Annotated in this window: 47 protein-coding genes (2 of these 47 cut by a window edge); 25 read left to right on the top strand and 22 right to left on the bottom strand. The window is 75.6% G+C overall.

All coding sequences use genetic code 11. The features are described from left to right. Positions 1 to 629: the end of a poly(A) polymerase gene (locus IE98_RS0116750; RefSeq protein WP_030269689.1), read on the top strand. It extends 2,188 nt beyond the left edge of the window; 629 of the gene's 2,817 nt are visible here — the last part of the coding sequence; its start codon lies off the left edge, out of view; its stop codon occupies positions 627 to 629. 44 nt (positions 630 to 673) lie between these two features. On the opposite strand, the gene IE98_RS0116745 is transcribed toward IE98_RS0116750, so the two are convergent. Then, positions 674 to 1,891, bottom strand: coding sequence for a hypothetical protein (locus IE98_RS0116745; protein WP_030269688.1), 1,218 nt, complete (start codon positions 1,889 to 1,891; stop codon positions 674 to 676). Between the two features lie 438 nt (positions 1,892 to 2,329). On the opposite strand from IE98_RS0116745, the gene IE98_RS0116740 reads away from it, so the two are divergent. The 3 genes from IE98_RS0116740 to IE98_RS0116730 all read left to right on the top strand — a co-directional run bounded on the left by IE98_RS0116740 (position 2,330) and on the right by IE98_RS0116730 (position 5,294). Further along, entirely contained in the window at positions 2,330 to 3,448 is a 1,119-nt protein-coding gene (locus tag IE98_RS0116740; protein WP_234443566.1) for a DUF3103 family protein, read from the top strand. A gap of 131 nt (positions 3,449 to 3,579) precedes the next feature. Next, entirely contained in the window at positions 3,580 to 4,665 is a 1,086-nt protein-coding gene (locus IE98_RS0116735) for an S-(hydroxymethyl)mycothiol dehydrogenase (RefSeq protein ID WP_030269684.1), read from the top strand. Continuing rightward, positions 4,665 to 5,294: an MBL fold metallo-hydrolase gene (locus tag IE98_RS0116730; RefSeq protein WP_030269682.1), complete on the top strand. Its 630-nt coding sequence runs from the start codon at positions 4,665 to 4,667 to the stop codon at positions 5,292 to 5,294. Before IE98_RS0116735 ends, IE98_RS0116730 begins: the two co-directional genes overlap by 1 nt. Positions 5,295 to 5,497: 203 nt before the next feature. On the opposite strand, the gene IE98_RS0116725 is transcribed toward IE98_RS0116730, so the two are convergent. Next, the gene (locus IE98_RS0116725) at positions 5,498 to 8,155 is read right to left on the bottom strand and encodes a helix-turn-helix transcriptional regulator (protein ID WP_052390603.1); all 2,658 of its coding nucleotides are present in this window, start codon (positions 8,153 to 8,155) and stop codon (positions 5,498 to 5,500) included. Positions 8,156 to 8,336: 181 nt separating this feature from the next. On the opposite strand from IE98_RS0116725, the gene IE98_RS42525 reads away from it, so the two are divergent. Further along, positions 8,337 to 8,792 (top strand): ATP-binding protein, encoded by a 456-nt coding sequence (locus tag IE98_RS42525; protein WP_052390602.1) that lies wholly within the window; start codon positions 8,337 to 8,339, stop codon positions 8,790 to 8,792. Between the two features lie 240 nt (positions 8,793 to 9,032). After that, a complete protein-coding gene (locus IE98_RS0116715; RefSeq protein ID WP_030269676.1) occupies positions 9,033 to 10,922 on the top strand; it encodes a M1 family metallopeptidase in 1,890 nt (629 codons plus the stop codon). Between the two features lie 110 nt (positions 10,923 to 11,032). Here the strand turns inward: IE98_RS0116715 and IE98_RS0116710 are convergent, their stop codons facing one another. After that, positions 11,033 to 11,455 (bottom strand): SHOCT domain-containing protein, encoded by a 423-nt coding sequence (locus IE98_RS0116710; RefSeq protein ID WP_030269674.1) that lies wholly within the window; start codon positions 11,453 to 11,455, stop codon positions 11,033 to 11,035. Positions 11,456 to 11,788: 333 nt separating this feature from the next. Between IE98_RS0116710 and IE98_RS0116705 the strand changes: the two genes are divergently transcribed. The 7 genes from IE98_RS0116705 (at position 11,789) to IE98_RS0116675 (ending at position 19,987) form a co-directional block, all read left to right on the top strand. Further along, positions 11,789 to 13,090, top strand: a complete 1,302-nt coding sequence (locus IE98_RS0116705) for a PucR family transcriptional regulator (protein WP_052390601.1) — start codon at positions 11,789 to 11,791, stop codon at positions 13,088 to 13,090. 303 nt (positions 13,091 to 13,393) lie between these two features. After that, positions 13,394 to 14,206 (top strand): ABC transporter ATP-binding protein, encoded by an 813-nt coding sequence (locus IE98_RS0116700; RefSeq protein ID WP_030269670.1) that lies wholly within the window; start codon positions 13,394 to 13,396, stop codon positions 14,204 to 14,206. Continuing rightward, on the top strand, positions 14,203 to 14,985 hold the full coding sequence (locus tag IE98_RS0116695; protein ID WP_030269668.1) for an ABC transporter ATP-binding protein: 783 nt from the start codon (positions 14,203 to 14,205) through the stop codon (positions 14,983 to 14,985). The genes IE98_RS0116700 and IE98_RS0116695 overlap by 4 nt, the downstream gene beginning before the upstream one ends. Then, positions 14,982 to 15,872: a branched-chain amino acid ABC transporter permease gene (locus IE98_RS0116690; protein ID WP_030269666.1), complete on the top strand. Its 891-nt coding sequence runs from the start codon at positions 14,982 to 14,984 to the stop codon at positions 15,870 to 15,872. The genes IE98_RS0116695 and IE98_RS0116690 overlap by 4 nt, the downstream gene beginning before the upstream one ends. After that, positions 15,865 to 17,022, top strand: a complete 1,158-nt coding sequence (locus IE98_RS0116685) for a branched-chain amino acid ABC transporter permease (RefSeq protein ID WP_234443565.1) — start codon at positions 15,865 to 15,867, stop codon at positions 17,020 to 17,022. The genes IE98_RS0116690 and IE98_RS0116685 overlap by 8 nt, the downstream gene beginning before the upstream one ends. Next, positions 17,019 to 18,275 carry an ABC transporter substrate-binding protein gene (locus IE98_RS0116680; RefSeq protein WP_030269663.1) on the top strand — a complete coding sequence of 419 codons (1,257 nt, stop codon included), beginning with the start codon at positions 17,019 to 17,021 and terminating at the stop codon, positions 18,273 to 18,275. The genes IE98_RS0116685 and IE98_RS0116680 overlap by 4 nt, the downstream gene beginning before the upstream one ends. 116 nt (positions 18,276 to 18,391) lie before the next feature. Further along, positions 18,392 to 19,987: a long-chain-fatty-acid--CoA ligase gene (locus IE98_RS0116675; RefSeq protein ID WP_030269660.1), complete on the top strand. Its 1,596-nt coding sequence runs from the start codon at positions 18,392 to 18,394 to the stop codon at positions 19,985 to 19,987. A gap of 10 nt (positions 19,988 to 19,997) precedes the next feature. On the opposite strand, the gene IE98_RS0116670 is transcribed toward IE98_RS0116675, so the two are convergent. From IE98_RS0116670 to IE98_RS44670, 3 genes are all read right to left on the bottom strand, one after another. Continuing rightward, complete coding sequence (locus IE98_RS0116670) at positions 19,998 to 21,827, bottom strand: AfsR/SARP family transcriptional regulator (RefSeq protein WP_052390600.1); 1,830 nt, start codon at positions 21,825 to 21,827, stop codon at positions 19,998 to 20,000. 300 nt (positions 21,828 to 22,127) lie between these two features. After that, a complete protein-coding gene (locus IE98_RS46325) occupies positions 22,128 to 23,189 on the bottom strand; it encodes a CHAP domain-containing protein (RefSeq protein ID WP_159400939.1) in 1,062 nt (353 codons plus the stop codon). A 256-nt stretch (positions 23,190 to 23,445) separates the two neighbouring features. Beyond that, entirely contained in the window at positions 23,446 to 24,861 is a 1,416-nt protein-coding gene (locus IE98_RS44670; protein WP_052390599.1) for an XRE family transcriptional regulator, read from the bottom strand. 276 nt (positions 24,862 to 25,137) lie between these two features. On the opposite strand from IE98_RS44670, the gene IE98_RS0116655 reads away from it, so the two are divergent. The 3 genes from IE98_RS0116655 to IE98_RS0116645 all read left to right on the top strand — a co-directional run bounded on the left by IE98_RS0116655 (position 25,138) and on the right by IE98_RS0116645 (position 27,963). Continuing rightward, positions 25,138 to 26,229, top strand: a complete 1,092-nt coding sequence (locus tag IE98_RS0116655; protein WP_030269652.1) for a transposase domain-containing protein — start codon at positions 25,138 to 25,140, stop codon at positions 26,227 to 26,229. Positions 26,230 to 26,446: 217 nt separating this feature from the next. Further along, positions 26,447 to 27,391: a hypothetical protein gene (locus IE98_RS0116650; RefSeq protein ID WP_030269651.1), complete on the top strand. Its 945-nt coding sequence runs from the start codon at positions 26,447 to 26,449 to the stop codon at positions 27,389 to 27,391. A gap of 53 nt (positions 27,392 to 27,444) precedes the next feature. Then, entirely contained in the window at positions 27,445 to 27,963 is a 519-nt protein-coding gene (locus IE98_RS0116645) for a DinB family protein (protein WP_030269649.1), read from the top strand. Between the two features lie 42 nt (positions 27,964 to 28,005). Here the strand turns inward: IE98_RS0116645 and IE98_RS0116640 are convergent, their stop codons facing one another. Continuing rightward, positions 28,006 to 28,599 carry a TIGR03086 family metal-binding protein gene (locus IE98_RS0116640; RefSeq protein ID WP_030269647.1) on the bottom strand — a complete coding sequence of 198 codons (594 nt, stop codon included), beginning with the start codon at positions 28,597 to 28,599 and terminating at the stop codon, positions 28,006 to 28,008. A gap of 85 nt (positions 28,600 to 28,684) precedes the next feature. Between IE98_RS0116640 and IE98_RS51940 the strand changes: the two genes are divergently transcribed. After that, positions 28,685 to 29,485 (top strand): helix-turn-helix domain-containing protein, encoded by an 801-nt coding sequence (locus IE98_RS51940; protein ID WP_030269645.1) that lies wholly within the window; start codon positions 28,685 to 28,687, stop codon positions 29,483 to 29,485. A 130-nt stretch (positions 29,486 to 29,615) separates the two neighbouring features. Beyond that, positions 29,616 to 30,491, top strand: a complete 876-nt coding sequence (locus tag IE98_RS42520; protein WP_052390598.1) for a hypothetical protein — start codon at positions 29,616 to 29,618, stop codon at positions 30,489 to 30,491. Positions 30,492 to 30,729: 238 nt separating this feature from the next. Here the strand turns inward: IE98_RS42520 and IE98_RS0116625 are convergent, their stop codons facing one another. The 4 genes from IE98_RS0116625 to IE98_RS0116610 form a co-directional block, all read right to left on the bottom strand. Next, positions 30,730 to 31,065 carry a hypothetical protein gene (locus IE98_RS0116625; protein ID WP_030269642.1) on the bottom strand — a complete coding sequence of 112 codons (336 nt, stop codon included), beginning with the start codon at positions 31,063 to 31,065 and terminating at the stop codon, positions 30,730 to 30,732. 10 nt (positions 31,066 to 31,075) lie between these two features. Next, positions 31,076 to 35,437, bottom strand: coding sequence for a polymorphic toxin-type HINT domain-containing protein (locus IE98_RS44665; RefSeq protein WP_159400938.1), 4,362 nt, complete (start codon positions 35,435 to 35,437; stop codon positions 31,076 to 31,078). A 326-nt stretch (positions 35,438 to 35,763) separates the two neighbouring features. Then, entirely contained in the window at positions 35,764 to 37,299 is a 1,536-nt protein-coding gene (locus tag IE98_RS44660; protein ID WP_159400937.1) for a trypsin-like serine protease, read from the bottom strand. A 784-nt stretch (positions 37,300 to 38,083) separates the two neighbouring features. Continuing rightward, a complete protein-coding gene (locus tag IE98_RS0116610; RefSeq protein ID WP_052390595.1) occupies positions 38,084 to 39,334 on the bottom strand; it encodes an MFS transporter in 1,251 nt (416 codons plus the stop codon). A 101-nt stretch (positions 39,335 to 39,435) separates the two neighbouring features. Between IE98_RS0116610 and IE98_RS0116605 the strand changes: the two genes are divergently transcribed. The 4 genes from IE98_RS0116605 to IE98_RS0116590 are packed head-to-tail and all read left to right on the top strand — an operon-like array spanning position 39,436 to position 43,564. Then, a complete protein-coding gene (locus tag IE98_RS0116605; RefSeq protein WP_030269635.1) occupies positions 39,436 to 40,536 on the top strand; it encodes a DUF5937 family protein in 1,101 nt (366 codons plus the stop codon). Between the two features lie 58 nt (positions 40,537 to 40,594). Next, complete coding sequence (locus tag IE98_RS0116600) at positions 40,595 to 41,221, top strand: TetR/AcrR family transcriptional regulator (RefSeq protein WP_052390594.1); 627 nt, start codon at positions 40,595 to 40,597, stop codon at positions 41,219 to 41,221. A gap of 37 nt (positions 41,222 to 41,258) precedes the next feature. Further along, positions 41,259 to 42,146, top strand: coding sequence for an AAA family ATPase (locus IE98_RS0116595; RefSeq protein ID WP_030269631.1), 888 nt, complete (start codon positions 41,259 to 41,261; stop codon positions 42,144 to 42,146). Continuing rightward, positions 42,143 to 43,564: a vWA domain-containing protein gene (locus tag IE98_RS0116590; protein ID WP_030269629.1), complete on the top strand. Its 1,422-nt coding sequence runs from the start codon at positions 42,143 to 42,145 to the stop codon at positions 43,562 to 43,564. The genes IE98_RS0116595 and IE98_RS0116590 overlap by 4 nt, the downstream gene beginning before the upstream one ends. Before the next feature lie 25 nt (positions 43,565 to 43,589). On the opposite strand, the gene IE98_RS0116585 is transcribed toward IE98_RS0116590, so the two are convergent. The 4 genes from IE98_RS0116585 to IE98_RS0116570 all read right to left on the bottom strand — a co-directional run bounded on the left by IE98_RS0116585 (position 43,590) and on the right by IE98_RS0116570 (position 47,364). Beyond that, positions 43,590 to 44,291 (bottom strand): SDR family oxidoreductase, encoded by a 702-nt coding sequence (locus IE98_RS0116585; RefSeq protein WP_030269627.1) that lies wholly within the window; start codon positions 44,289 to 44,291, stop codon positions 43,590 to 43,592. A 75-nt stretch (positions 44,292 to 44,366) separates the two neighbouring features. Then, positions 44,367 to 45,638: an ArgE/DapE family deacylase gene (locus tag IE98_RS0116580; RefSeq protein ID WP_030269625.1), complete on the bottom strand. Its 1,272-nt coding sequence runs from the start codon at positions 45,636 to 45,638 to the stop codon at positions 44,367 to 44,369. 176 nt (positions 45,639 to 45,814) lie between these two features. Further along, the gene (locus IE98_RS0116575) at positions 45,815 to 46,372 is read right to left on the bottom strand and encodes a DM13 domain-containing protein (RefSeq protein WP_043174323.1); all 558 of its coding nucleotides are present in this window, start codon (positions 46,370 to 46,372) and stop codon (positions 45,815 to 45,817) included. Between the two features lie 122 nt (positions 46,373 to 46,494). Then, positions 46,495 to 47,364: a GNAT family N-acetyltransferase gene (locus IE98_RS0116570; protein ID WP_234443564.1), complete on the bottom strand. Its 870-nt coding sequence runs from the start codon at positions 47,362 to 47,364 to the stop codon at positions 46,495 to 46,497. A gap of 203 nt (positions 47,365 to 47,567) precedes the next feature. Between IE98_RS0116570 and IE98_RS0116565 the strand changes: the two genes are divergently transcribed. Beyond that, positions 47,568 to 48,392 carry a hypothetical protein gene (locus tag IE98_RS0116565; protein ID WP_159400936.1) on the top strand — a complete coding sequence of 275 codons (825 nt, stop codon included), beginning with the start codon at positions 47,568 to 47,570 and terminating at the stop codon, positions 48,390 to 48,392. A gap of 166 nt (positions 48,393 to 48,558) precedes the next feature. Next, positions 48,559 to 50,397, top strand: a complete 1,839-nt coding sequence (locus IE98_RS44655) for a serine/threonine-protein kinase (RefSeq protein WP_052390593.1) — start codon at positions 48,559 to 48,561, stop codon at positions 50,395 to 50,397. A 20-nt stretch (positions 50,398 to 50,417) separates the two neighbouring features. Here the strand turns inward: IE98_RS44655 and IE98_RS0116555 are convergent, their stop codons facing one another. The 7 genes from IE98_RS0116555 to IE98_RS49110 all read right to left on the bottom strand — a co-directional run bounded on the left by IE98_RS0116555 (position 50,418) and on the right by IE98_RS49110 (position 56,682). Beyond that, positions 50,418 to 51,230 carry an ABC transporter permease gene (locus IE98_RS0116555; RefSeq protein ID WP_030269616.1) on the bottom strand — a complete coding sequence of 271 codons (813 nt, stop codon included), beginning with the start codon at positions 51,228 to 51,230 and terminating at the stop codon, positions 50,418 to 50,420. Then, the gene (locus IE98_RS0116550; protein ID WP_030269611.1) at positions 51,223 to 51,978 is read right to left on the bottom strand and encodes an ABC transporter permease; all 756 of its coding nucleotides are present in this window, start codon (positions 51,976 to 51,978) and stop codon (positions 51,223 to 51,225) included. The genes IE98_RS0116555 and IE98_RS0116550 overlap by 8 nt, the downstream gene beginning before the upstream one ends. Next, positions 51,975 to 52,907 (bottom strand): ABC transporter ATP-binding protein, encoded by a 933-nt coding sequence (locus IE98_RS0116545; RefSeq protein WP_199922921.1) that lies wholly within the window; start codon positions 52,905 to 52,907, stop codon positions 51,975 to 51,977. Before IE98_RS0116545 ends, IE98_RS0116550 begins: the two co-directional genes overlap by 4 nt. A gap of 12 nt (positions 52,908 to 52,919) precedes the next feature. Further along, a complete protein-coding gene (locus tag IE98_RS44650) occupies positions 52,920 to 54,053 on the bottom strand; it encodes a hypothetical protein (RefSeq protein WP_030269607.1) in 1,134 nt (377 codons plus the stop codon). A 53-nt stretch (positions 54,054 to 54,106) separates the two neighbouring features. Beyond that, positions 54,107 to 54,988 (bottom strand): hypothetical protein, encoded by an 882-nt coding sequence (locus IE98_RS0116535; protein ID WP_030269605.1) that lies wholly within the window; start codon positions 54,986 to 54,988, stop codon positions 54,107 to 54,109. After that, positions 54,985 to 56,205: a M16 family metallopeptidase gene (locus IE98_RS0116530; protein ID WP_030269602.1), complete on the bottom strand. Its 1,221-nt coding sequence runs from the start codon at positions 56,203 to 56,205 to the stop codon at positions 54,985 to 54,987. Before IE98_RS0116530 ends, IE98_RS0116535 begins: the two co-directional genes overlap by 4 nt. A 333-nt stretch (positions 56,206 to 56,538) precedes the next feature. Continuing rightward, positions 56,539 to 56,682 (bottom strand): hypothetical protein, encoded by a 144-nt coding sequence (locus tag IE98_RS49110; protein ID WP_159400935.1) that lies wholly within the window; start codon positions 56,680 to 56,682, stop codon positions 56,539 to 56,541. A gap of 121 nt (positions 56,683 to 56,803) precedes the next feature. Between IE98_RS49110 and IE98_RS0116520 the strand changes: the two genes are divergently transcribed. After that, positions 56,804 to 57,671, top strand: the 5' portion of a protein-coding gene (locus IE98_RS0116520) for a hypothetical protein (RefSeq protein WP_159400934.1). It continues 878 nt past the right edge of the window; the window shows 868 of its 1,746 coding nt (coding positions 1-868); the start codon lies at positions 56,804 to 56,806; its stop codon lies beyond the right edge, outside the window.

Raw genomic sequence — 57,671 nt, 5'->3', positions numbered from 1 at the left:
GTGTCGCCTGGGCGGTGCTGGCCGCCCGAACGGTCCAGGAGGCGCCGGACCTCGACGGTGAGGGCCTGCTGCGGCACTTCTTCGGCAGCTGGGCGGCCTGGGACTGGCGCGAGCCGGTCGGCCCGGCCGTCGGCCCGGCCGGGCCGGTCACCGTCACGACCCCGACCGCCCCCGTCCGCTCCTGCACCGCCCAGGTCACCGCCGGCGGGCGGGACCTGCTCGGCCAGGAGCTCTACCGGGCCTGGGAGGTGCTGGAGACGGCGGCCGCCGCCGGTGCCGACCCGCGGCCCGAGCTGCTCGCCCCGCCGCCCCTGCACCGGCGGCACGCCGCCTGGGCGGTGGTGACGGTACGGCCGGGCCGGGCCGAGGAGTTCGAGACGCTGCTCGGCCTGGTCCGCGGGCGGATGCGCGCCCTGGTCGCCGCCCTCGACGAGGCCGGTGCCGCGGAGGTGCACGCCTGGCCGCACCCGTACGCCACCGGCCCCGCCACCGCCCGCTTCGCCGTGGGCCTCGGCCGCACCCCGCCGGACGCCGACACCCTCGCCGCCGTCGCCGGCCGCTGGACACGCGGCCTCCCCGGCGTCGACGTCACCCGGACGGAGGGCGGCGGGGTGCCGACCCTCTGCTGACGGCCCGTCGGTCGCCGACGGCCCGTCGGCCCTGGAACCGGCCGTCAGCCGGCGACCGTCCGCGCCTCCCGGAGGTCGGCGAGCGCGGCGGCGTACTGCCCGTCCACGGTCCGCAGCAGGGCGCGGTCGGTGAGGGCGGTGGCCAGCGGTCCGGTGCCCTGCCCGGGGCGGTGTGCGTGCAGGGCCCGGGCCAGGGCGACGCCCCGGTCGAACAGCGGCTGCAGGCGCTCCTGGAAGCGGTACCGGTGCTCCGCCTCGAGCACCGCCTGCCGCACCGCGCGACGGCGGTGCAGTGCGACGAGTTCGACCGTCGGTCCGGCGGCGTCCTCGGACGGCAGGTCGTCCAGTGCGCGTCCCAGCTCGGCGGTGCGCTCCTCGTAGCGCTGCCGCACGTCGGCCGACCAACGGTGCAGCTCGGTACCCAGGGGCGGAACGGGCCCGGCCTCGGCCGCGTGTTCGGCAGCGGCTGCGTCCACCGCGAGGAACCGGGCGAGGTCGGACTCGGAGGCGCGCGTCCTCGCGTCCTCCGCGGCGAGCGCGTCCAGGAGTGCCTCGGCCTCGGACCGTACCCGGCCGGCCTCCGCGTCACGGCCGCCGCACCGCTCCAGCGTCCGCGCGAGGTGGAACAGGGCGTGGAACACGTGGGGACGCATGTCCTGGTCCGGCGCCGAGGGCTTCCGTGCCCGGTCGACGAGTTCGGCGGCGACGGCGACCGCCTCGTCGTGCCGCCCCGCCGCGGTGAGCTGGGCGTGCAGGGCGGTCCTCGACCCGTCGCGGGTCGCCGTGCCGTCCGCCCGCACCGCCTCGGCGTACACGTCGGCGGCCTCCGTGTGCCGCCGTTCCTCGGCGAGGCCGGCCGCCCAGGTCTCCAGGCCGCGCTCCCACCCTCCGAGCCCGCCCGGCACGGCCCGCTCGATCGCGGCCATCCGGGACCGGTCGGCGAGGCCGGCGGGCCGCCGCCCCATCTCGAACAGCAGCCGCTGGCGGGTGTCCAGGACGCTCACCAGCGTGCGGGAGCGGTGCGGGTCGTCGGCGGCCACGGCCTCGGCCGCCGCGACGGCCTCGTCGAGCAGGACGAGTCGGGCCTCCGGCAGGTGCCGGGCCTCGTAGCTGAAGGTCGCCAGCGTGCGGGCGAGTTTCGGCAGGTGGACGGCCGGGCTGACCTCGGCCAGGATCCGGTGCGCGGCGACCTGCTGGGCCAGGCTCATCCGGCGGACGTCGAGCAGTGCCACCCGGGCGCGCACGATCGCGTCGTTGTCCATTCGTTCCCCCTCGTTCCGCCACCCCGTTCGGCCCGACCCGCCGTCAGGGCAGCACGGCGGACGCCCCGGTGCCTCCGCAGGGGAGTCCGGGCGCGTGGGAAGGGGTGGGTCCGTCGAGTGTGCGGGGTGCGCGCCACCCCGGACAAGATCGAACCGGGGTGCTCTCCGTCCTACCGCCGGACCCCTCCGACCCGGCATGATGGACTCGACACTCTCCCGGCGGCCCTGTCGACGGCCCCCGTCGGCGGCCCTGCGAGCCCCCTTCCCCACTGACCGTTCGTCAGATCATCGCTCCGCGCAGCCTTGACGCGGCCACGACGGGGTTGCTTCGCTGTCCTGGCTCACTCAACACCGCCCCCACGCGGAAGCCGACGAGCGTCAACGTGCCGTGGCCGACGGGTGGCGGGCGCACTCCGTACACCCAGCCATGGAGGACCGTTGAGCACCATCAGCACCCTGAGAGTCGGCGCGGTCGGCGCCGTCCTCGCCCTGGCCATGGGGGCCGCCGCGCAGACCGCGAGCGCCCGGGCGGAGGCCCCGCCGCAGCCCGGCCGCGCACACTCCGCCGTGCAGGCCGTCGAGGAGGAGACCGCGCGGGCGGTGGCCGCCTCGCTCGGCGACTCCGCCTGGCGGGACGGCCTGCGGGCCGCCGTCCGCGGTGGCGCCGAGGTCGACCCGGGCACCCTCGCCGCGCGCACCCCCGGCGCCGCCGCCCACCGCCTCGCCGCCTCCGTCGCCGACGGCAACGCCCGCGTCCTGGCCGCCAAGGGCCTGGACGCCGCGACCGGCCCGCTGCTGCGGCTGCGGCTCGGTGACCCGTCGATGCGCGCCGCACTGGACGCGGGCACCGCGCCCTGGGTCGCGGCCGCGCCGGCGAGCGACCGGGCCACCACCCTCACCGCCTACGACGCCCGCGGCCGGGCGCACGTCCTGGACGCCACGCAGGTGCCCCGGCAGCCGGTCTACCTGGTCGACCTCGACGTGACCCGGGCGCTGGCCGGCGGCGCCGAGATCCTCCGCCGCACGCTGGGCGGCGCCGCGGTGAGGCCGCAGGCGGCCGCCGCGGACGGCTGGTGGGGCACGAAGATCGACGCGATCGAGGTGTCCGACGACGAGGAGCCGTGGTTCAAGGGCGCGGCCGAGATGTACGCCCTGGTCACCGGCTTCGGCACGGACGGCAAGGTGCGGGTCGACCCGGTCGACATGCCGTACCTGGACTACGACGGGACGGTCTACCGGCCCAACCAGATCCTGGTGAACTGGTCGAACTACAAGTACGACCTGGCCGACGTGGTGCTGATGGAGGAGGACGGCAGCACCGACTACCAGGCCCTCGCCAAGGCCATCGCGGCCGTCCTGCTCACGGTCACCGACCAGGGCGCGTACATCCCGCTGGTCACCGCGGTGCTGGACGCGATCCCCACCGAGTGGTGGACGGACGACCCGGACTACGTCGACTCCTGGTACACCCTGGCCCGGACGTCCTCGGGCCGGCTGAACGGCGCCCGGGGCAACGGCTGGATGAACGTCTCACCGTACTGGGTGTCCGCCTTCTGATCTGCCCTGATCGGCAGCAATTCCCGTGGAAATGTGGACAGATCGGATAGATTGGTCCACGGAACACCCGGCCGCCGCGCGACGGGCGGGGCGGCCGGGCCCATGACGAGGGACGAGGGAGTGCTGCTCTGATGGCCCAGCAGGTACGGGGTGTGATCGCGCGGTCCAAGGGTGCGCCGGTCGAGGTGGTGACGGTGGTGGTACCGGACCCGGGGCCGGGAGAGGCCGTGGTGAAGGTGCAGGCCTGCGGCGTGTGCCACACCGACCTGCACTACCGCGAGGGCGGTATCAACGACGAGTTCCCCTTCCTCCTCGGCCACGAGGCCGCGGGTGTGGTGGAGTCGGTCGGCGAGGGCGTCACCGACGTCGCCCCGGGTGACTTCGTCGTCCTCAACTGGCGCGCGGTGTGCGGCGACTGCCGGGCCTGTCGGCGCGGCCGGCCGTGGTACTGCTTCGCCACCCACAACGCGAAGCAGAAGATGACGCTGACCGACGGCACCGAGCTGTCGCCCGCGCTCGGGATCGGTGCCTTCGCCGAGAAGACGCTGGTCGCGGCGGGCCAGTGCACCAAGGTCGACCCGGCCGCCTCCCCCGCCGCGGCGGGCCTGCTGGGGTGCGGCGTGATGGCCGGTCTCGGCGCGGCGATCAACACCGGCGGGGTGGGCCGCGGCGACTCGGTGGCCGTGATCGGCTGCGGCGGCGTCGGCAGCGCGGCCGTGCTCGGCGCCCGGCTGGCCGGTGCGTCCCGGATCATCGCGGTCGACGTCGACGCCCGCAAGCTCGCCGCCGCGCAGAAGCTCGGCGCCACCCACACCGTGGACTCCTCCGCCGCGGACGCGGTCGAGGCGATCCGCGAGCTGACCGGCGGCAACGGCGCGGACGTGGTCATCGACGCGGTCGGCCGCCCGGAGACGTACCAGCAGGCCTTCTACGCCCGCGACCTGGCCGGCACGGTCGTGCTGGTCGGCGTGCCCACCCCGGAGATGCAGCTGGAGCTGCCGCTGCTGGACGTCTTCGGCCGCGGCGGCGCCCTCAAGTCCTCCTGGTACGGGGACTGCCTGCCGAGCCGGGACTTCCCGATGCTGATCGACCTCTACCTGCAGGGCCGCCTCGACCTGGACGCCTTCGTCAGCGAGACGATCCCGCTGGACGGCGTCGAGCAGGCCTTCGAGCGGATGCACAAGGGCGAGGTCCTGCGATCGGTGGTGCTGTTCTGATGGCGGCACGCATCGAACACCTGGTCACCTCCGGCGAGTTCACGCTGGACGGCGGCACCTGGCAGGTCGACAACAACGTCTGGATCGTCGGCGACGACGAGCAGGTGCTGGTGATCGACCCGGCCCACGACGCCGAGGCGGTGGCCGCCGCGGTCGGCGACCGGCGGCTGCTCGCGATCGTCTGCACGCACGGGCACAACGACCACGTCAACGCGGCCCCCGGCCTCGCCGACCGGACGGGCGCGCCCGTCCTGCTCCACCGCGAGGACGGCGTGCTCTGGCAGCAGACCCACCCCGGCTTCAAGCCGGACGCCGAGCTCGCCGACGGGCAGCGCCTGTCGGTGGCCGGCACCGAGCTGACCGTGCTGCACACCCCGGGGCACAGCCCCGGCGCGGTCTGCCTGTACGCCCCCGGCCTCGGCACCGTGTTCAGCGGGGACACCCTGTTCGCGGGCGGCCCGGGCGCCACCGGCCGGTCGTTCTCGGACTTCCCGACGATCATCCGCTCGATCCGCGAGCGGCTGCTCGTCCTGCCGGCGGAGACGGTCGTCCGCACCGGCCACGGCGACTCCACCACCATCGGCGCCGAGGCCCCGCACCTGGAGGAGTGGATCGCCCGGGGGCACTAGGAGCTGCCCTCAGGGGCGCGCGTGACGGGAGGCTCCGCGGTGGTCCGCCGCGGTGCCTCCCGCGCCTACGTGCGGGGGCGGGCCGCGGTCGCGGCGGGCCCCCGTGCGGCGCCGTCCGGATCACGTACGGCGCCGCCCGTGGTGAGCCTGCCGCACCGGGTGCACGGCCCGGAATCCGGAGACCGGGTTCCACGGATACGCAATCAATCCGGCTCGGCCGCGGAGGCCGCCCGCGGCACGGCGGTGAGCTGCTGGCGGGAGTGCGCGCCGGTCTTCTGCAGGGCCCGTGCGACGTGCTGCTCGACCGTCCGCGGGGACAGGTGCAGGGCGGCGGCGATCTCCCGGTTGGTCATCCCGGCGGCGGCGAGCCGGGCGACCTCCTCCTCGCGCGGGGACAGCAGGTCGCCGTAGGCGGGGCGGCCGGGCCCGCGGCGGTCGTCCGGCGGCCGGTGGCCGCGCAGTTCGGCCCGGGTCCGGGCGGCGTCCCAGGTGGCGCCGAGCGCCTCGAAGGCGGCCGCGCTGTCCGCGAGCGCCTCGACCGCGGCCCCGGCCCCGGCGTCGCCGACCGCCAGGGTGCAGCGGGCGGCAGCGGCGGCGGTGAGGGCGGCGTGGTACGGCCGGGGCAGTGCCCGGTACCCGGCGGCGGCGCGCCCGTAGTCGGTGCGGGCGGTCTTCGGGTCGCCGGTGGCCTCGGCGAGGGCGGCCCTGGTCCAGTGCAGGGCCGCGTCGGCCGAGGGGGCGTCCCGTCCGTCGAGGCCGGCGGCGAACTCGGCGGCCATCTCGCGGGCCGCCGCGACCGCTCCGGCGCGGGCGGTGGCCTCGACGGCCCAGGGGGCGAGTTCGGCGGCCCAGGCCCAGACGCCCTTGGCGCGCAGCCGGTCCCAGGCGAGGGTGGCCTCGGCGGCCGCGCCGGCGGTGTCCTCGCGGGCGAGGGCGAGCCGGATCAGCGCGCCGGACGCGGCGGCGGACAGCGGGACGGGGCCGTGGTCGCGGTCCGGGGCGTCCGGGCCGGAGAGGTACTCCTCGGTCTCGGCCCAGGCGCCGCGGGCGAGGGCGAGCAGGCCGAGGACGAGCCGCGCGTCGGAGGCGATGAACGGCATGTCCCCGGCCTCGGCGACCAGGGCGGCGGCCCGGCCGGCGAGTCCTGCCCAGCGGCCGGTCGCCCAGTCGAGCACGAGGGTGCAGCCGCGGCCGGTCTGCTCGGCGTAGGAGGCACCGCTGCGGGCGGCCAGGGCGACGCCCTCGCCGAGCAGGGCGCGGGACCGGTCGTAGTGGCCGATCCAGACCGCGGCGTCCGCGGCGTTGCACAGCCCGCGGGCGGCCTGCTGCCGGACGGCGACGGGTTCGCCGTCCCGGGGCAGCGCGTCGACCAGCGGCCAGGCGCCGGGGTCGCCGATGTTGAGCAGCACGCTGACCCGGTTGGCGGCGACCGCGGCCCGCACGACCGGGTCGCCGACCTGTTCGGAGACGGCGAGGGCGCGCTCGATCCAGGCGACGTTCTCGGCGAGCGGCGCGCCCGGCCAGTACGGCATGGAGAGCGCGGACATGGCGCGGGCGAGCAGCACGGGCTGTTCCTGGAGCTCGCCGACGGCCCGTTCCAGTTCGGCCAGGCCGTCGGTGCAGCGGCCGATCTGGTTGCAGAGCAGCAGGCCGAGGTCGAGCCGGATCTCGCCGCGCAGCGCGGGGGCGAGGCCGTGGTCGGCGACGATGTGCTGCAGCACGGTGAGCGTGCGGTCGGAGCGCAGGCCCATCACCGCGCAGCGGGCGAGCAGGGTGACCAGGCGGGAGCGGGCGTGCTCGGGCACCGGGCCGGTGGCGAGCGCCGACTCCAGCAGGGCGACGGCGCGCTCCAGGTCGCCGCGGTCGGCGTGCCGCTGGGCGGCCCGTTCGACCGCCTGCAGCCAGCCGCGTTCCCGGCCGCAGGCCCGGCGGTGCTCGGCCACGCGCTCCCAGGGCACCGGCTGCCGGCGGACGAGCAGGTCGGCGGCGCGGCCGTGCAGCTCCTCCCGGTACGGTCCGGCCGGCTCGGCCCGGACGGCGGCGGCCGCGAGCGGGACCCGGAATCCGTACCGGCCGTCGCCGTGGTCGTGCAGGGCGGCGGTGCGCAGCGCCGCCTGCAGGGCGGTGCGGCCGGTGTCCTCGTCCAGCCCGGCGACCTCGGTGAGCTCGGCGGCGGTGGCGGGGTCGCCGAGGACGGCCGCGGCGTGCACGACGGCGCGGTGCGCGGCGGGCAGGGCCGCGGTGCGGCGCAGGGCGAGGGCGGCGAGCCGGGGCGGGGGTGCGAACGCGTCCGGGAGCGGGCCGTCCTGGGCGGCGAGCAGGTCGAGCAGGTCGGCGACGACCTGGGCGGTGCCGCCGGCGGCGCGGTGCAGCCGGTCGGCGGACTCGGGCGGGCAGCGTTCGGCGCCGAGCGCGGCGGCGGCCATCCGGCGGACGTCCTCGGGGCCGAGCGGTCCGAGGAGGTGGCGGACGACGGTGAGCCCGGCGGGGTACTCGGTGTCGGGGCCGAGCGGCAGGCCGGGGTCGTCGAGTTCCTCGGGGCGGTAGCCGAGCACGCAGGCGAGGCCGGCCGGCGGGTCGGCGAGCAGGGCCCGCAGGGCGGCGCGGCGCTCGGGCGCGGCCCGGTGGACGTCGTCGACGAGGAGCAGGGCGGGGCCGTCGGCAGGGCCCTCGGCCGGGGCTGCGGCCTGCGGATCGGTGCGGACGGGCACCGGTACGCCGCGGGCGAGCCGGGCGAGCAGGCGGCTCTTGCCGGTGCCGGCCTCGCCCTCGACGAGCAGCAGGACGGCGCGGCCGCCGCCGTCGGCCGTCCAGGCCCGGGCCAGTTGCCGCCTCAGTGCGGTCTCGTTGAGTGCGTCCACGCCTGCCACCCTGTCGGAGTTCACCGGATCGCCGGACGTTCTTTGCGTATCCGTACTTCAGTCTCCACTGATTGTCGCGACCGTGGGAGTGCGGGCAGCGTGGTCCGGGTCATGGCCTCGCGGCCCGTGGGTCGGCGGGGGCCGCCGCCGATGCCGCCCACCGCGCAGGCAGGAGCCCCGCGTGAGCAATTCGATCTCTTCCAGAGCCGTCGCCCTGGCCCCCGGGCCGGACGTCCCGGTCCGGTCGGCCCGCCTGCGGGCCTCGGTCACCCTGTCCGCCGTGCCGGAGTCGGTGCCGCGGCTGCGCGGGACGGCGCGGGCGCTGGTGCGCAGCCGGCGGTTGCCGGCGGACGTGGCCGAGGCGCTCTCGGTGATCGTGACCGAGCTGGTGACCAATGCGGTGCTGCACAGCGGCAGTGCGGACGTGTCGGTGCTCTTCGAGGTGTGCGAGTCGGCGCTGACGGTGCGCGTCCGGGACTGGGGCCGGTGGCGGGAGCGGACCTCTCCGCGCCGCGAACCGGCCGACGTGGACGCGGCGTTCGGCCGCGGCCTGGACCTGGTGAACGCCTTCGCGGTGGACACCACCGTGGTCCGCTCCGCCGACGGCACCCTCGTCGAGGCCGTGATCGCCCTGTAGGGCACGTCCTCGGCGGACGGCGGACGCGGGTGCCCGCTGCCGCGGTCGGCGCGGGGCCCGCGCAAAGACCCGGCCAAATCTGTGGCATGCCCCCTTCAACAGAGGGCCGGGCTGCTGTCACCCTTCTTCTCGGCCTCGCGACCGGCGGGCCCCGATCCCCGCCGGTCGTCAACGTGCCTTCCGTACGGGCGGGTTGACCCTTCGTCCGGCACGGGAGGGTCCCCTACCCGAAGAGGATCGATGAGAAGCACCCTTCTCCCCCTGGTCGCTGCCGGCGCGCTGCTCGCGGCCGCCGTGGCGGCGACCGGCGCCACCACGGCCACGGCCACGGCGACCGCGGCGGCGTCCTGCACCCCCACCCAGGTGGTCGCCAACGGCGGTTTCGAGTCCGGCAGTTCGCCCTGGTCCGCATCGAGCGGAGTGATCACCACCGGCGGCGGCCAGACCGCGCACGGCGGCAGCTCGTTCGCCTGGCTGGACGGCTACGGCTCCTCCCACACCGACACGCTCTCGCAGTCGGTGACGCTGCCCGCGGGCTGCACCTCGGCCACCCTCAGCCTCTGGCTGCACGTGGACACCGCGGAGACCACCGCCGCCATCGCCTACGACAAGCTCACCGCGAGCATCGGCGGCACCACGCTGGCGAGTTGGTCCAACCTGGACGCCCGCCCGGGCTACCTGCAGAAGACCTTCGACGTCTCGTCGTTCGCCGGCCGCACGGTGGCGCTCTCGTTCACCGGCACCGAGGACTCCGGGCTGCAGACCAGCTTCGTGCTGGACGACGTCGCCCTGGACGTCTCCGGCGGCGGCACCCCGACCCCGACGCCCACTCCCACGCCGACGCCGAGCCCCACCGGCACCCCGGCGCCGGACGCGACCCGCACCCCGGCCGCTCCGGCCTACACCGTCTCGCTGAGCAGCGACGCCTCGGGCGCGTCCTGGACGGGCCACGAGAGCGTCTCCTTCACCAACGCCTCGGCCACCCCGCTCACCGAGGTCTACCTGCGGCTGTGGGACAACGCGCACGGCAGCTGCCCGAGCACCCCGATCACCGTCACCAACGTCACCGGCGGCACGGCCGCCGCGCTCTCGGTGGCCTGCACGGCGATGAAGGTCACCCTGCCCGCGCCGCTCGCACAGGGCCAGGGCGGGACGGTCGGCTTCGACCTCGGCATCACGGTGCCGAGCGGAGCGGACCGCTTCGGCCACGACGGGGCGTACAACTTCCTCGGCAACGCACTGCCGGTGCTGGCCGTCCGGGACGCCGCGGGCTGGCACCTCGACCCGTACACCAACAACGGGGAGTCGTTCTACTCGCTGGCCTCGGACTTCGACGTGACCCTGGACCACCCGAGCGGTCTGCTGGTGCCGGCCACCGGGACCTCGGTGGACACCCCCGGCGGCACGGGCCGCACCGTCACCCGGGCCACCGCGAGCAAGGTGCGCGACTTCGCCTGGGGCGCCGGGCCGTTCACCAGGATCAGCGGCACGTCGACGGCGGGCGTGAAGGTCAACGTCTACGCGGTGAGCGGGATCTCCTCCGGTGACGCCCAGTCGATGCTGGCCACCGCCGAGTCCGCGGTGGACGCCCACGCACAGCGCTTCGGCGCCTACCCGTACGCCGAGTTGGACGCGGTGCTCGACAACAGCTTCTGGTTCGGCGGCATGGAGTACCCGGGCTTCGTGCTCGACCTGGTCTCCACCACGGCGCTGACCCACGAGATCGCGCACCAGTGGTTCTACGGGATCGTCGGCGACGACGAGTACAACGGCCCGTGGCTGGACGAGGCGTTCACCGACTACGCCACCGACCTGGCGCTCGGCAAGACCGGCAGCAACTGCTGGAACAGCGTCTCCTGGGCGTCCTCCGCCGAGAAGATCACCGACTCGATGGCGTACTGGGACGCGCACTCGTCCCGGTACTCCACCGTCGTCTACGGCTACGGCAAGTGCGCCCTGCACGACCTGCGGCGGCTGATCGGCGACGCCGCGATGAGCACCCTGCTGCACGACTACGCGCAGTCGCACTGGTACGGGGTGAGCACCACCGCCGAGTTCAAGGCGGCGGCCCAGGCCGCGGCCGGCACCGACCTGACCTCGTTCTGGACCCAGCACCGGATCGAGGGCTGAGGGCCGGACCGCCCCTGACGCACGCGGCACCGGGCGCCCCCGTGGAGGGGGCGCCCGGTGCTCCGCCGTTCGGGTGATGCTCCGCACGGTGCGAAGACCCGGACGGCCGGTCAGGCCAGCAGTTTCGCCTTGGCCTTCTGGAACTCCTCCTCGGAGATGGCGCCGGTGGTCTTCAGGTCGGCGAGCTTGGCCAGCTGGTCCGCGTGGCTCGGGCCCGCACCGCCCCCACCCCCGCTGCCTCCGCCGCCGTCGGCGGCCGCACGGCGGATGTACGCCTGGAACGCCTCGTCCGTCCGCTGCGCCTGCTCCAGATCGCGCTGGGCCATCGAGCCGCCGCGCGCGATCAGGTAGACCAGCACGCCGATCAGCGGCAGCAGGATGACGAAGATCGTCCAGCCGGCCTTGCCCCAGCCGCCCATGTCCTTGCTGCGGAAGATGTCCGTGATGATCTTGAATAGCAGGAAGAACCAGAGGATGAAGACGAAGAGCTCCAGCATCGTCCAGAAGATGTTGAGCAGCGGGTAGTCGTCCATGGCACTCCGTCCCAGCCGTTCGCCGGCCGACCGGCGGGCTGTCGGTCCACGGCGGCGCCCCCGCACCGCCCGTCCCCGCCGCTTGGTCCGGACAGGGGACAGAACGAGTCATACCATCACACTCCGGGCGCGGCATGCGGCGTGTCGGCCGGTCGGGGGGGGTGCCCACGACGGCCGACGGGGGCGCCACGGCGGCGCCCGGCCGGTCACGCCCCGGCAAGCGCACGGTCACGATTCGGCCGACTGTCGCCGAGGCGGCCGGCCGTCCTTGTGCGGGCCGGTCAGGATGACTTTGACTAGCACTGCTAGTTAAAAGTCGACGAGGGAGCGCCCGTGAGACCACCCGCCCCGGCTCCGCCCGCCGCCGCACCGACTGGCCACGCCCCGAAGCCCCGGCTGCGCGGCCTGCCCGAGGAACCCCCCGCCCGGCGGCCGGTCCGCTCCCGGGCCGACACCGCGTCCGAGCAGCTGCTCCGCCGCACCGCCGCCCACCTGCTGCAGGACGTCGACGGACTCGCCCGCGAGCTCGTCGCGCAGATCAGCTCCCGGGAGCCCGCCTACCCCGCCACCATCGGCCCGGAGGAGCTGCGGCTGGAGGTCCGCACCTCGCTGGAGAGCTCGGTGCGCACCCTGCTCGACCCGCCCGGCACCTGGGAGGCCGCCCGGCTCTGCTCCTGGCGGATCGGCGCCCGCCGCGCGCAGCGCGAACTGCCCCTCGACGCGCTGCTGCACGCCTTCCGGCTCGGCGGCGCCCTGGTCTGGCGGCGCCTCGTCGAGACCGCCACCCGCCGCGAGCCGGACGACGCCCACCTGCTGCTGCACAGCGCCGCCGGCATCTGGAGCTTCGTCGACGAGCACTCCGACCTGATCACCCAGGCCTACCGGCTGGTCGAGAGCCAGACCGCCCGCGAGCACCGCGAACGCGCCCGCGCCATGGTGCAGGCCCTGCTCGACGGCACCACCCGGATCACCGACCTGCCCACCGTCGCCGCCGCGCTGGACCTCCCCGAGCGCGGCCGGTACGCGGTCGCCTCGCTCGCCGGCCCGGCCGGGCCGCCCCGCCACCCCGCCGAGGCCGACCCGGCGCTCGCCGAACCGCCCCCCGGCGTGCGGATCGTCCGGCACCGCGGGGCCGACGGCGAGCACGCCCTCGTCCTGCTCGGCGACGCCGAACCGGCCCAGGTCGCGGCCTGCCTCGGCCACCACCGGGGCGGCCGGGTCGGCATCGGCACGGTCGTCGAGGAGCTCGCCGAGATCGGCGCCGCCCGGCGCTCCGCCGACATCGCACTGCGCACCTGCACCGCCGACGGCGACGTCGCCCTGCTGCACGAGCGGCTGCCCACCGCCCTGGTCGTCTCCCTCCCCGACTTCGGCACCGCCCTGGTCGACCGGGCGCTCGGCGCCGTCCTGGAACTCGACCACCAGGACCGCGAGTCCATGCTCAGCACACTCGACGTCTGGCTGGACAGCGCGGGCTCCGCGCAGCGGGCCGGCACCCGGCTGTTCTGCCACCGCAACACCGTGCTCAACCGGCTGCGCCGGTACGAGCAGTTGAGCGGCCGCAGCCTCAACCACCCCCGCCACCTGGTCGAGTTGTCGCTCGCCCTGGACGCGTACCGGCTGCTGCCGTCCTGACACCGCGGCGCCGCCGCCGGGGCCGTCCTGAAGCCCCGGCGGCGGACCTGCCGTGCACTCTCCCCGCTCCCGGACCGCTCGCGCCGCCCCCGGCCGCCGGTACTGGTCGAGCTCACAACGCGGCCCGCCGGGCACTGTGCAGCCGCAACGCGTGCCCCGCCCGCCATGGACCGGCGCTCGGCCGCCGTGGTGTCCTGCCGCTCACCCAGAACCGGGCAGACGCCCTCGTCGCCCGAGCTTCCCACCCTCCCGAGCGGCTGCTGCCCCGTGTGCGCGGCCCGGCACTCGGACGCAAGGAGCACCATGAGCCCACCCGAGCGGTCGAGCGCGCTGACCGTCGAGAATCTGCACGTCGCCTACGGGCGCGCCGTCCGGGCGCTGCGCGGGGTCTCGCTGGACCTCCCGGCCGGGCGGATCACCGCCGTCCTCGGCGCCAACGGGGCCGGCAAGAGCACCCTGCTGCGGGCCGTCTCCGGCACCCTCGGCCTGCACCGGGGCGCGGTCACCGCCGGGACGGTCGCGGTCGACGGCCGCCCGCTGGCGGAGGACGCGGCCCTGGCCGTGCGCGCCGGCGTCGTCCAGGTCCCCGAGGGCAGGCGGGTGTTCGCCGACCTCACGGTCGAGGAGAACCTGCGGGCCGGCGAGCTCGGCCGCGGCCGCCGCGGCGCCGCGACCCGGCGGGAGGCCCGCGAGCGGGTCTTCGCCCTGCTGCCGGTGCTGGCCGAGCGCCGCCGCCAGCGGGCCGGCCTGATGTCCGGCGGCGAGCAGCAGATGCTCGCGATCGGACGCGCGCTGATGGCCGATCCCCGCGTGCTGCTGCTGGACGAGCCCTCGCTCGGCCTGGCCCCGCGGATGGTGCGGCAGATCGGCGCGATCGTGCAGGAGATCAACCGGCAGGGCACCTCGGTGCTGCTGGTCGAGCAGAACACCGCGATGGCCCTCGCCGTCGCGCACCGGGCGCTGGTGCTGGAGAACGGGCTCGTCCGGCTGGAGGGCACCGCCGCGGAGCTCGCCGCCGGCGACGAGGTCCGCCGGCTCTACCTCGGCGCCGCCGAGGAGGACGGCCCGTCCGCAGCCCGTCCGCCCGTCCGGGAGCTGCGCAGGTGGACGGCATGACCGCCCCCGCCGCCGCCCGGCTGGAGGTCCGCGGCATCACCGTCCGGTTCGCCGGCCTCACCGCGCTCGACGACGTCTCGTTCACCGTCGAACCGGGCACCGTGCACGCCCTGATCGGCCCGAACGGCGCCGGCAAGTCCACCTGCTTCAACGTGCTCTCCGGCGTGTACCGGGCCGCCTCCGGCAGTGTCGCCTACGGCGGGCGGGAGATCACCGGGATGCCGCCGCACGCCGTCACCGGGCTCGGCATCGCCCGGACCTTCCAGAACATCGTGCTCACCGCGGGCACCGTCGCCGACAACCTGATGCTCGGCCGGCACCGGCTCACCCGGGCCGGATTCGCCGCCACCGCGCTGCGCCTGCCGGGTGCCGTCCGCGAGCAGCGGCGGCACCGCGCCCGGGCCGCCGAGATCGCCGGGTTCCTCGGCCTGGAGGCCCACTTCGACCAGCCGGTGGGCGGGCTGCCGTACGGCGTGCGCAAGCGGGTCGAGCTGGCCCGGGCGCTCTGCGCCGAACCGGGGCTGCTGCTGCTCGACGAGCCGGTGGCCGGGATGAACCCCGCCGAACGCCTGGACATGGCCGGCACGATCGCCGCGATCCGGGCCGCCCTCGGCATCTCCGTCCTGCTGGTCGAGCACGACATGGGGATGGTCATGCGGCTCGCCGACACCGTCACCGTCCTGGACTTCGGCCGCCGGATCGCCGACGGCACCCCGGAGGCCGTCCAGCAGGACCCGGCGGTGCTCCGCGCCTACCTCGGACAGGAGGGAGCAGCATGACCCTGCTCGTCGGAACGCTGCTCGACGGGATCGCCCTCGGCTCGGTGTACGCCCTGGTCGCCCTGGGCTTCACCCTCGTCTTCAAGGCCTCCGGGGTGATGAACTTCGCGCACGGCTCGGTGCTGCTGCTCGGCGGCTGGGTGGTCACCGCCACGCACGGCGCGGTCGGCTTCCCGCTCGCCGTGCTGCTCGGCGCGGCCGCCGCGGCGGCCGCCTCCGGCCTGCTCCACCTGCTCACCGCCCGCGGGCTCCGCGGCGCGGGCGCGCACGTCGCGACCATCCTCACCATCGGCGCCGACCTGGTGCTGCTGACCGCACTCGCCCGGGCGATCGGCGCCGACTACCTGGCCACCGGCGACCCGTGGGGCTCGGCCGTGGTCCGGATCGGCGGGGTGCACGCCGCCGAGGCCCGGCTCGCCGGGATCGCCGTCTCCGTCGCCCTGATCGGGGCGGTCTTCGCCGCCTTCCGCTGGACCCGCTGGGGGCTGGCGATGCGGGCCGCCTCCGCCGACGAGGAGGCCGCCGCGCTGATGGGCGTGCGGCTCGGCCGGATGCGGCTGACCGCCTGGTGCGCGGCCGGTGCGCTGGCCGCCGTCGCCGCGGTCTTCCTGGCCGCCTTCCCCGCGCCGGGCCTGGACCGCTCGACCGGCCAACTCGCGCTCGCCGCCTTCCCCGCGGCGATCCTCGGCGGCCTGGACTCGGCGGCCGGCGCCCTGGCCGGCAGCCTCGCCATCGGCCTGGCCGGCGCCCTCGCCACCGGCTACCAGGACGCGTTCGGCGCCTTCGGCGCGGGACTGCCCGGCATCGCCCCCTACCTGGTGATGGTCGCCGTCCTGCTGGTGCGCCCCTCGGGGCTGCTCGGTTCGAAGGAGGCCGTCCGTGTCTGAGCTGCTCACCGGGCGCCGCGCCGCGGCCGCCGCGGGCGTCCTCGTCCTGCTCGCCCTGCCCTTCTACGCGGACGGATTCTGGCTGCAGAGCGGCCTGTTCGCGATGGCCGCCGTGCTCGGCGCGATCGGCCTCGGGCTGCTCACCGGCACCGCCGGGCAGCTCTCGCTCGGCCACTCCTTCTTCCTCGCGGTCGGCGCGTACGGCTACGTCTGGTTCTCCGGCGGGGCGTCCGGCAGCGGCCCGTCCCGGCTCACCGGACTCGGCCTGCCGCCGCTGCTCGCCCTCGTCCTCGCGATCGCGCTGGCCGGCGCCGCGGGCGCGGTGTTCAGCCCGATCGCCGGCCGGCTGCGCGGAATGTACCTGGGTGTGGCCACCCTCGCCCTGGTCTTCCTCGGACAGCACGTGCTGCTCGACTCCCGCAGCGTCACCGGCGGTTTCAACGGCCGGCCGGTCGAGCCGATGGAGCTCTTCGGCTTCTCGTTCAGCGACGCCTCGCCGCGCGGACTGGCCGTGCTCGGCGTGCCCTTCGGCGGCCTCGAACGGCTCTGGTACCTCGGGCTGGCCCTGGTCGCGCTCGGCCTGTTCACCGCCCGCAACCTGCAACAGGGCCGCCCCGGGCGGGCGTTGGCCGCACTGCGGGACAGCGGCACGGCGGCCGCCGTGATGGGCGTGCCGGTCGCCCGATACCGCTGCGCCGCGTTCACCGTCTCCTGCCTGTACGCGGGGGCCGGCGGGGCGCTCACCGCGCTGGCCTTCAAGCGGGTGGTGCCCGACCACTTCGGGCTCGCCCTGTCGATCGACTTCCTCGCGATGATCGTGATCGGCGGGCTGGGCTCGGTCGGCGGCGCGGCCGCCGCGGCCGTCCTCGTCTCGCTGCTCCCGCAGGTGCTCACCGTGTACGCGGACCGGCTGCCGCTGATCGCCCCCGCGGGCTCGGACGCCTTCGGCGCGACCCCCGGCGAGGCCGCCCGCTACCTGTACGGCGCGGCCGTCGTCCTGATCCTCACCCTCGCCCCGGACGGACTGGCGGGCCTGGCCCGCCGGTACCGGCCGCGGCCCGCACCGGCCGCCGCGCCCGCGGCACCCCCTCCCGTACTCGTCCCCCGCACCACCACCCGTCCCTCGCCCGGCAAGGAGCCCGCCCCGTGACCGACCGCAGACTGCTCAGATCCGCCGCCGCCCTCGCCGTCCTCGCGCTCACCGCGACCGGCTGCAGCACCAAGGCCGACACCTCCTCCGACCGGGTCGGCGAGGACGGCGTGAAGATGGGCCCCGGCGTCACCGGGACGACCATCACCCTCGGCGCCCTCACCGACCTCAGCGGCGTCTACGCCTCGCTCGGCAAGAGCATCGTCAACGCCCAGCAGCTGTGGGTGGAACAGACCAACAAGGTCGGCGGCATCTGCGGCCGCAAGGTCGAGATCAAGGTCAAGGACCACGGCTACGACGTGCAGAAGGGCGTCGCCGCCTTCGCCGAGATCGAGCCCGACTCGGCGATGCTCACCCAGGTGATCGGCTCGCCGGTGGTCGCCGCGCTCAAGCAGGAGATCGAGAGCAAGAAGATCCTCACCCTGCCGCTCGGCTGGTCCTCCACCCTGCTCGGCCAGAACTACATCCAGGTGGTGGGCCCCACCTACGACATCGACATGATCAACGCGGTGGACTTCCTGACCCGCAAGGCCGGACTGGCCGCGGGCGACAGGATCGGCCACGTCTACTTCGAGGGCGAGTACGGCGAGAACGCCCTCGCCGGCGCCGAGTACGCGGCGAAGCAGCACGGCTACACCGTCGTCGGCCAGAAGATCAAGGCCACCGACACCGACCTCGGCGCCCAGGTCACCGCGCTCAAGCAGGCCGGGGTGAAGGCGATCCTGGTCAGCGCCGGGCCCAAGCAGTCCGCCTCGCTGGTCGGTCTGGCCGCGGCCCAGGGCCTCACCGTGCCGGTGGTGGGCTCCGCCCCCGGCTTCGCCCCGCAGCTGCTGGACAGCGCCGCCGCCCCGGCCCTGGAGAAGATGTTCTACCTGGTGAGCGGCTATCCGGCGCCCAGCGCCGACACCTCCCGGATGCGCCAGCTGGTGCAGGACTACCAGGCGAAGTACCCGGGCGCGCCGGTGGACAGCGGCGTGGTCAGCGGCTGGGTGGCCGCCCAGGTCGCCGCCGAGGCCCTCAGCAACGCCTGCACCGCCAAGGACCTCACCCGCGAGGGCATCGTGGCCGCCCACCGCAGCCAGAAGGCGCTCAACGTCCTGGACGTGCCGCTGGACTTCACCGACGCCGCGAAGCCCTCGGCGTACGGCTCGTTCATCCTCAGGCCCGCCAAGTCGGCCACGGGCGGACTGGCCGTCGTCGAGCCCGCCCACGAGGTCGCGGCCACCCGCGGCTACCCGCTGCCCAAGGGCTGAGCCCGCCCGGGGCGGCCGGGCCGACCGGCCCGGCCGCCCCGGTCCCTGCTGCCGAATCCCCTCCTGCCCGACCGCCCGACCGCCCGACCGCCCGACCGACGAAAGGTGCCAGCCCCGTGTCGCTCTCCCTCGCCTGCGTCCTCGCCGAGGCCGCCCGCCGGTACCCCGACCGCACCGCCGTGATCGACGGCCCGCTGCACGAGACCTACGCCGAGCTGTGGGCCGGTGCGCTCGCCCGCGGCGGCGCGCTGACCGCGCTCGGCGTCCGCCCGGGCGACCGGGTCGCCCTGATGGTGCCCAACACCGTCGAGTTCCCGCGCGCCTACTACGCGATCCTCGCCGCCGGTGCGGTCGTCGTCCCCGTCCACCTGCTGCTCACCCCCGCCGAGGCCGCGTTCGTCCTGCAGGACAGCGGCGCCCGGCTGCTGCTCGTCGACCGCACCCTCGCCGGGGCGGGCGCCGAGGCCGCCTGGCTGGCCGGGATCCCCGCGGTCGGCGTCGGCGTCGGCGGCGCGGCCGCGGAGCCGGAGCCCGCGGATCCCGCCGCCGGGGAGCCCGCGGCCGATCCGGGCTGGCAGGGCGTCCTGCCGCGGCTGGAGGACACCACGGCCGCCCCGCTGCGCAGCTACGCCACCCGGCAGCCGGCGGACCCGGCCGTGCTGCTGTACACCAGCGGCACCACCGGACGGTCCAAGGGCGCCGTGCTCACCCAGCTCAACCTGGTGATGAACGCGGTCGTCAACGCCTTCGACGCCAACGACGTCACCCCGGACGACGTGGTGCTCGGCTGCCTGCCGCTGTTCCACGCGTACGGCCAGACGGTCGCGATGAACACGACCTTCCGGGTCGGTGCCACGCTCGTCCTGATGGGACGGTTCCGGCCGGAGCGGGCGCTGGAACTGATGGTCCGCCACCGGGCGACGGTCTTCCACGGCGTGCCCACCATGTACGCGGCGCTGGTCGAGGCGGCCGCCCGCCGGCGCCCCGAGGGGCTGGCGCTGCGGATGTGCGTCTCCGGCGGCGCAGCCCTGCCGCTCGCCGTGCTGGAAGGCGTCGAGGAGCACCTCGGCGCCCCCGTCTTCGAGGGGTACGGGCTCTCCGAGACCTCGCCGACCGCGGCGGTGAACCAGCCGCACTTCGGCCGCCGGGCGGGCACCGTGGGCCACCGGATCTGGGGCGTCGAGGTCGAGATCGCCCGGCCCGGCACCGGGCCGCTGGAGCTGCTGCCCACCGGGGACATCGGCGAGATCGTCGTCCGCGGCCACAACGTCTTCGCCGGCTACCACGGCCTGCCGGAGGCGACCGCCGAGGCGACGGCGGACGGCTGGTTCCGCACCGGCGACCTCGGCACCCTCGACGCGGACGGCTTCCTCACCGTGGTCGACCGGACGAAGGACGTGGTGATCCGCGGTGGCTTCAACGTCTACCCGAGCGAGGTCGAGGACGTGCTGCTGCGGCACCCGGCGATCGCCCGGGTCGCGGTGATCGGCCTGCCGCACCCCCGGCACGGCGAGGAGGTCTGCGCGGTCGTCGTCCCCGTCGACCCGGCCGACCCGCCCTCCCCCGCCGAGATCACCGCCTGGGCGTCCGAGCGCCTCGGCCGGCACAAGTACCCGCGCCAGGTCGAGATCGTCGCCGAACTCCCGCTCGGCCCCAGCCTGAAGGTCCTCAAGCGCGAACTCCGCCGCACCGTCACCCCGGCCACGGGCTGACCCGCACGGGTCAGCCGGCCAGCGCCGAGCGGAGGGGGGTGCGCTGGGCGGGGACGGTCGGGGCGGTGGTGCGGTGCCGGGCCCGCTCGCGGGCGTAGGTGCGCAGCAGCGGCTCGTAGCGGTAGCGGCCGGGTTCGCGGGCGGTGAGCAGGCCGGCGTCGGTGAGCCGTTCGAGGACGCGTTCGGCGTGGGCCGGGGGCGCGCCGAGCAGGCGGGCGGCGGTGCTCAGGCCGACGGTGTCGGTCGGGGCGAGGGCCAGCAGGTGGAAGGCGCGGGCGGTCACCGGGTCCAGGCCCTCGCAGCCGGCCTCGAAGGCCGCGCGGACGTCCAGGCTGCCGAGGCAGAGCTCGTCGAGGGCGCGGCCCTCGTCGGCGAGCCGCTCCACCAGGTGCCGGACCGTCCAGGAGGGACGGGCCGCCAGCCGGGCGCCGCAGATCCGCAGGGCGAGCGGCAGGCCGCCGCAGGCGGCCGCGAGCTGGGTGAGGGCCCGGGGTTCGGCTGCGGCGCGGGCCGGGCCGAGCAGCCGGGTGAGGAACTGCCGGGCCTCGTCGGCGGGCAGCGGGCCCAGCGGGAGGGCGTGGCTGCCGCCGAGGTCGGGCAACCGGGTGCGGGCGGTGACCAGTGCGGAGTTGCCGGGGCCGGCGGGCATCAGCGGCCGGATGTGGGCGCTGTCCCGGGCGTCGTCGAGGACGACCAGCATCCGTCGGCCCGCCAGCAGCGAGCGGAAGAGCGCCGTCCGGGAGTCGGTGTCCGGCGGGACGGCGGCAGCGGGCACGCCGAGGGCGGTCAGGAAGCTGCCGAGCACGGCGTGCGGGGCGGCGGACCGCGGACAGCTGCCGCGCAGGTCGGCGTAGAGGGTGCCGTCCGGGTGGGCGCCGCGGGCGGCGTGCGCGGCGTGCTGGACGAGGGCGCTCTTGCCGGCACCGGGCTGGCCGCTGACGACCGCGATCAGCGGGGCACGGCGGGACTCGGCCGCGAGCAGCCCGGCGAGGTCGGCCGACTGCTCCGACCGTCCGGTGAAGTCGGTCAGGCCGGGCGGCAGTTGGAAGGGCGTGACGAGCACGGCGCGGGTGCGGACGGCCTGCCGGGCGGGTGCCGCGAGCGCGGGGTCGGCGCGCAGGATGCCGCCGTGCACGGCGCGCAGTTCGCTGCCGGGGTCGACGCCGAGCTCGTCGGCGAGCACCCGGCGGACCTCCCCGTACACCGCGAGGGCCTCGGACTGGCGGCCGCTGCGGTAGAGCGCGGTCATCAACTGGGCCCAGAGCCGCTCGCGTTCGGGGTGTGCGACGGTCAGCATCCGGAGCTCGCCGAGGAGTTCGGCGTGCCGGCCGAGGGCGAGCGCCGCCTCGGTGCGGCCTTCGAGGACGTCCAGGCGGGCCTCGGCGAGACGCCCGGCCTCGGCCCGGCGGAGCGCCTCGGAGGGGATGTCGACGAGGGCGGGGCCGCGCCAGAGCGCGAGGGCCGCCTCGTAGTGGGTCGCGGCCCGCTCGGCGTCCCCGGTGCGGAGCCGGTCGTGGCCGAGGTCGCGCAGCCGGGTGAACCGATCGGCGTCGAACTCCTCGACGGCGACCGCGAGGAGGTAGCCGCCGGCCTCGGTCGCGAGCCGGGGCCCGGCCTCGCCGAGGGCCTTGCGCAGGCGCATCACGTAGTTGCGCAGGGTGGTGGCGGCGGTGCGCGGCGGCCGCCCGTCCCACACGGTGTCGGCCAGCACGTCGGCCGGCACGACCTGTCCCCGCCGCACGAGCAGGGCCGCCAGCAGCGCCCGCTGCTTGGCCGCCGCCACCGGCCGGTCGCCCCCGCTGTCCCGTACGAGCAGCGGCCCGAGTATTCCGAACTCCATCGCTCACGCCCCCCAACACCTCGGTCTGGTCGGCCGGGCGGCGGTGCCCGTCCCCCGGTCCGCCGCCCGGCGCGACTCCGTTCTATGCCGGTGCGGGGTTGACCGGTGGATCATGCGGTGACGGCCAATCAACTCCGGGCATGGAGCCGTCGTCCGAGGTGGGCGTGGGGGTCGCGGCCGGGCGGCGCCGGGCTCCGGGCATGCTCCGGGGCGGGTTGCGCGGCGCGGGTGCGGGCGGCGGCGGTGCCGATTGGCCGGGCCGCCGCCCGCGCCGGTCAATCAATTCCGGTCAACCGGGGCTCAGCCGCAGTGGCTCCAGCCGCTCGTCCAGGTGGTGCCGCGGTAGGAGCCGCCCCAGTCGACGCAGGTGCCGGCGGCGTCCAGGGTCACCGGGCCCGCGTAGTAGGTGTAGCTGCCGGGGTTGTCGGCGGCCACACCGCCCTGCACCTTGAGCGTGGCGTCCATCGGGACGGCGCCGGAGGGCCGGTCGGCCAGCGTGACCACGCAGTTGCGGCCGCCGGAGGCCTCGTACAGCAGGTAGGCGGTGGCGCCGCCGAGGGAGTGCGAGTCGATCACGCCGAAGCCGGGGCCGCAGACCTGGGCCGGGCTGTACGGGTTGGCGGTGGAGGTCACGACCGGGGTGATGTAGCCGTCGATGCGGTAGCCGTGGCCGGGGTCGACCGTGCCGGGCACGCTGCCGACCGCGCGCTGGGCGGCCGGGACCGTCAGCGACACCACGGAGGAGCTCTTGGCGAAGGCGGGCTCGTCGGCGGCGTTCGGGGCGCCGTTCCAGTCGCCGTTGGCGGTGACCACCGAGCCGTCCGCGCCGACCGAGGTGACGATCCCGACGTGGTGGACGACGGTGCCCGAGCCGGTGCCGGTGCCGTAGATCACGGCGTCCCCGGGCTGCGGCTGGTAGGAGGCCTCGGTGTGCAGCGTGCCGTTGTTCTGTCCGTAGGTGCGGAAGCTGACCGCGGAGGCGTCGAGTCCGGTCACGGCGAGGCCGGCGTTGCGCCAGGCCCAGATCGCGAAGTCGGCGCACCAGTACTCGGGGACGCCGGCCCAGCCGACGCAGCTGTTCTCGAACTGGGCGCCGCCCAGGGTGTTGCGGGTCGGCTCGTCGGCACAGGTACCGGCGGAGCGGCCGACGTTGGCGGCGGCGAGCCGGGCGGCCGCGCTCGCCGCCGCCGCCGTGGTGGCGACCGGGGCGGGAGCGGCCGGGACGGCGGAGGCCGTGGCGGCAGTCGGAGCGGCCGGGGCAGCGGAGGCGGACGGCGCCGGGGCGAAGGCGGTGAGGCCGAGGGCGAGGACCGCGGCGACGGCCAACGGAGCTGTCCGGCGCAGGACGAACGTGGGTATCACCGTTCTCCTCAAGGGCGAAGGGGCGAAGGGGCGTTGTGGGGCCGCTGCGGGACGGCGGCGGGATCGCTTCCTCCGCCGCACCGCAGTGGTCCGCATCCTCCGCCGCCCGCGTAGCGCCCCGGTCGCGCGGCCGGAACCCGCCCGACGAAACGGTGGTGATGTGCCGTCAGAGTCCTGGCTCCGCCTCCTCGCCCTCCTCGGCCTCCTCGCTCCCCGACCCGTTCCGGCGGTCCGGACACCCCGTGGACGAGGAGCGTCAGCCGTGCCCCTGGTCCGGGTAGCGGCAGGCGGCCTTCCGGGCGCGGGCCAGGTCCGCCTCGGGGAGGTCCGCCGGCGGCAGGCCACCGGAGGGCACGGGCTCGCCGATCAGCCGGGCGTCCGCGACCGCCGTCGCGCCGTCACCGCCGAAGCAGGCCACGGCCACCATCGGCACGGCCGAACCGTTGCCCTCCCCCTTGCCCTCGGCGGGGGTGGGCCGCCAGGTCAGTTTGAAGCCGGTGGCCGCCTCGGAGGTGAAGCCGATCTGCTGCCACTGCGGCATGGCGCTGCCCGATCGGGGCAGGTAGGCGGCGTAGCCGACGATCGCCACGTGGTCGCCGGTGGCGTGGAGTTCCACCGCGCCGGGTGCGCCGGCGGGGGCTGCCGCGGCGAGCGCGATCGAGGACGGCGGGGCGACCCCGTCCGGGCAGTCCGCGGGCCGCAGGCCGGCGGGCGGGTTGCCGTGGACGACGGCGGAGGAGACGTAGCCTCCGGAGGCGACGCGGAACCACCGGACGTCGGGCGAGCCCGAGGTGGTGTCGACCACGACGTCCCCCAGGCAGAAGCCGGTGAGGGCGAGCCGGCACCCGCTCGGCAGCTGGGCGACGACGTCCGCACTGAGGCTGGCGCCGGCGCGCACGCGGGTGGTGGCGTTGTACGTCTCGCCGGCGAAGAGCGCGGCGGAGGCGCCGTCCGGGGCCGGGCAGCCGACCCCGGAGGCCGCTGTGGCGGAGGAGGACACGGCCGCGGCCGGATTGGCCTCGTGCTGCTTCGCATCGGAGGAGGCGGACCGCACCACCACCATGACGAGGACGACGGTCAGGGCGAGCACGGCGGCGGTGCCCGCGGTCGTCCAGCCGACCGGCCACCGGCGTGCGGGGCCGGACTCGGCGAGGTCCACGGGGAGTCCGGACCCGGGGGCGGGCGGCGCCGGATCGGCTCCGTCCCCGCCGGGGTCGCCGGCGGCCGGCACGGCGGCGGTCGCGTCGGTCGGCACGACGGCCGTGGACGGGGCCGCCGGTGCGGGTCCGGACACGGTCGCGGCTCCGGCCCCCTCTTCGGCGGGTGACTCGTCACCGGGTGCGGGCGTGGCAGCGGGCGGGGAGGCCGGTGCGGGCTCGGCGGGGGCCGGTGCCACCGCGTCGGAGGCCAGCCGTTTGTCGACCTCGTGCCAGCGTTTGGTCCATTCGGTCACGTCGCCGCCGCAGGCGCCCACGTACGCCTGGGCGACCTCCAGGCTGGGGAACCGGACGCCGCCCGCGGCGTCGCTCAAGGTGGTCGCGCCGAAGCCGGCCCGGTCGGCCAGAACCCGGTAAGTGGGGTTCCCTGCCCGCTCCCTGACGAGTCGCAGGTCGAAGGCGAAGGCCTGTACCGGGCCGTCGGCCGGATCGACGGGGCGCGGTTTGCGGGCCACAGGGTCTCCTCAGCTGACGGGTCGACAGTTCGCTCGGGAAACTCACGAGATGTGTCCGGTGTTCCTTCACTGTGTGTACGGATGGTGTGAATTCGATCACTCATGCACACGCCACATTCGTGACATGGACATAACTGATCATGGTGCCTGTCGCGCGGCGCCGCTACCCCCGCGCTACCGCGCGGATACGCGTGGTGGCGAGACTTCGTCAGGGGCCGCGCCCGGCGCCGCACCGGGCGCGGCCCCGGCCGCACCGACTCACCACCGGGGATGCCCTTGTCCTACGACACCGCCACCACCGGGGCCGACGACCGCGGCGACGCGGACACGGCCGTGGTGGACCTCCTCGTCCGCAGCTACCCGCCCGAGCTCGTGGACGCGGCGGTCGCGGTCTGCGGGCGCACCGAACGCAGACGCCGCCTGCTGCCGGCCCGCCGCATGGTCTACTTCGTGCTCGCGATGGCCGCCTTCTCGCCCGCGCCCTACCTGGACGTGATGCGCCGCCTGGAGGCGGGCCTGCGCCGCGCGGGGCTGAGCCAGCCCGGCCCGTCGGCCGGCAAGGCCGCCATCTTCCAGGCGCGCGAACGCCTGGGCAGCGGCCCGATGGAGGTGCTGTTCCGCGACTCCGCGCTGCGCACCGCCCACGGCGTCCACGGCACGCAAGACGTCCAGGACTGCCACGACCCCGACGGCTCCCACGACCCCCACGGCTCCTACGGCGAGCCGGTCGCACCGGGGCGCCGCGGCGCGGCGCCGCACTGGCGGGGCCGGGCCCTGCACCTGCTCGCCGAGCAGCGCACGGCGGCCGCCCGGCACGTCTCCGCCGCACCGCGGCTCGCGGTCACCGGGCTGCTGCACGGCGGCACCGGCGAGGTCGTCGACGCCGCCTGGGACGGACCCGGCGCAGCCGCCACCCTGCTCCGGTCGGTCGGGCCGGACACCCTGCTGGTCGTCCAGGGGCCGGCCCCGGACCACGCGCTGGCCGCCGCGGCGGCGGCCCGCGGCACGGGCCTCGCCTGGCGGATGCCGACCGTCCGGCTGCCGATGCAGCCCGAACGGCGGCTCGCGGACGGCTCGTTCCTCGTCCGGCCGCGCGGCGTGCCGCTGCGGGTCATCGCGGCGGGCCTGGTGACCAACCTGATCGACCCGGCCGAGGCCCCGGCGGGCGAACTCCTGGCCGCCGCCGACGCCGTGCCCGACGGCCGCCTCCTCGGCGACGCCCTGCTCTCCGCCGGGCCGGACGCCGCACCGCTCACCAGTCGCACCGCCGAGGGCATCGACCAGGAACTCTACGGGCGGCTGCTCGTGCACAACGCCCGGCTGCGCGCCCGCGAAGTGTCCGCATTCACCTGCGAGCCCTGCCGGTGATCCCAAGGTTCGTTCCTAAGCAAACGGCTTTGCCCGCCGGCAAATCGCACGGTTAGCGTTCTTCGGGTCGGCACCCGGATGCATGCGATGCGCACCAAGGCTGCTCCCGCCGTCGGCCTCGGCGGCGCCCTCGCCACGTTCGGCCGAGTCACCGCCGGCCGGCACCGCCACGGACCGCCCGCGCCCATCCGCACCCGCCCCCGAGGAGCACCCAGGCATGCCCGGACCATCCCGCCTCCTGACCGCGCTGGCGGCCGCCCTGGGAGCGGCGGCCGTCCTCGCCTCGGCCACCGGCTGCTCCGGCTCCGCCGACGCCGCCTCCGCGGCCGCCACCCCGGCGGCCACCCCCACCGTGACGGACAGCGTCGACCTGCACCTGCCGGTGGCCGACTACCTGCTCGCGCCGGCGGAGCAGCTCAAACTCGACCGCGCCGCTCGGAAGCTGGTCGACCAGTGCATGCACCGCTACGGCCTGGCGCTAGCCGACCGGCCGGTGGCGGCCCGCAGCGGCCCCACCACGCTGACCCAGATGCGGTACGGGGCGACCAGCGCGCAGCAGGCGAGGACCACCGGGTACCACTTCGGCCCGGCCGACCCCGGCTGGCTGGCCACGCCCTCGGCCACGCCCTCGCCCGAGAACTCCGACCCGGGGTACGGGCTCGTGCTGCACGGCAGCGGGAAGCCCGGCGACAACGACGGCGTACCCGCGCCCTACGGCTCCGGAACGGTTCAACCGGGCGGCTGCACGGGCGAGATGACGAGGCAGCTGTCCGGGCCGGCGGCCTTCCTCGGCGACGCCCCGCTGGTGCGCGAGATCGCCGCCAGGAGCCTCACCGAGTCGCAGCAGGTGCCCGCCGTGAAGGAGGCCTTCCGTGGCTGGTCCGCCTGCATGCTCGCCAAGGGCTTCCACTACGGCACGCCCCTGGACGCCGTCAACGATCCGGCCTTCGCGGGGGAGAGCCCGGGCCGTGACGAGCAGCGGACGGCCGAGGCGGACGTCGCCTGCAAGCAGCAGGGCAACGTGGTCGGCATCTGGTTCGCCGCCGAGGTGGACCGGCAGCACGCCCTGATGGCCGAGCACCGGGACGAACTGCGCACGATCCGGATCCGGATGCAGGAACAGGCGGCCCGGATCGACGACACCCTCAACACCGCGGGCTGATCCCGCACCGACCCCGGCGGGGCCGCACGACGGTTCGGGTACAGTGCGGAGCCATGGAGACATGGGGGGCGGCACTGTACGGGGACCCGTGCACGGCCTGCGGCTTCGCCTGGTCGGCGACGCCCGCGGAGTGCATCGCGGTGGTGGGTGAACTGCCCGGGCGGTTCCGGGAGTTGCTGGACGGCCGGACTGGCCGGGAGCTCCACCCGGAGCTGGAGTGGTCACCGGCGGCCTACGTCAGCCACGTCACCGACAACCTGCGGATCTGGGCCGAGCGGCTCGCCGGCGCCCGACTGGCCGGAGCGGTCGACGTCGCCGGGTACGACCCCGACCTGGTCGGCCGCGGCCGCCGCTACTCCGAAATCGCCCCGGCCGCCGCCCTCTGGTCGCTCGACCACGCGGTGCGCGCCTGGACGGAGTCGGTGACGGCCGCCGTCGAGGCGGGCACGGTGCTGCGGCACGCCACCCGCGGCCCCCAGCCCGCCGGGACGATCGCCCGCAACAACGCCCACGACGGCCACCACCACGTCCACGACGTCCGTCGCATCCTGCAGCACACCGACACCCGGTGACCGGGGCGTCCCGCGGCTGGCGGCGGCGGGACGGGCCCCGGGTCACGCCTGCTTCGGGGTCCAGTGCGGGTCGCGGCCGGAGGCGGCGAGGGCGCGGTGGAGCAGGGGGGCTCCGGCGGGGAGCGGGACGGGGTCGGCGAAGCCGCCGAACTGCCGGTAGAGCTCCGCGTTCTCCTCGACCACGGCGAGGACCAGTTCGGCCAGGTCGTCGGGCACCTCGACCTCGGTGCCGGTGGCGCGGGCGACGTCCCAGCCGTGCAGCACCATCTCCTTGATCAGCATCTTGGCGATCGACTCGGCCGGGACGGGCGTGCCGCCGAGGTCCACCTCGCCCTCCCAGGCGGCCGGGTCGGCCCACGCCCCGACGGCCCGGTCCAGCTGCGCGGCGTAGGCCTCGGCCCAGCCTGCGTCGGTGGTGAAGTCCGTCGCCACCAGGTCGTCGGGGAGCGGGGTGCGCAGGGCGCGGTGCTCCAGGCCGTGCGAGGTGTACAGCACCCAGTGGTTGACCAGGGCCCGGGTGTCGAAGTCCGTGCAGGGGGTGGGCCCGTCCAGGTGCTCGGGGCGCACGCCGCGGGCGATGCGGGCGGCCTCGGCGGCGGCACTGGACATCCGGGGGTGCAGGGGGTGACCGTTCATGCGGTCGATCCTCCGCCGGCACCCCGGCCGCGGTCTTGAAGAAACGCGACGGCCGGGCCGCGCCGTGCGGACTACCCTGGCCGGCATGACAGCACCGGACCTCGGACGCGGGGTGCTCCACCCCGGCCGGGCCGCGGCCGTGATCGAGCTGGACCGTCGCGCGCCCGCCCCGGGGGCGGACCGCTTCGCCGAGCTCTACTGGCTGGTCCGCTGGGACCGCCGGGGCGGCCCGCCGTACGAGCAGAAGGTGCTCGCCCACCCCCATGTGCACCTGGTCTTCGAGGAGCCCCGGGCGAGGGTCTACGGGGTCGACCGTTCGCTGTTCGTCCGCCGGCTGGAGGGGCGCGGGCACGCGCTCGGGGTGAAGTTCCGGCCCGGCGGTTTCCGGCCGTTCACCGACCGCCCGGTCTCCGGCCTCGCCGACCGGTCCGTGCCCGCCGCCGAGTTCTTCGGCCCGGAGGCCGACCGGCTGAACGAGGAGATCACGGGCGGCCCCGCCGACCCCGAACGGCTCCGCGCCCTCGCCGACGCCTTCCTGCTCGCCCGGCTGCCGGAGCCCGATCCGACGGCCGACCGGGTCGCCGCCATGGTCGAACGGATCGCCTCCGCCCCCGAACTGCACCGGGTCGACGACCTCGCGGCGGAGTTCGGCCTCGGAGTACGGCAGTTGCAGCGTCTGTTCGCCGAGTACGTCGGCGCCTCGCCGAAGTGGGTGCTGCGGCGGGCCCGCCTGCACGAGGCGGCCCGGCACGCCGACAGCGGCGCGGACGTCGACTGGGCGGCCCTCGCCGCGGACCTCGGCTACGCCGACCAGGCCCACCTCACCCGCGACTTCACCGCCGCGGTCGGCACCCCGCCGGCCCGGTACGCCCACGGCTCCGGCTGACCCGTCCACGGCCCCGACCTGCGGCCATGCACCGCGGCGTCACGCTGTGCTACCGTCCGGCTACGGATCAAAAGTTGACCCCGGCGGTGCGCCAACACCCCGGGGCCCGGCACGGGAGCAAGACCTCCACATGCACGTCCACTTTATCGCGCCCGACCGGTATGTCCGGGCATCCCACGAGATCGTCCGGCACCCGCGTCTGCGGTCCACCGCCAAGACCCTGCTGCTGTGGGCGCTCTCGCTGCCGCCCGGCTCCCGGGAGACCGTCCTGACGATCGGTCACCGGATGGCCGAGGGACGCATCGCGGTCTCCCGCGCCCGCAGCCAGCTGATCGACGAGGGCTACCTGCACGTCCGCCGCCACCAGCACCCCGTCAAGGGCACCTGGACGACGGACGTCATGGTCACCTCCGTCCCGCTCCGCACCGCCGAGGAGATCGCCGCCGCCTGGGAGGGCGCCGCCGCGAACGACCGGACCGCCGCGAAGGACCGCACCGCGGCGGCCGGGGACACCCCGCCGTCTCCTGCGCGTCGGATCCCGGCACTCGGCCGGTCGAGGGGTCGGCAGGTCGGCACTTCACCCGATTCCAAGACTGCGGAGAACACTCCACCCCCCGACGGGGCCTGCGGGCCCGAGGCCCGACTGCTCCTCGAACTCGCCCGGCACGACACACGGTTGCGCCTCAGTGCGGCCGAGGCCGCTGCCCTCGCCCCGCTGGCGGCCGACTGGCTCACCCGGGACGCCCGACCGCACCGCCTCCTGCACACCCTGCTGGCCGGCCTGCCCGAGCGCGTCCACTCCCCGCAGGCCCTGCTCCGCACCCGTCTGCAGCGCGGCATGCCCGCGGCCGCGCCCGCGGCGGCACCGGCACCCCGGGGGCTGCCGCCGGACCTCCCGCCCGCCCGGGTGGACGCGGCCGCCGCGGAACGCAACCGGGTCGGCGCCGGCCACGCCCGCGAACTGCTCCGCGGAGCCCGCATCCCCCGCCCGGCACCGGCGCCGTAGCCGTGGCCGGCCAGCCGGCTCCTGGAGGTTTCCCTGCAGAAGCAGCGGGACTGGGCGCTCAACGGCACGGTCGCGGCGCCGGTAACCGGCGACAGGCGTGCCACAACGGCGTCAGGTGTTCGGCGACGGGGTGCACATGAACCTGGCCGACGAGCCGCGTCCGGGTCGCCAAGACGGCGGTGGGCCGGTACCGACAGGTGTCGGTACCGGCCCACCGCCGTTCCGTGAGAAAGCAGGCTCAGCGGCGCGGAGGCACTACCTCCGAGCAGACGCCCTCGATGCAGATACGGTCACCGTCGCGGACGAAGGAGTCGACGGAGTTGAGGAGGAATTCAGCAGGGACCTCCTCGATCTTCTCGCTCCCGACCACGCGGTCGAGTCCGCGGAGAATCATCCACTGGTCCTGATCACTCAGATCAGTCTCCGACGCCACATCGGTGAACCACCTTCCCGTCGTCGCCGGGCCCTCGATGACGACCCGGTATCGGTGGCCGCCAGGATAGGGCGACTGCTGTCGGAGGCGCTGGGTGTGGCCCAGCGAGATCTCCGTGCCGTCCACCGTGAGAACCACCATGTCGCCTCTCTCAGCCGAGCGGGATCGGAAGGTACTCCGCACCCTCGATCGATTTCCTAAACATCGTGACATTGTCGGGATAATGCAGGCTGAGCGTGATGCCGGTCTCAGCCTTGAAGTCGTCCTTGATGGACTGGATCGTCTGATCTATCCAGGCTTGGTTCCTGCCTGTCAACTCGGCAGGGTCGATGGTCGCCAGCAGATCGAGGTCGGAATCAGGCGTGGGCCCGTCAGGCCTCCTGAACGTGCTTCCAGCCCTTGAGCCGAAGGCCTCGACGGAGAAGACGATTCGCTTGTCGCCGATCCGGAGATTGCTCAGCCTTGCCATCACACGGTCGAACGCGGCTGCCGGAACACCGATCAGCGGGCAAGCAGAGCCGGAGTTGTGCACCAGGACCGCGGTGGTCCCGGCCATCACGTGGTAGGTGTGCAGTTCGTCGACGGTGAGGTTGTATGCGGCTTCGAGTCCGCTCCACTTCCGGACCGAGGACACGGCGACCGCGTCGCCGGCATCGGTACGGAGCGTGTCGCCCGGGCGGATGTTCGCGGCGTCGGTCCACGTGGCGGTGGATCGGACCCAGAACGGATGGTGGGCGGTGGCGGTGATCTTGCCCGAGGTTCCGTCACCGTGCGTGACTGTCAGTTCCGCGAAGTCGCGATCGTCGGGAGTGTAGATGGTGGCCGTCACCGCCCGGGGCCCGCGGGCACCGGTCAGCGGATCGGCCGCGAGGACGAGGTCACCGACCCGGACGGTCTCGATTGCACGCGCGGTGCCGTCCGCCATGAGGACCTTGGTGCCTGCCGGGAAGCTATTGCCGGTCGGGCAGGACGCCCGAATCACATCGGTGAGCTTCTTCTCCGTCTCGAGCTGACGGAGGGTCTCCGGGGCGATGCTGGGGTTCTTGCGGAGGGCGGCAAGTGACTCGTCAACGCCCTTGCCGTCCTTCAGAGTCAGTCGGAACGCGGCGATGGCATCCGCGGTGGCCAGCAGTTTGCCGACGGTTGCGTCCTTGAAGCCCTCGAGGCTGGCCTGGAGGGCCAGTTTGGCGTCCTCGAGGGCGACGCCGGTCTCAAGCGCGTAGCGGAAGGCGACGACGGCCTTGGCGCCCTTGGCGAGGGTGCCGTAGGGGATGAAGTTTGAGGCCGCCCAGGCGCATGGACCGTTGAGGCCTGGGTTGTTCCAGCACTTGACGAAGTCGCTGGTGATCGCTTCGAGGATGAACTGCCTGGTGCTCTTGTACTGCTTCTCGACGGTGGTTTCGTAGTGCTCATTGCTGAGCGTGCGGGTGTCGAGCAGGATCGTGTCCCACGTCGAGTACTTGCCCTGGCAGGCGGCGATGGTGAGGTTGGGTTCCGGGCAGGTCTTCAAGTAGTAGTCGACGGTGCCGGAGACCGTGACGGTCACGGGCTGGTCGCAGTAGAGGTGCCCGTCCTTGCCCTCCTTCCAGTTGCTGAGGAGGACGGCCATGAATTCCGGGTCGTACTCGACGCAGTTGGTCCCGTGCTCGACGTAGTCCTGCTTCATGTCGGGCCGCTGAACCACCATCACGAAGGAGACCCGGCCGTTGTCGTCGACGACGGCCGTCTGGCTCTGCATCTTTCCTTCGTCAGTAGTGACCTGACGGTTCTTCCACACCTCCGCCCAGGCCTGGTCGGCAGCCTGACGGGCTTCTTCGGCGCTCTTTCCGGCGGCGATCGCCGAGTTCCGGGCCTGGTCGGCGTAGGTCTTGGCGTCGCTGGCGTCCTGCCGGGCCTGCCGTGCGTATCCGGCGGCAGCACTGGCGGATACGTCGGCGCTGCGGGCCGCCGCCTCGGCGGACGCGGCGGCGGTGCGGGCCTGTTTGGCGTAGCCGGCGGCCTGTGTGGCGGAGGCCTGGGCCTGGCGGGCGGATTCGGCCGCCTTGGCGGCCCAGTCGGCGGCCTGGGTGGCGGAGGTCTGGGCCTGGTTGGCGTAGCCGGCGGCTTCGCTGGCGGCGCCGCGGGCGGTGGCGTACGACTGGGCCGCCTCGGCGGCGTACTTGCGGGCCAGGGCGACGTTGCCGTCGATGGCCTGCAGGTAGGCGGAGACGGTCGCGACGTGGGCCGCGGTGAAGGCGTCGCGTTGGCGGGCCTTGGGCAGCCCGACGGTCAGGAACGGTTCGAGGCCGGAGGCGGGACCGGACAGGACGGCCTGGGCCGCTGCCTTGACCTCGGGGCCGCCGGTGGACATGGCCTGGGTGATCAGGACGCGGTTGTCGTCGTTGCGCGCGGCGTACTGGCCGGTGGCCAGGAACGCGCGAACGTCCTCGATGGTGCCGTTGAGGGCCTTGTTGGCGGCCGCTCGGACGCCGGGTCCGCCGGTGGACATGATCTGGGTGGCCCGGACGCGGTCGTCGTCGTCCTTGCCGGGGTAGGCGCCGGTGGCCAGGAAGGCTCGGACCTGTTCGACGGTGCCCACTGCTGCGGTCTCGGCGGCGAGCCGCTGTTCCAGCTTGGTGGAGCCCTGTGCGAGCGCCAGGACACTGGCTCGGTCGTCACGCTCGCGGGCCAGCGGGAGATCGGTGTTCAGGAAGGCGAGCACGTCGCCGTCGTGACCTTCGAGAGCTGCCTGGGCTGCGCTCTGGAGCCAGGGGCCACCCGTGGTGAGAAGGCGGACGGCGGCCTGGCGGCCCTTGGCGACGGCGGTGGACTGCTCGACGCCGGCAGCGGTGGCCTCGGTGATGAGGCGTTCGGTATCGGCGGCGAATGCAGTGGCCTTGCCGGACTCCCACGCAGCGGCCTTGGCCTTGCGGGCCTCCTCGAAGTAGGCCTCCTGGGCCTTGGCGACCTCCGCGGCCTGCTGCGCGGCCAGGCGTTCCTGGTCGGAGGCGCGGGCGATGTCGGCGACCTTGTGCGCCTGGGTGGCCGTGTCGGCCGCCGTGTCGGCGGCTGCCGCCGCCTCGGTGGCGGCGGCCTGCGCCGTGGCGGTGGAACTGGCCGCGTCCCCGGCGTGCTGGGCGGCGGCATCGGCGGCGGCGGCGGCCGCCGCGGCGTGCGCGGCGGAGGCGTCCGAGGCACGCTTGGCGTCCCCTGCCGCCGCCTCGGCATCGGCCGAGATCTTGGCGACGGCGTTCGCGGCCCGCTTGGCCTCGGCCGATGCGGCCTTGGCCCGGTCCGCGGCCTGCCGGGCCCGGTCGGCCGCCTCGCCGGTCACACCGGACTGGTTCGAGGCTTCGAGCGCTGCTGCTGCCGCGGCGTCCGCGTTGTCACCGGCAGACTTCGCCGCCTGCGTGGCCAGCTTCGCCTGAGACGCGGCACGGCCGGCCCACGCGGCAGCCTCGCCCGCGCTGCCGGCGTACCTGGCAGCATCGCGGGCAGCGACCGCCGCCTGCTTGGCGATCTCGGCCTTCGAGGCGTCGTCGGCCGCCTTCCCTGCCGCGGAACGGGCCGCGGTGGCGGCGGCGCCCGCGAGCTCGGAGGCCTTGGCGGCGTCGGCGGCCGCACTGGCCGCCTGCCGGGCCGCCTCGTTCGCGGCAGCGGCAGCGTCGGAGGCCTGCCGCGCGGCCTTCGCCGCCCTCTCGGCGGCGTCCGCGGCGCGACCGGCGGCGTTGGACGCCTTGCCGGCCTCGCCCTGGGCGGCCTTGGTCTCGGCGGCGGCCCGCTCGGCGGCCTGCTTGGCGAGCGCGGTCGCCTCGACGGCCTTTGCCGCGGCGTCCTTCGCGGTCTTGGCCTGCTCACCGGCCCGGCTGGAGGCGTTCTTGGTCAGGTCGGCCAGCTGAGCGACCGTCAACGTCTCCTGGTCGTGCGCGGCTGCGGTCTGGTAGCCGTAGCGCAGGAATTCCCGTACGTCGTCGATCGACCCGTCCAGGGCGATGTTGGCGGCCTTCCGCACCTCCGGGCCGCCGGTGGACAGCAGTTGGGTCGCCTTGACGTGGTCGTCGTCGTCGCGTGCCGTGTACTGGGCGGTGTTCAGGAACGCGTTGACGTCGTCGATGGTGCCGTCGAGGGCCTTGTTGGCGGCGGCGCGCACGCCCGGTCCGCCGTTCGACATGATCTGGGTCGCCAGCACGCGCTGGTCGTCCTCGAACGGGCGGCGGAAGCCGCTGTCCATGAACTTCTGCAGGTCCGCGGCGGATCCGGCGAGTGCCTTGGTGGCCGCCTCCCGCACGCCCGGCCCGGAGACCGCGATCAACTCCTCGACCCGCGAACGCAGGTCCTGTTCGGCCGCGGCCGTCCTGCCCGACGACACAAACGCATGCACGTCCGCGTCCGAGCCCGCAAGTGCGGTCTCGGCAGCACGCTTGACGGCTGGCCCACCGTCCTTCCACGCCGCGACCGCCGTCACCCGGTCCGCGACCGGCCCGGCCGCCGGAGCGGTGTCGGCCGCGGCCGGCACCGCCAACAGCCCTGCCAACAGGCCTCCGGCGACGAGCCCTACGGCACCGCGTCGTAGGCCTGTCCTTCGGTTCTCAGTGACTTTCATCAGAGATCTGAAATCCCATCATGTCGACCACCGGCTCCCCGGCCGGTGATGCCAAACGCTCATGTCGCAGCGACATGTCGCACGTCCCGCCGATCGCCCTGGTCTCGGCACCTTCTTCAGGCCCGAGCCTTCGCACACACGAGCTTTCCTCTGTGTGCCCGCTGTGGAACTGCCGCCCCGGTCCGTCCACGGGCGCGGTGATGCAGGGCCCGGATGCCGCCGTCGCCAGGAAGCGGAGGCGGCATCCGAACCTGCCGTCAGATCTTCCAGACCTGGTCGGCCCACTCGGGGTTGCAGTCGTACTGGAGCACCGGTGCACCGTCCTCGGGCGTGCGCCACGAGACGTACATGCAGCGGTTGGTCACCGAGTTGCGGATCTGGTAGCCGCCGCTCGCCACTGGGTCGAGGTACCAGACCTGGTCGCCCCACTCGGGGTTGCAGTCGTACTGGGTCACCGGCACGTTGTTCCCAGGCGTGCGCCAGGACACGAACAGGCAGCGGTTGGTCACCGGATTGCGGAACTGGTAGCCGCCGCCCGTGACCGGTTCCAGCTTCCACACCTGGTCGGCGAACTGCCGGTCGCAGCCCACTTGCTGCGCCGGACCGCCGTTGTCGGGGGTGCGCCAGCTCACGTACAGGCAGCGGTTGCTGAAACTGTTCGCAACCGAAGCGGTACGGAACCGGGTCTGCTGGACCCACTGGCCGAGGTCGTCGATGCGGGAACCGGTGGCGTTGGTGCGGGTTTCGACCGACGGGGTGCCCAGGCAGCCGCCCCGCCAGGACCGTGAGACCACGCCCACCAGTTCGGTGGTGCCGTTGCGGTCCGCGAGGAGCGGCGCGCCGGAGTCACCGGCGCAGACCGGTGCGGCACCGTTCGCGGGGGTGATGTCGAGACCCGTGGCCGAGACCGCACCCAGGGTCTGGGCGGTGGTACGGGCCTTGGTCGACCACCAGTCGGTGGCGGTGCGGCCGAAGCCCGCGACCTTCACGCCCGCACCGCTCGCAGGGGCGGTGGTGGCGAGCTTCACCGGGGCGATGTCGGTGACCGGGGCGGCGAGGCGGGCCAGGACGGCGTCCCGGTCGGTCCGGGGGGCCAGTTCGCTGATGTCGACGGCTCGGCCGCCCACGGTGAAGGTGCTCTTCGCCGCCGGTGCGCCCGCGGCCAGAGAACCGGGATTGTCGGTGAAGCAGCCCGCCGAGGTGAGCACCCACAGCGGATCGACCAGCGTGCCGGTGCAGCCCCGGGAGCCGGCGTGGCCGGCTGCGCCGACCGCCACCGAGCCGACGGCCGCGAACTCGCCGGACGAAGCCGCCGCCGTTCCACCACCGGCGGAGAGTTCCAGCAGAACGGACTTCTGCTGGCCGGTCGGCGAGTCGCCCTCGCCGACCGAGGTCCACTCGTTCTTCAGGATGTCGACGCTGCTCACGGTGCCGTTGGCGTCGAGCATCGCCTTGACCGCGTGGTCGTCGCCCTTGATCTTGTAGACCTGGGAGATCTCCATCGCGAGGTAGCCGGAAGCGCCGGTGACCTTGAAACAGACATCACCGCCCTGCCTGCGGGAGACCCACACCAGGCCCGACGCCGCATTGCACTCGGCGAGCCGGATGTTCCCGTCCCCGGTCTTCAAGGTGATGTTCTGCTCCGCCAGGAGCCGCGCCGCATCCGGGTAGGCGAACCCCTCGACCGCCAGCGGTGCGACGACATCCGCGGCGGACGCCGGCACCGAGCCGACCGCCCCAGGTATGGCCAGCGCGGCCGCGAGCAGCCACGCCGATCTGTGAACCCTACGCACAAGCACTCCAGAAATAGACATTTCGGGAGGCGCGACGCCCCCCGCGCCGGTTCGAACAGGCGGACGCTATCGACTGGGTTTCACGGCGTCAAAAGATCAACTGATGGTTCGTGACCAACGACCGCCCGGTTCCCGCCAATCGCTCCAAAGAGATTGGCCATGACCGGCAACAGAGGTGACGGATCGACAGCGATTCGGAGGCGCCCGGATGTCCTGCGGCTGACGATCAGTGGAGTGGGCGGCATCCGCGCCGGGCAAACGCCCGCGGCGATCGGGCTTCACCGGGCGGCCGCCGTGCCCGTACCGTGCGGGTCCGCCGGACGTGCCTCACGGAGCAATTCGGTGTGACGACCGAACGGCGGCCAAGGGCGGATCCGGCATGCGGCCGGGCGTGCACGAGACACCGGCCGACCTCGGCCCGTTCTGTGCGACCGTCTGCCGCACCGTCCGCCAACGAAGAAACGCGGGCCTTGTCCCGAAACGATCGGCCAGAAGTACCGTGGCAGGCCCACGAACCGTCCGAATCCCGTCCGCACGCGGCATTCCGCCGGCTCCTGACAAATACCCCGGCCGGCAAGCACCCCGACTGCGGCTGCGCCGTCCGCGCACCCAGGCGGTGAGCGGCTCGGTGTCGAGCACGACACCCACCGTCTCCGGGATCGCCGCCTCCCGGCCGAAGGGGACGGCGAGCCTGCGCTCGTGCTGCCGTGGGCGCCCAACGTCCTCCCACTCGACCGCGGAGGCCGAGGTCGGCCCGGGGGCGGCACCTCGGCGGTGGTGTCCCTCACACCCGGGGGCCGATGCGGTGGACGAGGGCGGCGCCGAGGATGGTGGCGGCGGCGAGGACGGGCCACAGGAGGTGGGGGCCGGCGGCGAGGAGGGCGGTCAGGGCGGCGGGGGCGGCGGCGCGGCCGAGGCCGCCGGAGAGCTCCCAGCGGGCGAGGGCCCGGCCGAGGCGGGCGGGCGGTGCGGCGGCGACCACCAGGGCGGTGCCGGTGCCGGTGTAGAGGATCTCGCCCGCGGTGTAGAGCACCGCGACACCCGCGACGGCTGCGGCCCCGGCGGTGCCGCCGAGCGTGCCGGCCGCCCAGAAGCCGAGGTAGGAGAGGGCGAGCACCAGGCCGGAGGCGGCCAGGACGGACCGCCGGGAGCGGCGGGAGATCCACAGCACCACGGCGAGCTGGGTGGTGATCACCAGCACGGTGTTGCCGACGAAGATGCCCGAGGACCAGGCCGGTGCGACGTGCAGGGTGGTCACCAGCAGCGCGGGCAGGGCGACTTCGAGCACGTCGAAGCAGAAGGCGTACGGCAGGTTGGCCAGGCCCAGCAGGCCGGTGCCCGTCCGCCCCTCAGCGGCCGGCCCGTCGACCGCGGTGGCCTCCTCGGCGGCGGTCGGCGGCACGGCGAGCCGCAGCGACCAGACCAGGCCGGCCGCCAGCAGGCAGGCGAGCGCGGTGCCCAGGGCGAGGTTCCGCAGGGCGCCGGTGCCGCCCGCCGTCGCCGCGGTGGCGGCCAGCGCCCCGACCCCGAGGCCCGCGTTGCGCAGCGCCCGTCCGGCGGCGAGGGCGGCGTCCCGCAGGCGGCCCTCGGTGAGGGCGGCGACCACCGCGGCGTGCGCGGTCGGAAAGGCCTGGCTGCCGACGCCGAGCAGCACGGCCGCCGCGGTGAACCCGGCCGGTCCGGTGGCCGCCAGCAGGACGGTCACCCCGGCCGCGCGGACGAGCAGGGTCGCGGCCACCGGCAGGCTCCGCGCACCGCGGTCGATCCAGCGCCCGGTCAGCGGCACGGCGGCGAGGCCGGCCAGCATGCCGGCGGAGAGCGCGAGTCCGGCGGTGCCGACGCCGAGGCCGAGCACCCCGACACCGTAGAGCAGCAGGAAGGGGCGGAGCAGGCCGGCTCCGAGCGCGTCGACGAGGACGGCGAGGGCGTAGCGGCGGCCGCCGGCGATGCCCAGCAGCCGGGCGGTGCCGGGGAGTTCGGTGGCCGGGACGACGGCCGGGGCGGCGGGGCGGGCGGGGCGGTGGAGGAGGGTCATGGCGGCCACGCTGCGCCGCGGGGCGTGGCGGTGGCACGCGGATTGACGGTCCCCGTCAACCGTCGGCGGACGGGCGGGGGCGGAATGGCAGGATCGCCGGCATGAGTCTGACCATCGACGTCACCGGCCTGCCGGCCGAGGCGCTGCTGTTCGCGCCGTCCCCGCTGGCGGAGCTGAACGCGATGCTGCACGTCCTCGCGGAGCCCGCGCACCATCCCGAGCTGCACGGCTGGGCGGCGGCCACCACCCGGGCGCTGCCCGCGGGTCTGGCGGACCGGCTGCTGGAGGCGGACTTCCTGTGGCGGTCCTCGCGGGCCGACTTCCTCTTCCCGGCCCTGCCGGGTGCCACGCTGGCGGAGGAACTGGACGCGGTGGACCGGCTGGAGGACGAGCTGTACACCGCAGCGGCGCTGGTCACCACCTGCGGTTCGTCCCGGCTGTCGTACCGGCCCGCGGGTTCGCCGCTGGTCGACCCGGTGGCGGCCGAGCGGGCGCGGGACCTGGCGGCGGCCCGGGGGCCGCGGCAGGCGGCCTTCGCCGACCGGCTGCTCGGCGATCCGCCGGCCGCGCGGGCGGCCGTGCGCCGGCTGCTGGAGGACTGCGAGCGGGCGTTCTTCGCGGACGCCTGGCGCCGGGTGCTGCCCGCGCTGGCCGCGGACGCCCGGCAGAAGGCCGACCTGCTGGCCCGGCGCGGCCCGGCGGAGGCGCTGGCCGCGGTCTCCCCGGTGGTCGTGCTGGACGAGGCGGAGCCGGGGCGGCGGCGGATCGTCGTCGACAAGCTGCAGGACAACGCGACCAGTGCGGTCGCGGCGGGCGGGGTGACGTTCATCCCGAGCGCCTTCGGACGGCCGCACCTGCCGGTGGTGTACGCGGCCGGGTGGCGGCCGGTGCTGCAGTACCCGATCGCCGAGGCGGGCGGCACCGACCCGGTGTCGCTGGCGCTCGTCCAGCAGCGGCTGGAGGCGCTGGCCCACCCCGTCCGGCTGCGGCTCGCCCGGACGATCGCCCGCGGCCCGCACACCACGGGCGAGCTCGCCAACGCCTGGCAGCTCACCGCCCCCGAGGTCTCCCGCCACCTCGCGGTGCTGCGCAGGGCCGGGCTGCTGACCACCCGCCGCCGCGGCCGCTACGTGCTGTACGAGCTCGACCTCGCCACCAGCGCCCGGCTCGGCGGCGACCTGCTGGAGGCCGTGCTGCGCTGAGCCGGGTCCGTACACCGATCGGTTTCCCCGCGGCGGCGCGGGCGGTAGCCTCGGCGGCATGGACACCCAGGCGAAGCCCTCCCCGCGCGACCGGCTGCTCGACGCCGCGACCGAGCTCTTCTACCGGGAGGGCGTGGGCACCGGCATCGACGCGCTGTGCAAGGCCGCGGGGGTGTCCAAGCGGTCCATGTACCAGCTGTTCGACAGCAAGGACGAGGTGATGGCGGCCGCCCTGGAGCGCCGCGCGCCCGGGTACGCGTCGCTGCTGCTGCCCGCGGCGGACGACCCGCGCCCGCCCCGGGCCCGGGTGCTGCACGTCTTCGAGCGGCTGGAGGAGCTCTCCCGCGCCGAGGACTACCGCGGCTGCCCGTACCTGGCCGTGCAGGTCGAACTGAAGGACGGGACGCACCCGGCGAGCGCGGTCGCCGCCCGGGTCAAGCAGGCGCTCACCGACTTCTTCCGGGCCGAGGCCGAGCGCGGCGGCGCCGCCGATCCCGCGCTGCTGGCACGGCAGTTGACGCTGGTCTTCGACGGCGCGAGCGCCCGGGCCGGGGCGGCCGGGGAATCACTGGCCGGCCTGGCGGTGCCGACGGCGGCCCTCCTGCTGGACGCGGCCGGGATGCGCCGAGCCCCTGCCGCGGGCCGGGGGCCGCAGACCGTTCCGCCAGAAGTGACTCGCGGGTAACATGCCCTGCACGGTCAGGCACCCGAGGGAGTCGAGCATGCACGGCACGGACGGAACCCCGGTCGGAACGGGCTTCTTCGACTCGGTCGACGAGGTCGCGGCCCGGCTCGCCGAGGTCGGCTACCTCGCCTCCCCCGCCGTCGCCACCACCGTCTTCCTCGCCGACCGGCTCGGCAAGCCGCTGCTCGTCGAGGGCCCGGCGGGCACCGGCAAGACCGAACTCGCCAAGGCCGTCGCCCGGCTCGGCGCCGCCCGGCTCGTCCGGCTGCAGTGCTACGAGGGCATCGACGAGGCCCGCGCGCTCTACGAGTGGAACCACGCCAAGCAGCTGCTGCGGATCACCGCCGGCCGCGACGAGAGCTGGGACGAGGCCCGCACCGACGTCTTCGGCGAGGAGTTCCTGCTCAGCCGGCCGCTGCTCACCGCGATCCGCAGCGAGGAGCCCACGGTGCTGCTCATCGACGAGACCGACAAGGCCGACGTCGAGGTGGAGGGGCTGCTGCTGGAGGTGCTCAGCGACTTCCAGATCACCGTGCCCGAGCTCGGCACCATCCGGGCGGCCCGCCGCCCCTTCGTCGTCCTCACCTCCAACGCCAGCCGGGAACTCTCCGAGGCCCTCCGCCGCCGCTGCCTCTTCCTCCACCTGGACTTCCCCGACACCGAGTTGGAGCAGCGGATCGTCCGGCTCAAGGTGCCCGGCCTGGACGCGGTGCTCGCCGGGTCGCTCGTCCGGGTGGTCGCCGCCCTGCGCGCCATGGAGCTGCGCAAGGCGCCCTCCGTCGCCGAGACGATCGACTGGGCCCGCACCCTGCTCGCCCTCGGCGCCGGGACGCTCGACGGCGCCGTCCTCCGCGACACCCTCGGCGTGGTCCTCAAGCACCAGGACGACCTGCTCAAGGCCGCCGAGAAGCTGGCACCCGCGTGACCGGCCCACAGGCCCCGGCCACCCGCACGGACCCGCCCGACCTCGCGGCCCGGCTCACCCGCCTCGTCCAGGCGCTGCGCGGCCACGGCCTGCGGATCGGCCCCGGCGAGACCGCCGACGCGGCGGCCGCCCTGGCCGTGCTCGGACTCGCCGACCGGGAGCAGGTCCGGGAGGGTCTGGCCGCGGTGCTGCTGCGCGCCGGCGGCCAACGAGCCGTGTTCGACGCCGTGTTCGACCTCTTCTTCCCGCTCGGCGTCGGCACCCCGCACGGCGCCGGGCAGCCGCCGGACCTGCCCGTGGACCGGCCCGCGGTCGTCGCCGAGCTGCGCGACCGGCTCGCCGAGGCACTGGCCGCGGGAGACCGGGCGGCGGGCGCCCGGATCGCCGGTGAGGCCGTCGAGGCCCTCGGCCGCTACGGCACCCCGCCCGGCACGGACGGCTGGTCCGCCTACCAGACCCTCGGCCTCCTGCAGCCGGAGACCCTGCTCGCCCGGGTGCTCGCCGCCCTGCGCACCGGGACGGCCGACCGGGCGGACGACGGGCTCGCCGACCGACTGGCGGAGGACGAAGTCCGGCGGCGCATCCGGGAGTTCGGCGCCCAGGTCGGCACCGAGGCGCGCCGCCGGGTCGCCGAACTGCGCGGAACCGAGCGGATCGCCGAACGCGCCGTCGCCCCCGCCCCGGACCGGGTCGACTTCCTCGCCGCCGGACCCGACCAGCTCGCCGAACTGCGGCGCACCGTCCAACCGCTGGCCCGCAAACTGGCCACCCGGCTGGCCGCCCGCCGCCGCCGCGCCGCCCACGGCCGGATCGACCTGCGGCGCACGCTGCGGCGCTCGCTCTCCACCGGCGGGGTGCCGATGCGGCCCGCGTACCGGCAGCGCCGCCCGGCCCGCCCGGAGATCGTGCTGCTCTGCGACGTCTCCGGCTCGGTGGCGGGCTTCGCGCAGTTCACCATGCTGCTGGTGCGGGCGATGCGCGACCAGTTCACCCGGGTCCGGGTGTTCGCCTTCGTCAACCGCACCGACGAGGTGACCCGGCTGGTCGCCGGCGACACCGACCCGGCCGGACTCGGCCACCGCATCCTCACCGAGGCCGCGGTGGCCGGCTGGCACGGCAGCAGCGACTACGGCGCCGCCCTCGGCGAGTTCGCCGAACGCCACCTCGACGCGGTCGGCCCGCGCACCGCCGTCCTCGTCCTCGGCGACGCCCGCACCAACGGCTGGGACCCGAACCTGCCCGCCCTGCAACGCATCGCCGACCGCGCCCGCCGGGTGATCTGGCTCAACCCCGAACAACCCGCCCTCTGGGGCACCGGCGACTCCGCAGCCCTCGCCTACGCCACCGCCGTCGAGATGCACCCCTGCCGCAACGCCCGCCGCCTCACCGACCTCGTCGCCCGCCTCCTCCCGGTCTGACGTCCCGCACGGCCACGGGCGGGCGTCAGGCGGCGAGTTGGGGGTAGAGGGCGGCGAGGTCGCCGGCGAGGGCGGCTTTGACGTGGCGGGAGAGGTCGTCGGCGAGGACCTCGTGGGCGTCGGACTCGATGCCGTCCAGGGCCTGGCGGGCCACCTCGGCCGGGTCCGCCTTGGGGGCGGTGACGCCGGCGGTCAGGTCGGTGTCGACGTAGCCGACGTGCAGGCCGGTCACGTGGATGCCGCGCGGCTTCAACTCCAGGCGCAGCGAGTTGGTCTGCGACCAGAGGGCCGCCTTGGAGGCGCTGTAGGAGCCGGCCAGGCCGATCCAGGACAGCACCGAGTGGACGTTGAGGAGGTGGCCGCCGCCGTTGCGCTCGATCACCGGGACGAAGGCGCGGGCGGTGAGCAGCGGGCCGTAGAAGTTGGTCTCGAACTCGCGGCGGACGTCCTCCACCGGGGAGTCCAGGAAGGACGCGTTCACCGCGGCGCCGGCGTTGTTGATCAGGACGGTGACGTCCCGGGCGCGGGCGGCGGCGGCCGCGACGGACGCCGGGTCGGTGACCTCCAGTGCCAGCGGGACGGCCTCGGGGTGGGTGACCGTCCGCGGGTCGCGCGCGGTCGCGTAGACCTTGGCGGCGCCGCGTTCGTACAGCGCCTCCACCAGTGCCCGGCCGATGCCGCGGCTGCCGCCGGTGACGAGGACGGCTGCGCCCTTGATCGCGGTCACGGGATTCTCCCCTCATAGGAAACCGATCGGTTTCCACCAAGGTAAACCGATCGGTTTCCTGCCGCAAGCGGCCCGTCAGTCCGCGCCGACCGCGCGGAGCACCGCCAGCACCAGCGTCCGCGCCACCTCCGCCGTCTCCCGCACCGACACCTGCTCCCGCGGACTGTGCGCCACCCGGACGTCCCCCGGCCCGAACTGCAGCGTCGGCACCCCCGCCGCCGCGTACAGCCGCAGGTCGCTGCCGTACGGTGCACCCCGTTCGCGCAGCGCGGGCCCGCCCACCGCGTCCGCGTGCGCCGCCCGCACGAGCCCGCCCAGCGGATGCCCGGCCGGCAGCCGGCCGCTCGCGAACAGCCCGCCCGGCCAGGTCACCGAGGCCGGGTGCTCCCGCAGCCACGGGTCCGCCGCGCAGGCCCGGGCCACGCACTCCTCCAGGGCCGCCATCGCCGCCGCCGGGTCCTCCCCCAGCCGCACCCCGAGCCGCCCCTCCGCGACCAGCCGGTCCGGCACGCTGCTCGCCCAGTCCCCCGCCCGGACCTTCCCCACCGACAGCGCGTACGGGATCGGGTACTCCGCCATCAGCGGGTCCGGATCGTGGTTGCGGGCGGCCTCCAGCCGGGCCAGCGCGGCGTGGACCGGCAGGTAGGCGTCGACGGCGCTCACCCCCTCGTTCCGGGTGCTCGCGTGCGCGGCCCGGCCGTGCACCTCGATCCGGAAGGTCAGCGCACCGGCGTTGGCCGTCACCAGGGTGCCGCCGGTCGGCTCGGTGATCAGGCACGCGTCGCCGGTGTACCCGCGCCGCAGGGTGCCGAACGCCCCGAGCCCGCCGTCCTCCTCGCCGACCACGAAGTGCACCGCCACCCGCCCCCGCAGCCGGGCCCCGCTCGCCCGGATCGCCGCCAGCGCAGCGAGGTGCGCCACCAGACCGGCCTTCATGTCGCAGGCGCCGCGGCCGTGCACCACGTCCCCGGCCACCCGCGGCACGAACGGGTCGCCGACCCACTGCGCGGCGTCGCCCGGCGGCACCACGTCCACGTGCCCCTGCAGCACCACCGTCGGCCCGTCGTCGCCGCCGGTGCCGGCCACCAGCCCCCAGGCCTCCTCGCGCGGCGCCTCCGTGCCGGGGAAGTCCGGGTCCGCCCGCAGCGCGGGCAGGTCCATCGACCACAGGTCGGTCTCCAGACCCAGGCCGTCGAGCAGGCCGGCGAGGTGGTGCTGGATCTCCGACTCGGCGGCGCTGCCGGTCACGCTGGGGATCGCGATCAGGTCGAGCAGGGTCCGGGCGACGGCCGCCTCGTCGACGGCCGCCAGCGCGGCGGCCTCCCGGGCGGTGAGGTCTGCGGTCACGGGCGGGCCTTCCGGTCGGGACCCGCCAGGACGCCGGAACTGGCCGGTCGACGGGCGGGCCGGTGGGTCGCCGCCCAGCCTGTCAGAGTGCCCCGCCCCGGTCACGGGTCCGACGCACGCCCTCGCCGTGCCGGTCGACCGGGCCGGTCCGGCACGGGCTCAGGTCCGGCACGGGCTCAGGTCCGGGCGAGGTCGGCGGCGCCGAAGCCGACCGAGAAGCGGTGGCACCAGATCACCGCGCTGCGGACCCGGTCCAGGTCGGTGCCGGCCGGCACGGTGTAGTTCTGGTTCCCGAGGTTGCCCTTGAGCCGGTCGAGTTCGACCGCGCCCTCGCCGAGCGAGTCCAGCCGCGACTGGGCGGCGGGCAGCGCCGACAGGTACACCCGGACGTCCGGGCCGTCCGAGGTCCGCAGCCCCTCCAGCCGCAGCACCACCGTGCCGTCGGGCAGCCGCACCAGCCGGGCCGTCCCGGTGGTGGGGTGCTCCCCGGAGACGAAGCCGCCCCGCGCCAGGTCGACGGGGGCCGCAGGCGCCGCCGGGGCCATGGACGCCGCGGAGGCGGCAGCCCGGCTCGCGGGGGCGGACGGCAGCGCCTCGTCCACCGCCGTGCTGGTGAACGCCTTCCACGGCGCGAACAGGTACAGCCCGAATCCGGCGGCGACCAGCACCGGCACGGCCAGGGACACGGTCACCCGCCGGGCGGGCCTGCGGCGCAGCGGTGCACGGAACTTCACGGTCTCTCCCAGGGGTGCGTCGGACGGCGGCCACCTCCAGAGGTACCGCCCCGCCCGCGGCCCGCACCACGTCCGCGGCCCGGCGGTAAGAACCCCGTAAGCTGCCCGGCCCGCCCCGGGGTTCAGTCCCGCGGCGGCCCGTCCGCGCCCTCCGACAGGTCCTTCACGAAGGTCGTCGCACTGCGCCGCACCGTCATGCCCACCCGCTCGTACAGGCCGAGGGCGCCGGTGCCCGAGTGCGTCCACAGCGTGCAGGAGCGCCGGCCCGCCCGGTGGAACGCCAGGAAGGAGTGCCGCAGCAGCAGCCGCGCGATCCCGCGGTTGCGGTGGTCCCGGTGCACCGCGACCCGCTCCACGTACCCGTCCCGGGTGTCGGGGAGGTCCAGCGCGAGGACGGCACCGACGACCTGCCCGTCGACGAAGGCCAGCGAGGACATCGCCGGGGCGAACGTCGGCCGCTCCACGGTGTGCTGCGCCCACTCCTCGTACTCCTTGCGGCGCGGCTGCCACTCGGCGAAGGCGTCCTCGGTCAGCCGGTGCACCGCCGGGCCGTCCTCCGGCCCGAACGGCCGGACGGTGACGCCCGCCGGGGCCTGCGGCAGCCCCGGCTCCTGCGGCATGTCGAACTCCAGCAGCCAGGCCCGCACCAGCGGCCCGTAACCGCGGGAGCGGACCAGCGCCACGGCCCCCGCGTCGGAGTCCGGGACGGTCTGCACGATCCGCCCGGTCCCCGTCTGCCGGGCGCGCGCCTCCGCCCAGTCCAGCAGGGCGGCACCGAGGCCCCGGCCCCGGTGCTCCGGGTGCACGTCCACCTCCGACCGCCGGTCGACCCAGGCCCGCGCCGCCGGCCGGCCCTGCGCGTCGTGCACCAGCACCGTGTCCGCGCCCAGATCCATCCCCGGCCGGGCCAGGTCCGCCGCCACCCCGCCCGGATCCGTCTCCACCTGCCCGTACAGCTCGTCCTCGCACGCCGCCACCAGCCCGTGGATCACCGGCGCGTCCTCGGCGCACGCCGCCCGTCCCCGGTACCCCGCAGGCAACTTCGGCACCACACCCGTCATGCCCCACACTCCCGCGCAGCAGTCCCTCCGGTCCCGGCCCGGCACCGCGTCAGTCTCCGCCCACCCCCGGACCCACGGCAACGGATTACCCGAAGCCCACCACACCCCCGCACCTGCCCACCTAGGCTCCGGCCATGCACAAGGGCACGAGTGCGGCGAAGCAGGTGGCGGCGGACCGGTTGGACGCGGTGATGCGGGAGGTACTGCTGCCGGCGGAGGTGCGGGCGGCGCTGGGTGTCTGGGTGGCGGGGGACGAGGGGGCCGCGCTCGCGGGGGCGGTGGGCAGCGGGGTGCACGCGGTGGACTGCGTGCCCGCGCACTGGGCGGGCATCGGGCCGTGGCCGGAGGTGCTCGGGGCGAGGGGCTCGACGGGGGTCGTGCGGGTGAGCCGGTCGCAGGTCCGGCGGGCCGTCGGGGCGGCGCTGGACGGCGGGCGGTGGGAGGAGGCGCTGGTCGTGCCGTACGTCTGGGGCCGGGGCAGCCGGCCGTGGCGCGGGCCGGCCGTGCTCGCCCGGATCCTCGCGCACCCGGCGACGGGCGGGGCGCTGGCTGGCGCCGTGGCGGCGCTGATCTCCGAAGGGGCGGTCGCCGGCTACCGGAGGCTGGACGGGGCGGTCCCCGGGCTGGGTCCCGCGTTCTTCACCAAGTTCCTCCATTTCGCCGGGCTCGCCCGCGAGGACGCCGTCCCGGGCCCGCTGCCGCTCGTCCTGGACTCCCGGGTGGCGGCGGCACTGCGCGCCCTCGCCGTCCGGACGGGCGGCGGCGCCGGGCTGCCGGACACCGAGGCCGTCGCCCGCTGGACGTGGTCCGCCGGCGGGTGGACACCCCACCGCTACCGCATCTACCTGGAGTGGATGCACGCCGCCGCCGACCGGCTCGCCGCCGACTGCCCGGCCTGGCCCGCCGGACGGCCGGACCTCCTCGAACTCGCGCTGTTCAAGGGCGTCTGGAAGGGCTGACCGGGAGCCGGCCGTTCACAGGGCGCGCGCAGCTCCTCCACTGGCGCCGCCGGGCCGCGGCCGGAGGGGGCACCGGGTGCGCCGCGAATGCGGGATGCCGCTAGGTTCTTGACCGGCCGTCCGATGTGCCGGGCGGCCGGTCGGCCCGGGACGGAAGGACGTTGGCGTGCAGGGACAGCTGCTGGGTGAGCGCTACGAACTGCTGGAGCGGCTGAGCCCGACGGGGGCGGCCGAGCGGTGGCGGGCGTACGACCGGCAGCTCGGCGTGCCGGTGGAGGCTGCCGTCCTGGCCGGGCCGGGCACCGCGCCGGAGGAGGCCGAGCGGCTCGCGGCGGCGGCCCGTGCCGCGGCCGAACGGCCGGAGCACCCCCACCTGGTGACGGTGCTGGACGCGGGCACCGACCCGGCGGGCGGCACCGTCTACGCCGTCCTGGAGCAGGTCGACGGCCGCACCCTGGAGGACGTCCTCGCCGCCGACGGCGCACCCGGCACCGCCCGCGCCGCCGAGTGGACCCGGCAGATCTGCGCCGGCCTGGCCGCCTCGCACGCAGCCGGCGCCGTGCACCGGGACCTCCGCCCGGCCCACCTCGTCCTCACCCCGGACGGCACGGTCAAGCTGCCGGGACTGGCGGTCGACGGACCGCCGGGCGGGCAGCCGGGCAGCGGTCCGGCCGGTGCGCTGGCCGCCGTGCCGTGGATGTCCCCGGAGGCGGTGCGCGGCGCCGAGCAGGTCGACGCGCGCAGCGACCTCTACGCGGTGGGCTGCCTGTTGTACCAACTGCTCACCGGCGCGCCGCCGTTCGGGCACCGCGAGCCGACCGTGCAGTTCGGCGCGCACCTGCGGGAGGCCCCGGCGCCACCGAGCCGCCGCGAGCCGGGTGTCCCGGCCGGGCTGGACGAGCTGGTGCTGCAGCTGCTCGCCAAGGCGCCGGAGGAGCGCCCGGCCAACGCCGACGCGGTAATCGCCCGACTCGACGCGCTCGCACCGGAGATCGCGGCCGCCGGCAGCGGACCGGCACGGGCCGCCGCCGGCGGGACCACCGGCGCCGCACCGCACGCCGCCTTCCCCGCCGCGGCCGCCGCCTCCCCTGCCGTCTCCGCCCCTGCCGCCTTCTCCCCCACTGCCTTCTCCCCCGCGGCGCAGCCGCCCGCACCGGCGCTGTCGGACGTCGACGGCTGGGAGGAGGACCGCCGGACCTCCTGGTGGCAGGGCTCCGCCGGCCGCCGGGCGGGCCTGGTGGCGGGCAGTGCCGCGCTGGCCCTGGCGCTGGTCTCGGGGATCACCTGGGCGGTGGGTTCGCAGGGCGGCTCCGGGGGCGGACGGCCCTCGGCGGCCGGCACCTCCGCGCACGCCGTCCCGGCCTACGGCGACGCCGGCTCCGACGGCGACGCGCCCGTGGAGAACACCACCGGGACGGGTCCGTCCAGGGCCGCGGCGTCCGGCTCGGCCACGGCGGCAGCCGGCGCGAGCGCAAGCCCCGGCACCCCGGCCGGTGCCACCCCCGGCGCGCCGGCCACCGCCGGCGGCCCGCCCGGTGCGACGACCGCCCCGGGCACCGCCCCCACCGCCCCGGCCACCGCGGGGCCGACCAAGGTGCCGCCGTCCCCGGCGACCTCGGCGGGGACGTACGGCTGCAGCGGCGGCCTGACCGACAGCTACCCGGTGACCACCGCGTCCGGCGTGGTGTTCGGCTACTTCTACGTCTGGTTCGACGCGGCGAGCGGCAAGAACTGCGCCGCCACGATCAAGACGGTCAACAGCGGCTACGGGACGGCCTCCGCGGTGAGCGCGAGCATCAGCAAGTGCACGCAGACCACGGCGGCGGCGAGCTGCAGCAAGGTCGCCGGCACCACCGTCACGGACCAGGGCAGCTTCGCCAAGTTCGCCGGCCCGGTGCGGGTGGCCGCGGTGAAGACCTGCATCAACGGCTCCGGCAGCATCACCTGGGCCGGACAGACCGCCACCACCCGCTCGCTCGGCAACCGCGCCGTGCACTGCGGCTGACCGCCCGGCGCCGGCCGCCCTCAGTGCAGCACCAGGCTGCCGGTGCGGACGGCCCGGCGCAGCGCGAGGCCGAGGGTGAGGTGCGCGGCGACGCCCCAGAGCAGGGCCACCGCCGCCTCGGCGAACAGCGGCCCGTACGAGAAGGGGCCGCCGGCGGCGAGGGTGCGCATCAGGGCGAGGCCGTGCGTGATCGGCAGGACCTCCGCCAGCTGGGCGGGCAGGCCGTGCTGCGGCACGGGGGTGGTGATGCCGCAGAGCAGCAGGTAGCCGATGGTCGTCCCGGCCGTGAGGTACATCCGGGCCTCGGGGTGGCGCAGGGCGATCCCCGCGAGCGTCAGCGCCAGGCAGTAACTGCTTAGGGAGACCAGCAGGTTGACGGCGAAGACGGCGGGCAGGGCGGACGGGTGCAGCGGCACCGGCAGCAGCAGCGGCACGACGGCGAGGGCGACGGACGAGGTGAGCATGCCGTCCAGCACCCAGTGCAGGCCGCGGGAGGCCAGCACCAGGAAGGGGTTCGCCCGGGTGACGAGCAGGAACTCCAGGGTGCCGGAGCGCCGTTCGCCGACGGTCGAGGAGACCACGCCGAGCGCGGCGAGCGGCCCGAGGGCGGCCGCGTTGCCGAAGGCGATCTCGCCGGTGGCCTGCGCGGAGCCCAGCAGGGTGCCGAGGGTCGCGAAGAAGAGCACCTGGCAGAGCAGTCGGACGAGCCAGCCGCCCGCCCAGGAGCGCCAGGTGAACATGGCCCGGTAGTCCTGGTGGCTGCTGAGCAGCCCGTGCCCGAACTGCCGCAGGGCGGTCGACAGGGCGGCGGCGGTGCTGCGGCGCTCAGGCATGGAGGGCCACCTCTCCGGAGCGGACGGACGCCAGGACGCGGCGCAGCACGAGCAGTCCGAGCAGCAGGTGCACGGCGACGAGGGCGGCGAGCAGGGCGACCCGCGGGCCGGCGGCCTGCGCGGTGCCGGCGGCGGCGTCGCGCAGCAACTGGGCGCCGTGGGCGAGGAAGAAGCAGCGGGCGACGGCCCGGACCGGCCCCGGCAGCACCCCGATCGGCACGATCAGCCCGGCCAGCAGGTAGAACGGGTAGGTGAGCGCGTTCTGCAGGGCCCGGGCCCCGCGGACGAGGATCATCACCCCGCTGATCAGCAGGGCGGTCGCGGCGACTCCGAGCGCCGTCAGCACGGCCACCAGGAGGCAGAGCCCCGGCTCGGCGATCCGGACGGGCAGGCCGAACCCGAAGCGGCCGATCAGCAGCACCTCGGCGAGCACGGGCAGTCCGAGCGCGGTGGTGGTGCCGACCCGGACGGCCAGCGCCGCGAGGTAGCGGCCGGGGGTGAGCAGCGAGGGCTCCAGGGTGCCCTCCCGGCGGTCGGTGTCGACGGTCTCGGCCGCGACGAAGACGGCGTGCGACCACAGGCTCATCAGGAAGGCGGTCAGGGCGACGGTGGTGGCCGCCGACTCCCGGTGGTGGTGGACGAGCGCGGTGAAGAACACCAGGGAGTACAGCGGGATGACGGCGAGCGTGGCGAGCAGGTCGGGCGAGCGGAGGATCAGGACGGCCTGCATCCGGGCGGCGGCGATCAAACGACGAACTCCCGGTCCTCGATGACGGATCGGTAGACCTCGGTGAGGCCGGGTGCGGCGACGGAGATCTCCTCGGCACGGGCCTCCACGAGCACGGCGAGCACCCGGGTCAGCGCCTCGGCGCCGTCCGGGCGGACGGTGACCGACCCGCCCGGCCCGCGCTCGACCTCGGCGCCGGGCAGCCCCGCGAGGGCCTCGGCGGCGTGCGGCGGGACGCCGGTGGCGGTGACGGTGCGCCGGGCGGAGACCTCGGCGAGCAGGGTGTCGGCCGCGCCCTGCCGGAGGATCGTGCCGTGGTCGATCAGCGCGAGGTGGGAGCAGAGCGCCTGCGCCTCGTGCATGTCGTGTGTGGTGAGCAGGACGGTCGTGCCGGCGTCCCGCAGTTCGCGGACGAGAGTCCGGAAGCCGGCCGCCGAGTGCGGGTCCATGCCGTTGGTCGGCTCGTCCATGATCAGCACCTCGGGGTCGCCGAGCAGCGCCCGGGCGAGGTGGACCCGCTGCACCATCCCGCGGGAGAAGGTCTCCACCCGGTCGCCGGCGCGGGCGGCGAGCCCGAGGCGTTCCAGGAGTTCGCCGGTGCGCCGTTCGGCGGCGCGCGCGTCCAGGCCCTGCAGGGCCGCCCAGTACGACAGGTTCTGACGTGCCGTCAGCCTGCCGTAGAGGCCGCGGTCGCCGCCGAGCACCAGGCCGATCCGGCGGCGCACCTCGCGGGGCCGGCGGACGACGTCGTGGCCGGCCACCCGGGCCGTGCCGGAGGTCGGCAGCAGCAGGGTGGTGAGGATCCGCGAGAGGGTGGTCTTGCCGGCGCCGTTCGGCCCGAGCAGGCCGAGCACCTGGCCGCGTTCGACGGTGAGGGTGACGCCTTCGAGGGCGGTGACCCGGCGTCCGCGCCGGGCCGTGAACGTCCGGCCGAGCCGGTCGGTCTCCACGACGGCCACGGTTCACCGCCCCCCGGTGCCGGCCGCGGCGGGCCAGGCGTCGAGCCGGTCGAGCTCGTCGAGCGCCCGGGCGTGGCAGGCCGGGTCGACGAGTTCACCGGTGGCCATCAGGAAGTCGGCGACCGGGGTCCGCGAGATCAGCCCGCCGTCGAAGCGGTGGTGCACGGCGGCGCGGGGGGCGCCGTCGCGCAGCGCGGTCAGCGGCAGGCCGTGGATGGTGCGGCCGGCGGCGAGCCGCTCCTCGGCTCCCCCGGCGGACTCCGCGAGGTCCGCGGGTGCCGACAGGGCGGCGCGGCGGTGCAGTTCGGCCGCGGCGGGCTCGCGCAGGGCGGTGGTCAGCGCGGCCGGGACGGCCTCCCCGAGGCCGGGCCGTCCGGCGGTGAGCTCGCAGAGTTCGAGCAGTTCGGGGGCGAGGCAGTGGGCGGCCGCGGCGTCCGCGAGCGGGCCGGGCGCGGGCGCGAGCGGCGAACTGAGGACGAGCGCCAGGTCGACGGAGTCCCGGACGGTGAACGGGCGCTGGAACCGCTCCTCGGCGAGCGCGAGCAGGTCCGCGTGCACCCGGTCGGCGGGCAGCGCGGCCCGCACCGGGACGATGCCGGACTCGCCGGCGAAGGCGAAGGTGGCCACCTCCACCTCGGCCTCGTGGTCCAGCAGCGGGTCCTCGCCGTGCCACCAGAGGCCGACGAAGCGGTGGTCGACGCCGTCCTGGCGGAGTTCGGTGTAGACGGCGCCCTCGAAGGCCTGCCGGCCGCCGAGCAGGGCGACGGCCTGCCAGAGCGCCGTCTCGTCGGGGACGACCAGGTCGAGGTCGCCGGGCGGGCGGAGCAGCCCGTCCGGGTAGTACCGGGCCAGCGACGGCCCCTTCATCACCCGCAGCCCCTCCACCCCCGCGACGTGCTCGGCGAGTTCGCGGTAGTGCGCGGCGCGGCGGAGCATCCGGTCGAGTTCGCCGCGCGAGCCGGTGCCCATCGGGACGCCGTCCCGCGCCGCGAGCGAGAGGACGAGCGGGGCGAGCACGCCGCGGACCCGCCGCGAGGCGGCGAGCAGCGGCCGGACCCCGTCCTCGGGGTCGGTGCCGAGCAGCTCGTGGAGCAACGGCAGCGTGAGCGGGAAGTCGGACTGCGGATCGGCGGACATGACGTCTCCAAGGGGCGGTCGGCACGGACGGGTGCCCGGGTCGGGGCAGCTCCTCAGGGGCGCCCCTGAGGGCGGTCGGCGCGGCGGTAGCCGTAGGACTCCTGCCAGCCGTGGCGGCGCAGGGCGGCGACCACCGCGGTGCCGGGGTCGGGGGGCAGGCCGGGTCCGGTGCGGTGGTGGCAGACGTGGCCGACGAGCGGCAGCCCGCGCCGGGCGGCCTCGGCGGCGGCGACGGCCACCAGCGCGGGCTGGGCGGCCGGGACGTGCGCGGGCTCCTCGATCAGGATGTCCACCAGGTCGACGAACGGGGTGCCCGCGGCGTCGTCCTCGGCGTCGGTGACGGTGGTGGCGTGGCCGATCGGACGGTCGTGGCCGTCGGCCCAGACGAGCCAGGTCCGCCGGGCCGGCGTCCGCAGGATCTCCTCGACCGCCGCGCGGACGGCCTCCTCGGCCACCTCCGCGCCCAGGTCGGCCTGGGCGCCGGAGACCGCGGTCGCCAGCCAGCCGCGGACGAGGCCGCGGTGCTCCCCGTCGTCCTCGGTGATCCGGACGGCGGGGGCCGCGGCCCGGGCGGCGGCCCCCGCGGCGGCCTCCGGGGTGAGGTGGAGGTAGCTGATCAGCGGGTGCAGCCGAGGGTCGCCGGGGGTGCCGGCGGGGGTGCGCAGCACGGCGGCGGTGCAGTCGGGGTGACGTGCGAACAGCTCGGCGAGCAGCCGGCCGGGGTCGGCGAGCAGCGCCGGGTCGGCGTGTTCGACCAGGCACTGCGCCTCGCCGGTGAGCGGGTCGGTGTACGGGCCGGCGACCACCGGCAGGCCGTCGAGGCGGTGCAGCAGGCCGGCGTCCTCGGCGGCCGCCAGGTAGCCGGGACGGACGGCGAACAGGTCCTGGCCGGCCGCGGCACGGTCGGCGGCGGCCTGGCCGGGGGCGGTGTTCACGCCGCCTCCGGGCGGACGACGACGACCAGGCCCTCGGCCAGCTCCCGTGCGGCGGCGGCGACCTGGGCCCCGGTCACTCCGCGCAGGGCGGCGATCTCCTCGTCCGGGTCGAGGTCCGTCCCGGTGAGGGCGCGGCGCTCGGCGAGGGTGACGGCGCGGTCCAGCGGGGACTCGGCGGTGAGCACCGCCTCCACCACGGCCTGGTGGACGGCGGCCTCGACGGCCTCCTGCCCGGCCCGGCCGTCCGCGGTCTGCGCGAGCACCTCGCGGAAGGCGTCGAGCACCTTGGGGGCGTTCTCCGGCTCGGCGCCGGCCAGCATCCGCCAGGCACCGGTGTCGCGGTAGCTGCGCGACCAGGAGCGGAAGGAGTAGGCGAGGCCGTCCTCGTTGCGCAGCCGCGCGTACAGCAGGGAGGCCGGGCTGGCGCCGAGCAGGTGGGCGAGGACGGTGTGGGCGTGCCGCCGCGGGTCGGTGGCGTGCGGGGCGCGGCCGCCGGCCAGCAGCCAGCAGAACTCCTCGGGCCAGGCGTCGGCCTGCCCCGGGCGGACGGGTCCGGGGCGGTCGGGTCCGTCCGGGCCGGTCGGGGCGACGGCGGGCAGGTCGCGCAGGCCGCCGGCCTCCAGCGCGGCGGCGATCCGGTCGGCGGGCAGGCCGCCGACCACGGCGACGGCGAGCGGCGCGGTGGCGAGGGCGGTGCGGTGCGCGGTGCGGAGGTCCTCGGTGCCGATCCGCTCGACCGTCCCGGGGCGGCCGCCGACCGGCGAGGCGAGCGGGTGACCCTCGAACAGCCGCGCCAGGAAGGCGTCCTGGACGGTGTCGGCGGGGTCGGCCGCGGCGGCGGCCAGTTCCTGGAGGACGACCCGGCGTTCGGCGTCGAGTGCGGGCCCGGTGAGTTCGGGGCGGAGCAGGGCCCGGCAGACCAGTTCGGCGACGCGCTCGGCGTCCTGGTCGAGCACCTGGGCGTGGATCACCAGGGAGTCGGGCCCGGTCGCGGCGTTGCAGGTGCCGCCGAGGCGCTCGATGTGCTCGCACAGCGGGACGCCGTCGGCGAGCGGGACGGACATCACCAGGTGTTCCAGGAGGTGCGCGGTGCCGGCGGCGTCCGCCGGGTCGTGCCGGGCGCCGTGGCCGAGGGCGACGGCGAGGCTGGTGGTGCGCAGGTGCGGCTGGTGCTCGACCAGGACGGGGACGCCGCCGGTCCAGGGGGTTTCGATCACGGTGCATCCCGTCGTGGGCGGGGGGCGCCGCGCACCGCGGCGCCGCCGGGGGCGGTGCGGGCCGGGGTGCCCGGGCGGCTGTGCGCCCGGGTCACCCCGGCCGGCGACGGCATTACTTGCCGGCGCGGACGTTGACCTTGTCCAGACGCGGACGCAGGCCGACCTTGTGGTTGCGAACCATGGTGTTTTCCTCCTCTCCAGGGGTGAGGGGGTGGCCGGGACACCTCTCGGTCGTCCCGTCCGCCGCGCTTTCTCGGCGGCAGCGAGAGAACATAACCATGACCATCACTCAGGAGTCAATAAAGCCAGTCACGATGATGGCCGCGGCCCGCCCTACCAGGGCGTGATGACGCCCTCCAGGATGGAGTCCTTCACCGCTGCCAGCTGCTCGAAACACTCCTGAGCTGCGGCTTCATCGATTCCGACCGACTCGCCCGCAACCTCGACGGGCCCGGCTCCCTGCTCGTCCGACGTCATGACTCTCCTTGCGCAAGCCCTCCGGAGCACCGGAAGACAGTCTCGGCGCACCCGGTCGGGCACACCGCCACAGCGATACTGACAGAACAACATGACTGTGATAGTCAATTTGACTGTGACTGTGTCAATATCAATGGGGACGGCCGCCGCGGGTCCCGTCCTCGGCCATGCCGGGGCCGCCGCCGCGGCCCGCGCGCACGCGGCCGCGCTCGGCAGGCCCTTCCGAGCGACCGCCACCCGGCAGGAGCTGCTCGGAGCCGTCGCGGCCGCCGCCGGCGGACCGGCCTTCGTGCTGGCACCCGAGGACGGCCTCGACCTGCGCCTGACCGGCGAACTCGCCGAGACCGCGCGCGCCCACGCCGTCCGCCTCGGCGTCCTGCCGCTGCCGCCCGACCCCGCGGCCGCCGCCCGCCTGCTCGACCGGTCCGCCCGGGCCGTCGGCGCCGGACCCCGGCACCCCCACCGCACCCTGCACTACTGCGACTTCCGCAGCGAGGCCGTCCCCGGCCCGCGGCACTCGTACGGCTCCGCCGACTCGGACGCGTTCGTCGACCGGCTCGCCGAGGGCGCCGAGGCCGTCGTCCTGCACAGCCACGGCAACGGCGCGGACTTCCGGGTCGGCCGGCACGTGCTCTGCCTGCAGGCCGACCCGCTCCGCCCCGCACCGGGCCGCCCCGGCGAGCAGTACCTGCCCTGCCAGGCCGGCGGCCCCTGCCGGCTGGAGCACAAGACCGGCTTCCGCGCCTTCCACGGCGCCGGCGCCGTCCGCACCCGGCTGCTGGTGCTGCTCTCCTGCTCAGCGTGGCAGCCCGCCGGCGGACTGCTGGGCGCGCGCTTCCAGCTCGCCCGCCGGCTGCTGGACGGCCCGCACGTGGCCGGCTTCGTCGCCTCCACCCGGATCAACCACGGCACCCCGCAACTGGGCGCCGCCGTCGAGCGGCTGCTCGACACCGGCGCCCCGCTCGGCGAGGTCGCGCTGCGGATCAACC

Origin of the sequence: Streptomyces sp. NRRL B-24484 (assembly GCF_000717715.1) — a bacterium.
Taxonomy (GTDB): Bacteria; Actinomycetota; Actinomycetes; order Streptomycetales; family Streptomycetaceae; genus Kitasatospora.
This window is presented reverse-complemented; position numbering and strand designations above follow the sequence as displayed.

What these genes read in the sequence shown, in the direction of transcription:
- IE98_RS0116640 (WP_030269647.1), bottom strand. Translation starts at nt 28,599, where the DNA reads ATGAACGGTCACCCCCTGCACCCCCGGATGTCCAGTGCCGCCGCCGAG.
- IE98_RS0116730 (WP_030269682.1), top strand. Translation starts at nt 4,665, where the DNA reads ATGGCGGCACGCATCGAACACCTGGTCACCTCCGGCGAGTTCACGCTG.
- IE98_RS0116605 (WP_030269635.1), top strand. Translation starts at nt 39,436, where the DNA reads ATGAGTCTGACCATCGACGTCACCGGCCTGCCGGCCGAGGCGCTGCTG.
- IE98_RS0116745 (WP_030269688.1), bottom strand. Translation starts at nt 1,891, where the DNA reads ATGGACAACGACGCGATCGTGCGCGCCCGGGTGGCACTGCTCGACGTC.
- IE98_RS0116565 (WP_159400936.1), top strand. Translation starts at nt 47,568, where the DNA reads ATGCACAAGGGCACGAGTGCGGCGAAGCAGGTGGCGGCGGACCGGTTG.
- IE98_RS0116710 (WP_030269674.1), bottom strand. Translation starts at nt 11,455, where the DNA reads ATGGACGACTACCCGCTGCTCAACATCTTCTGGACGATGCTGGAGCTC.
- IE98_RS0116555 (WP_030269616.1), bottom strand. Translation starts at nt 51,230, where the DNA reads ATGCCTGAGCGCCGCAGCACCGCCGCCGCCCTGTCGACCGCCCTGCGG.
- IE98_RS44650 (WP_030269607.1), bottom strand. Translation starts at nt 54,053, where the DNA reads ATGTCCGCCGATCCGCAGTCCGACTTCCCGCTCACGCTGCCGTTGCTC.
- IE98_RS0116670 (WP_052390600.1), bottom strand. Translation starts at nt 21,827, where the DNA reads ATGGAGTTCGGAATACTCGGGCCGCTGCTCGTACGGGACAGCGGGGGC.
- IE98_RS0116690 (WP_030269666.1), top strand. Translation starts at nt 14,982, where the DNA reads ATGACCCTGCTCGTCGGAACGCTGCTCGACGGGATCGCCCTCGGCTCG.
- IE98_RS0116645 (WP_030269649.1), top strand. Translation starts at nt 27,445, where the DNA reads ATGGAGACATGGGGGGCGGCACTGTACGGGGACCCGTGCACGGCCTGC.
- IE98_RS49110 (WP_159400935.1), bottom strand. Translation starts at nt 56,682, where the DNA reads ATGACGTCGGACGAGCAGGGAGCCGGGCCCGTCGAGGTTGCGGGCGAG.
- IE98_RS0116595 (WP_030269631.1), top strand. Translation starts at nt 41,259, where the DNA reads ATGCACGGCACGGACGGAACCCCGGTCGGAACGGGCTTCTTCGACTCG.
- IE98_RS0116695 (WP_030269668.1), top strand. Translation starts at nt 14,203, where the DNA reads ATGACCGCCCCCGCCGCCGCCCGGCTGGAGGTCCGCGGCATCACCGTC.
- IE98_RS0116735 (WP_030269684.1), top strand. Translation starts at nt 3,580, where the DNA reads ATGGCCCAGCAGGTACGGGGTGTGATCGCGCGGTCCAAGGGTGCGCCG.
- IE98_RS51940 (WP_030269645.1), top strand. Translation starts at nt 28,685, where the DNA reads ATGACAGCACCGGACCTCGGACGCGGGGTGCTCCACCCCGGCCGGGCC.
- IE98_RS0116600 (WP_052390594.1), top strand. Translation starts at nt 40,595, where the DNA reads ATGGACACCCAGGCGAAGCCCTCCCCGCGCGACCGGCTGCTCGACGCC.
- IE98_RS0116610 (WP_052390595.1), bottom strand. Translation starts at nt 39,334, where the DNA reads ATGACCCTCCTCCACCGCCCCGCCCGCCCCGCCGCCCCGGCCGTCGTC.
- IE98_RS0116625 (WP_030269642.1), bottom strand. Translation starts at nt 31,065, where the DNA reads ATGGTGGTTCTCACGGTGGACGGCACGGAGATCTCGCTGGGCCACACC.
- IE98_RS0116700 (WP_030269670.1), top strand. Translation starts at nt 13,394, where the DNA reads ATGAGCCCACCCGAGCGGTCGAGCGCGCTGACCGTCGAGAATCTGCAC.
- IE98_RS42520 (WP_052390598.1), top strand. Translation starts at nt 29,616, where the DNA reads ATGCACGTCCACTTTATCGCGCCCGACCGGTATGTCCGGGCATCCCAC.
- IE98_RS0116650 (WP_030269651.1), top strand. Translation starts at nt 26,447, where the DNA reads ATGCCCGGACCATCCCGCCTCCTGACCGCGCTGGCGGCCGCCCTGGGA.
- IE98_RS0116715 (WP_030269676.1), top strand. Translation starts at nt 9,033, where the DNA reads ATGAGAAGCACCCTTCTCCCCCTGGTCGCTGCCGGCGCGCTGCTCGCG.